The sequence below is a fragment of the Lysobacter sp. Root604 genome (assembly GCF_001427505.1).
In the GTDB taxonomy this organism is placed as follows: Bacteria; Pseudomonadota; Gammaproteobacteria; order Xanthomonadales; family Xanthomonadaceae; genus Lysobacter.
In genome coordinates, this window is the sequence record NZ_LMGS01000009.1 from 518258 (window position 1) to 575126 (window position 56869).

The 56869-nt window shown below is 66.8% G+C and carries 49 protein-coding genes (2 of these 49 cut by a window edge); 21 read left to right on the forward strand and 28 right to left on the reverse strand.

Annotated features, from left to right (window positions below; all coding sequences use genetic code 11):
• The 3 genes in view from ASD69_RS10665 to ASD69_RS10675 are tightly spaced (each overlapping or abutting the next) and all read left to right on the forward strand, a layout consistent with a single transcriptional unit that may run on beyond the window.
• Positions 1–40 carry the 3' portion of a hypothetical protein gene (locus tag ASD69_RS10665; RefSeq protein ID WP_056177639.1) on the forward strand. It extends 575 nt beyond the left edge of the window, so 40 of the gene's 615 nt are visible here — the last part of the coding sequence; the start codon falls outside the window, past its left edge; it ends in the stop codon at positions 38–40.
• Positions 37–669: a hypothetical protein gene (locus tag ASD69_RS10670; RefSeq protein ID WP_056177641.1), complete on the forward strand. Its 633-nt coding sequence runs from the start codon at positions 37–39 to the stop codon at positions 667–669. Before ASD69_RS10665 ends, ASD69_RS10670 begins: the two co-directional genes overlap by 4 nt.
• A complete protein-coding gene (locus ASD69_RS10675; RefSeq protein ID WP_056177643.1) occupies positions 666–1280 on the forward strand; it encodes a hypothetical protein in 615 nt (204 codons plus the stop codon). The genes ASD69_RS10670 and ASD69_RS10675 overlap by 4 nt, the downstream gene beginning before the upstream one ends.
• Before the next feature lie 31 nt (positions 1281–1311).
• Here ASD69_RS10675 and ASD69_RS10680 read toward each other — a convergent pair whose 3' ends face one another.
• Positions 1312–2571 (reverse strand): hypothetical protein, encoded by a 1260-nt coding sequence (locus ASD69_RS10680; RefSeq protein ID WP_056177645.1) that lies wholly within the window; start codon positions 2569–2571, stop codon positions 1312–1314.
• A gap of 108 nt (positions 2572–2679) precedes the next feature.
• On the opposite strand from ASD69_RS10680, the gene ASD69_RS10685 reads away from it, so the two are divergent.
• Entirely contained in the window at positions 2680–3504 is an 825-nt protein-coding gene (locus tag ASD69_RS10685) for a DUF4198 domain-containing protein (RefSeq protein WP_157499147.1), read from the forward strand.
• 168 nt (positions 3505–3672) lie between these two features.
• Here ASD69_RS10685 and ASD69_RS10690 read toward each other — a convergent pair whose 3' ends face one another.
• The 7 genes from ASD69_RS10690 to ASD69_RS10720 all read right to left on the reverse strand — a co-directional run bounded on the left by ASD69_RS10690 (position 3673) and on the right by ASD69_RS10720 (position 14182).
• A complete protein-coding gene (locus ASD69_RS10690; protein ID WP_056177647.1) occupies positions 3673–4839 on the reverse strand; it encodes a hypothetical protein in 1167 nt (388 codons plus the stop codon).
• Positions 4840–4935: 96 nt separating this feature from the next.
• On the reverse strand, positions 4936–7839 hold the full coding sequence (gene plsB / locus ASD69_RS10695) for a glycerol-3-phosphate 1-O-acyltransferase PlsB (protein ID WP_235567199.1): 2904 nt from the start codon (positions 7837–7839) through the stop codon (positions 4936–4938).
• A 97-nt stretch (positions 7840–7936) separates the two neighbouring features.
• On the reverse strand, positions 7937–8845 hold the full coding sequence (locus ASD69_RS10700) for a hypothetical protein (RefSeq protein WP_056177651.1): 909 nt from the start codon (positions 8843–8845) through the stop codon (positions 7937–7939).
• 441 nt (positions 8846–9286) lie between these two features.
• On the reverse strand, positions 9287–10228 hold the full coding sequence (locus tag ASD69_RS10705; RefSeq protein WP_056177652.1) for a 5'-nucleotidase, lipoprotein e(P4) family: 942 nt from the start codon (positions 10226–10228) through the stop codon (positions 9287–9289).
• Between the two features lie 903 nt (positions 10229–11131).
• Complete coding sequence (locus ASD69_RS10710; protein WP_056177654.1) at positions 11132–11596, reverse strand: Rid family detoxifying hydrolase; 465 nt, start codon at positions 11594–11596, stop codon at positions 11132–11134.
• A 73-nt stretch (positions 11597–11669) separates the two neighbouring features.
• Positions 11670–12179, reverse strand: coding sequence for a GNAT family N-acetyltransferase (locus ASD69_RS10715; RefSeq protein ID WP_056177656.1), 510 nt, complete (start codon positions 12177–12179; stop codon positions 11670–11672).
• A gap of 23 nt (positions 12180–12202) precedes the next feature.
• Positions 12203–14182, reverse strand: a complete 1980-nt coding sequence (locus ASD69_RS10720) for a UvrD-helicase domain-containing protein (RefSeq protein WP_056177658.1) — start codon at positions 14180–14182, stop codon at positions 12203–12205.
• A gap of 133 nt (positions 14183–14315) precedes the next feature.
• Here ASD69_RS10720 and ASD69_RS10725 point away from each other — a divergent pair, with 133 nt between their 5' ends.
• The 6 genes from ASD69_RS10725 (at position 14316) to ASD69_RS21895 (ending at position 25322) form a co-directional block, all read left to right on the forward strand.
• A complete protein-coding gene (locus ASD69_RS10725) occupies positions 14316–15119 on the forward strand; it encodes a sel1 repeat family protein (RefSeq protein ID WP_056177660.1) in 804 nt (267 codons plus the stop codon).
• 422 nt (positions 15120–15541) lie between these two features.
• Positions 15542–16291, forward strand: a complete 750-nt coding sequence (locus ASD69_RS10730) for a sel1 repeat family protein (RefSeq protein ID WP_056177662.1) — start codon at positions 15542–15544, stop codon at positions 16289–16291.
• A gap of 253 nt (positions 16292–16544) precedes the next feature.
• Positions 16545–17165: a thymidine kinase gene (locus ASD69_RS10735; protein WP_056177664.1), complete on the forward strand. Its 621-nt coding sequence runs from the start codon at positions 16545–16547 to the stop codon at positions 17163–17165.
• A gap of 4432 nt (positions 17166–21597) precedes the next feature.
• Positions 21598–22647: an RHS repeat-associated core domain-containing protein gene (locus ASD69_RS22705; RefSeq protein WP_082576521.1), complete on the forward strand. Its 1050-nt coding sequence runs from the start codon at positions 21598–21600 to the stop codon at positions 22645–22647.
• 864 nt (positions 22648–23511) lie between these two features.
• Complete coding sequence (locus ASD69_RS21890) at positions 23512–24006, forward strand: hypothetical protein (RefSeq protein ID WP_157499149.1); 495 nt, start codon at positions 23512–23514, stop codon at positions 24004–24006.
• Positions 24007–24989: 983 nt separating this feature from the next.
• Positions 24990–25322, forward strand: a complete 333-nt coding sequence (locus tag ASD69_RS21895) for a hypothetical protein (RefSeq protein ID WP_157499150.1) — start codon at positions 24990–24992, stop codon at positions 25320–25322.
• A 277-nt stretch (positions 25323–25599) separates the two neighbouring features.
• Here ASD69_RS21895 and ASD69_RS10750 read toward each other — a convergent pair whose 3' ends face one another.
• From ASD69_RS10750 to mutM, 3 genes are all read right to left on the reverse strand, one after another.
• Positions 25600–28422, reverse strand: coding sequence for a serine/threonine-protein kinase (locus tag ASD69_RS10750; RefSeq protein WP_056177670.1), 2823 nt, complete (start codon positions 28420–28422; stop codon positions 25600–25602).
• A gap of 12 nt (positions 28423–28434) precedes the next feature.
• Positions 28435–28998 (reverse strand): ECF-type sigma factor, encoded by a 564-nt coding sequence (locus ASD69_RS10755; protein ID WP_056177672.1) that lies wholly within the window; start codon positions 28996–28998, stop codon positions 28435–28437.
• Positions 28999–29093: 95 nt separating this feature from the next.
• Entirely contained in the window at positions 29094–29906 is an 813-nt protein-coding gene (gene mutM / locus ASD69_RS10760; protein ID WP_056177674.1) for a bifunctional DNA-formamidopyrimidine glycosylase/DNA-(apurinic or apyrimidinic site) lyase, read from the reverse strand.
• Between the two features lie 60 nt (positions 29907–29966).
• Here mutM and ASD69_RS10765 point away from each other — a divergent pair, with 60 nt between their 5' ends.
• The 5 genes from ASD69_RS10765 (at position 29967) to ASD69_RS10780 (ending at position 33880) form a co-directional block, all read left to right on the forward strand.
• Positions 29967–30860 (forward strand): CHAD domain-containing protein, encoded by an 894-nt coding sequence (locus ASD69_RS10765; RefSeq protein ID WP_162250643.1) that lies wholly within the window; start codon positions 29967–29969, stop codon positions 30858–30860.
• 306 nt (positions 30861–31166) lie between these two features.
• A complete protein-coding gene (locus ASD69_RS10770; RefSeq protein WP_056177678.1) occupies positions 31167–32372 on the forward strand; it encodes a fatty acid desaturase in 1206 nt (401 codons plus the stop codon).
• Between the two features lie 208 nt (positions 32373–32580).
• The gene (locus ASD69_RS22235) at positions 32581–33174 is read left to right on the forward strand and encodes a redoxin family protein (protein WP_056177680.1); all 594 of its coding nucleotides are present in this window, start codon (positions 32581–32583) and stop codon (positions 33172–33174) included.
• Positions 33171–33344 carry a hypothetical protein gene (locus tag ASD69_RS21905; RefSeq protein WP_157489505.1) on the forward strand — a complete coding sequence of 58 codons (174 nt, stop codon included), beginning with the start codon at positions 33171–33173 and terminating at the stop codon, positions 33342–33344. Before ASD69_RS22235 ends, ASD69_RS21905 begins: the two co-directional genes overlap by 4 nt.
• Before the next feature lie 185 nt (positions 33345–33529).
• The gene (locus ASD69_RS10780) at positions 33530–33880 is read left to right on the forward strand and encodes an EF-hand domain-containing protein (RefSeq protein ID WP_056177682.1); all 351 of its coding nucleotides are present in this window, start codon (positions 33530–33532) and stop codon (positions 33878–33880) included.
• Between the two features lie 18 nt (positions 33881–33898).
• Here ASD69_RS10780 and ASD69_RS10785 read toward each other — a convergent pair whose 3' ends face one another.
• Positions 33899–34411 (reverse strand): hypothetical protein, encoded by a 513-nt coding sequence (locus ASD69_RS10785; RefSeq protein WP_056177685.1) that lies wholly within the window; start codon positions 34409–34411, stop codon positions 33899–33901.
• 79 nt (positions 34412–34490) lie between these two features.
• Positions 34491–35114 (reverse strand): CGNR zinc finger domain-containing protein, encoded by a 624-nt coding sequence (locus tag ASD69_RS10790; RefSeq protein ID WP_056177687.1) that lies wholly within the window; start codon positions 35112–35114, stop codon positions 34491–34493.
• 79 nt (positions 35115–35193) lie between these two features.
• Here ASD69_RS10790 and ASD69_RS10795 point away from each other — a divergent pair, with 79 nt between their 5' ends.
• Entirely contained in the window at positions 35194–36300 is a 1107-nt protein-coding gene (locus ASD69_RS10795) for an arginase family protein (protein ID WP_200943982.1), read from the forward strand.
• A gap of 117 nt (positions 36301–36417) precedes the next feature.
• On the opposite strand, the gene ASD69_RS10800 is transcribed toward ASD69_RS10795, so the two are convergent.
• The 5 genes from ASD69_RS10800 to ASD69_RS10820 form a co-directional block, all read right to left on the reverse strand.
• The gene (locus ASD69_RS10800; RefSeq protein ID WP_056177689.1) at positions 36418–38373 is read right to left on the reverse strand and encodes an FG-GAP-like repeat-containing protein; all 1956 of its coding nucleotides are present in this window, start codon (positions 38371–38373) and stop codon (positions 36418–36420) included.
• Positions 38374–38560: 187 nt separating this feature from the next.
• Positions 38561–38959: a cupin domain-containing protein gene (locus tag ASD69_RS10805; RefSeq protein WP_056177691.1), complete on the reverse strand. Its 399-nt coding sequence runs from the start codon at positions 38957–38959 to the stop codon at positions 38561–38563.
• Positions 38960–38977: 18 nt separating this feature from the next.
• A complete protein-coding gene (locus tag ASD69_RS10810) occupies positions 38978–39436 on the reverse strand; it encodes a hypothetical protein (RefSeq protein ID WP_056177693.1) in 459 nt (152 codons plus the stop codon).
• A 188-nt stretch (positions 39437–39624) separates the two neighbouring features.
• Positions 39625–41289, reverse strand: a complete 1665-nt coding sequence (locus ASD69_RS10815; RefSeq protein ID WP_056177695.1) for an MFS transporter — start codon at positions 41287–41289, stop codon at positions 39625–39627.
• A gap of 18 nt (positions 41290–41307) precedes the next feature.
• On the reverse strand, positions 41308–42708 hold the full coding sequence (locus ASD69_RS10820) for a DcaP family trimeric outer membrane transporter (RefSeq protein ID WP_056177697.1): 1401 nt from the start codon (positions 42706–42708) through the stop codon (positions 41308–41310).
• 257 nt (positions 42709–42965) lie between these two features.
• Between ASD69_RS10820 and acs the strand changes: the two genes are divergently transcribed.
• Positions 42966–44918 (forward strand): acetate--CoA ligase, encoded by a 1953-nt coding sequence (acs, locus tag ASD69_RS10825; RefSeq protein ID WP_056177699.1) that lies wholly within the window; start codon positions 42966–42968, stop codon positions 44916–44918.
• A 179-nt stretch (positions 44919–45097) separates the two neighbouring features.
• Here acs and ASD69_RS10830 read toward each other — a convergent pair whose 3' ends face one another.
• Positions 45098–45460, reverse strand: coding sequence for an endonuclease domain-containing protein (locus tag ASD69_RS10830; RefSeq protein ID WP_056177702.1), 363 nt, complete (start codon positions 45458–45460; stop codon positions 45098–45100).
• Positions 45461–45549: 89 nt separating this feature from the next.
• On the opposite strand from ASD69_RS10830, the gene ASD69_RS10835 reads away from it, so the two are divergent.
• The gene (locus ASD69_RS10835) at positions 45550–46218 is read left to right on the forward strand and encodes a response regulator transcription factor (RefSeq protein WP_056177704.1); all 669 of its coding nucleotides are present in this window, start codon (positions 45550–45552) and stop codon (positions 46216–46218) included.
• A gap of 54 nt (positions 46219–46272) precedes the next feature.
• Here the strand turns inward: ASD69_RS10835 and ASD69_RS10840 are convergent, their stop codons facing one another.
• Positions 46273–47661: an alpha/beta hydrolase gene (locus ASD69_RS10840; RefSeq protein WP_162250644.1), complete on the reverse strand. Its 1389-nt coding sequence runs from the start codon at positions 47659–47661 to the stop codon at positions 46273–46275.
• A gap of 245 nt (positions 47662–47906) precedes the next feature.
• Between ASD69_RS10840 and ASD69_RS10845 the strand changes: the two genes are divergently transcribed.
• The gene (locus ASD69_RS10845) at positions 47907–48413 is read left to right on the forward strand and encodes a hypothetical protein (RefSeq protein WP_157499153.1); all 507 of its coding nucleotides are present in this window, start codon (positions 47907–47909) and stop codon (positions 48411–48413) included.
• Positions 48414–48441: 28 nt separating this feature from the next.
• Positions 48442–48930, forward strand: coding sequence for an SRPBCC domain-containing protein (locus ASD69_RS10850; RefSeq protein ID WP_056177709.1), 489 nt, complete (start codon positions 48442–48444; stop codon positions 48928–48930).
• A 30-nt stretch (positions 48931–48960) separates the two neighbouring features.
• On the opposite strand, the gene ASD69_RS10855 is transcribed toward ASD69_RS10850, so the two are convergent.
• The 3 genes from ASD69_RS10855 to rpmB form a co-directional block, all read right to left on the reverse strand.
• Positions 48961–52401, reverse strand: coding sequence for a PAS domain-containing hybrid sensor histidine kinase/response regulator (locus tag ASD69_RS10855; protein WP_056177710.1), 3441 nt, complete (start codon positions 52399–52401; stop codon positions 48961–48963).
• 402 nt (positions 52402–52803) lie between these two features.
• The gene (gene rpmG, locus ASD69_RS10860; RefSeq protein ID WP_036168663.1) at positions 52804–52968 is read right to left on the reverse strand and encodes a 50S ribosomal protein L33; all 165 of its coding nucleotides are present in this window, start codon (positions 52966–52968) and stop codon (positions 52804–52806) included.
• Between the two features lie 11 nt (positions 52969–52979).
• A complete protein-coding gene (gene rpmB / locus ASD69_RS10865) occupies positions 52980–53216 on the reverse strand; it encodes a 50S ribosomal protein L28 (protein ID WP_056177711.1) in 237 nt (78 codons plus the stop codon).
• A gap of 300 nt (positions 53217–53516) precedes the next feature.
• Here rpmB and ASD69_RS10870 point away from each other — a divergent pair, with 300 nt between their 5' ends.
• Positions 53517–53912, forward strand: a complete 396-nt coding sequence (locus ASD69_RS10870; protein ID WP_056177712.1) for a GFA family protein — start codon at positions 53517–53519, stop codon at positions 53910–53912.
• A 58-nt stretch (positions 53913–53970) separates the two neighbouring features.
• Here ASD69_RS10870 and ASD69_RS10875 read toward each other — a convergent pair whose 3' ends face one another.
• From ASD69_RS10875 to ASD69_RS10895, 5 genes are all read right to left on the reverse strand, one after another.
• Positions 53971–54306: a lipid-A-disaccharide synthase N-terminal domain-containing protein gene (locus ASD69_RS10875; RefSeq protein WP_056177713.1), complete on the reverse strand. Its 336-nt coding sequence runs from the start codon at positions 54304–54306 to the stop codon at positions 53971–53973.
• Positions 54307–54311: 5 nt separating this feature from the next.
• Positions 54312–55058 (reverse strand): glycosyltransferase family 2 protein, encoded by a 747-nt coding sequence (locus ASD69_RS10880; protein WP_056177715.1) that lies wholly within the window; start codon positions 55056–55058, stop codon positions 54312–54314.
• Between the two features lie 126 nt (positions 55059–55184).
• Entirely contained in the window at positions 55185–56150 is a 966-nt protein-coding gene (locus ASD69_RS10885; RefSeq protein ID WP_056177717.1) for an NAD-dependent epimerase/dehydratase family protein, read from the reverse strand.
• A 206-nt stretch (positions 56151–56356) separates the two neighbouring features.
• Positions 56357–56785, reverse strand: coding sequence for a hypothetical protein (locus tag ASD69_RS10890; protein WP_056177719.1), 429 nt, complete (start codon positions 56783–56785; stop codon positions 56357–56359).
• Between the two features lie 82 nt (positions 56786–56867).
• Positions 56868–56869 carry a 2-nt sliver of a suppressor of fused domain protein gene (locus ASD69_RS10895; RefSeq protein WP_056177722.1) on the reverse strand. It continues 721 nt past the right edge of the window, so a 2-nt sliver of its 723-nt coding sequence is all that appears in the window; the start codon falls outside the window, past its right edge; the stop codon is cut by the window's right edge — 2 of its three bases fall inside, at positions 56868–56869.

Sequence of the window (56869 nt, forward strand, 5' to 3'; positions counted from 1 at the left end):
GCCCGTGCAGGACCTGCGCGACCGGCTGGTGGCGCCGTGAGCGCGTCGCAGCCCGCCGCCGCGCCGCGCCGGCCCTTGCTGCGTTGGCGTTGGCGCGACGCGCTGTGGATCGCGCTGGCGCTGGTCGCGGTGGTCGCGCTGCGCAAGGGCCAGTCCGATTACGAACAGCGCGACGCGCCCCTGCTGCAATCGGCGCCGGCCGCGCGCGCGGTCGGGCGCAATTTCGCGGTCGAGGTCGGCCGGCTCAAGGTCGCCCATGCCTATCTGCTCAAGGGCGACTACGGCGATTCCGAGGACCGCACCCTGCGCAGCCCCGGCGTGTGGCTGTCGGTGCTGGCCAAGGTCGAAGCGCTGCAGCGTCCGGGTTACCTGACCGCGCAGCTGCGCACCCGCGACGGATTGGTCTACGTCGCTTCCAACAAGGAACGCCCCAAGCTCAAGGGCTTCAACCTCAGCGAGCGCGAACTGGCGCCGGGCCTGGCCGAGGAAGGCGCGTGGTTCTTCGAGCTGCCGCCGGAGCAGATCGAGGGCGCGCACCTGCAGCTGTATTGGGGCAACGGTTTGCCGGTGGGGGGCGACAGTCTGGTCGATGTCGACTTGGGCTTGGATAAAACGGCCGCCGGCAAGCTGATCGCCGACGCCAAACCCGTATTGGACCTGCGCCTGTGAACGCCACACCGACGACGACGAACGCCGCCCCCGCGACCGGCTGGTGGCGAGGCAACGCGGGCTGGCTGCTCGGCACCGCCGTGCTGGGCGCGCTGGCGTTGTGGCTGCCCTATCGCGATGCGCTGCGGCAGTATCGCGAACGCAATCCCAGCGTGGCGGTGACTGCGGCCAAGGGCGATTGGACCGCCTTCGCCGGCGCGCACTGGAAGTTGATCTCCGCCGAGTCGATGATCGCCGGCGATCCGCGCCTGCGCGGCCCGCTGCGCAAGGATGCCGAGGTGCTGCTGCTGCGTTACGAGGTGATCCCCGATCCCGACACCAAGATCAGCGATCTCGACCTGTGCCGCGGCGCGATCGTGGATGCCCAGGGGCGGCGCTGGGACACCGGCGGCGCCGCGCTGCCGCGCCTGTCCGGGCCGCGCCTGCCGGAGACCTGCGGCAGCGGTTACGACGACGCGTTCAAGCGCGTGATCGCGGTGCCGGCGCGGCCGTTCGCGTTCCAGCACGCATTCGTGCTGCCGCGCGGTCAGCGCCCTGACGCGCTGCGCGCGCGCATCGAGTTCAAGAACACCAAGAGAGCCGACGGGCGTTATCTCGATTTTTCGTTGTAAGAGCGCGGCGCGAAGTCCGTGAGCGATCGTCTCAGCCCGCGCGCGGCAAGCGCGCGATCGCGCGATCGAAGGTCGCCGCCAGCAGCACCACGCGCAACACGTCGGTCAGCAGCGAGGTGCGGAACGACAGCGGCGTGTTGAGGAACACCGCGTAGATCTGGCCCTCGACGCTTTGCCAGGCCGGGTCCTTGGGGCCGACCAGTTGCTGCATCCAGCGCCACGACCACGAATCCAGATACGCCAGCAGCTGCCAGCACACGCACAGCGTCAGCAGCGCCGGCAGGCCCGCGCGCAGCACCAGGCGCAGGCTGTTGACCACCGGCACGCCCTTGCTGGTCCAGCCCGCGCTGGCCTTGTCGGCGAGCATGCGCAAGGTGAAATGCATGGACTTGAAGCGCGCGACCGCGCGCTCCAGTGGCGCATCCGCCTGGTCCAGGCGCTGGGCCTTGCGCAGATCGATGCCGTACACGATCGCGGTGATCGCCAACCAGATCAGCGGCAGCGCCACCGCGCCGGCGGCGGTGGTCAGGAAATCCCACAGCGGCGCCAAGGCGCGCTTGGCCGGCGCCAACAGTTGGAACAGCGCGGTCGGGCTTTCCCACCATTCGCCCACCGCCACGTACACCGCGCGTTCGTGCCACCAGTCCTTGCCGGTCTGGATCGCCTGGCCGATCGCGGCCACGCCCACGAACACCCAGTAGGCCTCGCACACCGTCGCCAGTACGGTCCACGAGGCATGGCCGGTGGCCTTGGCGCGGCGCTGGCTGAACCAACGCACCGCCCAGGCGATCGCGAGCGCGATCCACAGGCCCTTCAGGCTGAGCACGTGCAGCAGATCCTCGCGTTCCCATACGCTGAAGAGGTAGGCGGTGGCGAAGTAGCGGCGCAGGCCTTCCAGCAATCCCCAACCCACGTAGTAGGCGAAGAACGGCAGCAGCGCGATCGCCAGCGCGGTGATCCATTGCTTGCGCACCGCCTTGGTGTCCGGCGTGACCGCTCCGTGGGCCAGCATCGGCAGCGACGGGCGCAGCGACTGGAACATGAAGATGGTGCCCACCAACTGGGTCACGATCAGCACCGACAGCGCGGCGAAGGACATCAGCACCGAGCGTTCGCCCAGCTTGACCGCCAGGTTCATTAGCAGGTCGTAGCAGACCCGCTGGGCGAAGAACCAGAACGCCAACGCCGGCCAGTGCCGCCACAGCAGGCGCGCGGAGAGCAGCGGAATTTCCAACCAGGTGCGCTGCGCGGGCGCGCGCTCGGCGACCGGGCTGGCGGTGGAAACGCTCATCGGATCCTTCCTGGCGGACGACGTCGCATCCTAGCAAGCGCGCACCGGGCTTGGGCCGACCAGCGTCTAGAATCGTCGGCGCGATTCCCTCCCCATTCCGGATCCCCCATGACCCGATTGAAGACCGCCCTCGGTGGCCTGGCCCTGTGCCTGGCGACCGCGTCCGCCGCCGCGCACGTGCCCTTCCTCAAGCCCAACCAGTTCAACGTGCTCAACCCACGCGTGCAGGTGGAATCGGCCTTCACGGAGTTTCCGTTCCAGGCCGACTTCGCGATGGACTCGCCGAACTTCTCGATCACCGCGCCGGACGGCACGCAGGCGGCGATCAAGGCCAGCGCGAAAACCCGCGGTGCGGTCTATCTGGAGCCGACCCTGGCGCACGACGGTACCTACCGGATCAGCACCGGCGTGCGTCCGGGGCCGACGTACAAGGCCGTGGAAACCGCGGACGGCAAGCTCTATTTCTCCGACGACATCGCGCGCAAACAGGGCGCGGCCACGTCGCTGAAATACTTCAGCAGCGCGGACACTTATCTTGCCAAGGGCGAGCCCGCGTACACGCCGCGTCCGTCGAACGCCGGCGTGGAGATCATCCCCTTGTCCTCGCCCAACCGTCTCATGCTGGGCGGCACGCTGCGCCTGCGCGTGCTGCGCGACGGCAAGCCGGTGCCGAACGCGCGCATGGTGGTGGTGGCGGACAACGAGCACTACGTCACCCACCGCGACGGCGATCTGTACGACGTGGAAAACGTGCGCGACAGCAACCTGCGCGCCGACGCCGCCGGCGAGATCGCGTTCCGTCCGAGCCAGGCGGGCCTGTACCTGCTGTTCGTGACCCTCCACGAGAAGATCGATCCGACCTTGTGGGAAAGCCACAACGCGTCGCTGACGCTGGAAGTCGGCCTGCCCGAGGCGAAGGCGGCTCATCCCTGAGGGCGCGCCGCGCCGGCGACGATCGCAACGTAAGGGCGTCGCCGGGCTCTCTCCCGCGGACGATGCCTCATCCTGGAAGCCGGCGTGTTCCAGCGCCGGACCCAGCCGGTACCGCAAGACTGCGATGGATGCATAGCGGCGAAGGCAGGCGCGCCGCGACCATCGGCATCAGTCGGGCATCAAGTAATGGCGGTTAGCCAAGTCCACGGCGAGCTTCTCGTTGCGGGAAACGTACAGCCCGCCAGGAAGTGCGTAGATATAGCGCTGGCCCGACGAGGTGGCCGCTTGCGTGGCTTCCGCTGGCGCTTTTTCCAGCGGGAGTTTCTGCGCGTACAGGGCGCCGAGCATCCGACTGATCTCCTCCGTGTTGCGCACCAACGCGTCCCGCGTGCGCGCACAGTCGTTCTCCGCCCACAGTTGGCTGCTGCGCAATCCCCTCGCGTCCGGCGACCATTCGGTTTCCGCGGAGACCTTCAGGTTCTGCTTGTGCATCGTTGCAGCCACAGTGGCCTTTCGTCGTTCGGTCTTCTCGGCGTAGAAGCCCGCGTTGTTGACTTTTCTGACCAGGGCCTCATTGCCCGTGAGGGCGTAACGGCTGTACTCGGCCCGGGTCATGGCGTCTATGTCCGCGGTTGTTTTCGCATCCAGCTGTATCGGATCCGAAACCGCCACGAAGCTGTAAAGCCATCGGGATTCGCGCTTCCAGGCAGAGCCGGAACCTTCGGGAGCGTAAGCGAGCACGTCCACAGTGGTCATCAGATGGGCGAAGTCGACGGAAAAGCCGGCGCCTACGACGAAAACCAATCTGGGTTCATCCTTGGGAGGCAAGCGCTTGCGGTCGAGCGAGCCGTCGACGAAAAATTCGGTTTTCGCATTGGTCGTGGCGCCCCATGAGGATCGTCGTATGGAGTCGACCACCGCCCTCTGCAGGTCGTCGACCGGTAGATCGCAGCGGGCTTGCTGGACCGCGTCGAAATTGCGTTGCGCGCGTCCGCGGCCTTGTTCCATTATGACCGCAGCCGAGAGCACTTGCGCCCCAGCGCCGGCGCCCACGAGGGCGCTCAGGCTGGCGGCCTCGGCGGGCGGGAATCCGGTGATGGTGAAGTTTCCGATACGGCCCATGCTTGACGCATGCGGACCGGACACCGAGGTGATGAACATCTGAGGACGCAGGCGCGGGTGCTGCGGTATCACATAGACGGGCAAGCTTGCGGCCAGCCGCGTTTGCTCCTCCGTAAAGCCGTGTTGAGCGTCGTCGTTGGCGAGCGCTGGCGAACAGGCCGCGAACGCATACAGCCCAATGACGGGCGCGACAAGAGCCACGAGTCGTTTCATAAGGTCCCCATTGATCTGCGCACGCTGAAGGGCGCGATCGCATGTTGAATCGTTGTCATCGAGGCTTCGCGCGCGAAACGAAGCCGGCACGCTTTCTTAGGCCGGTTCGACGTTATCCGTCGCCGCCGGCTTGGCCATCTCGGGGCTGATCTTCTCGATGGTGTGGCGCAGCTCGCGGCCGAGGATGACCTTGGCGTCCTTGGCCCAGGCGTCCAGGCGCGCGTCGAAGGCGAGCTTGCCGTTGCTGTCGGGCCAGACCAGCTTGAGCTCGCGCAGCTTCTGGATGAAGCCGCGGAACAGGGTCTTGTCGAAGAACTCCGGCGCGGCCGGCGCGTACAGCAGCGACAGGCGCTGCGCGGCGAGCTGGCACTGGCTTTCCAGTTCGCCCGCCGACATCGTGCCCGGGCCGTTCTTCACCAGCACCGAAATGGCGATGTAGTAGCGCTCGAAGGCCTGTTGCAGCGAGTGGCCGATCGCGCGCAGGCGGAACACTTCGTCGGTCTGGCCGGCGTTGCGCGCCAGGATGCCGCCGTCGTCGTCGCTCACGCGTTCCAGCAGGCCTTCGCGGATGAACACCTCGACCGTCAGCGTCAGGCGCTGGGCGAATTCGTCCTCGGTCCAGGGCAGGAACAGCTCGGCCTGCAGGAACGGGTACACGCTGCGGCCCAGGCGCAGCACGCCGGCCAGGCTCATGCGGCGGTTGTGCTGGAAGCAGCACGCGATCCACGACGCGCCGGTGAACAGGTGCAGCACATTGTTGCGGAAGTAGCTCAGCAGCACCGCTTTGTCTTCGCCGTCCACGCCCAGCACGTCGCCCAGCGGATGGGCGATGCGCTCGAGCACGTTGATCTCTTCGCCGTGGGCGACGATTTCCTGCGGCGTGTGCGGGGTGACGGTGACGCGGTCGGAATACGGCAGCTCGGCCAGCAGGGTCTTGGACAGCGCGATCTGGGCCAGCAGGTCGGCCTCGCCCATGGCGTGCTTGGGCGTGGACAGCAGGGCCAGCGCCAGCAGGTTGATCGGATTGACGTCGGCGGCGCGGTTGACGTTGACCTGGATGCGTTCGGCCAGCGCGGCGACAGTGTCCGACAGCCACTGCGGCTTGTCGTCCTCGCCGACCGGTCGGCCGTCCCATTCCGGCGCGTGCTCGGCGAGCACGTCGTTGAGCCGGATCGGCTCGCCGAAGTTCACCACCACCTGGCCGTAGTTGGAGCGCAGCACCTTGGGGATGCCCCATAGCAGCTGCCAGATCGATTCCTTTTCCTTGGGCTTGCCGGACAGCTCGTCGAGGTAGCTGTTGCCTTCCATCAGCTTCTCGTAGCCGATGTAGACCGGCTGGAACAGCACCGGCCGGGTGGGCTGGCGCAGGAAGCCGCGCACGGTCATCACGATCATGCCGCCCTTGGGCGGCAGCAGCCGGCCGGTGCGCGAGCGCCCGCCTTCGATGAAGTACTCGATCGAATAGCCGCCCGCGACCAGCTGCGCCACGTACTCGGAGAACACCGCCGAATACAGCGCGCTGCCGCGGATGCTGCGGCGCAGGAAGAACGCGCCGCCCTTGCGCAGGATGGTGCCGACCACGGGCAGGTTGAGATTGGCGCCGGCGGCGATATGCGGCGGCACGATGCCCTTGGTGTAGAGCAGGTAGCTCAGCAGCAGATAGTCCATGTGGCTGCGATGGCAGGGCACGTAGACCACTTCGAAGCCGGGCGCTTCCTGCTTGAGCTTGTCCAGGTGGTGGACCAGCACGCCGCGGTAGATGCGGTTCCAGACCGGAGTGAGCAGGAAGCTGGCCGAGCGCACCACCGGGTGCGAATAGTCGGCCGCGATCTCATAGGCGATCGCATGCGCTTTCTTCCAGGCGTCGACCGGCGAGCTGTTGTCGCGTCGGGCCTGGTCGGCGATCGCGTCCTTAACCGGTTCGGACGCGAGCACCTGATCGACCAGCAGGCGGCGGGTCGACAGATCCGGGCCGATGACCGCGGCGCGGATGCGGCGGAAGTGGGTGCGCAGCACGCGCGAGAGTTTGCGCACCGTGCGTTCGGCCGGCAGGCCTTCGCCGACGATGCCGCGCAGCGAGACCGGCGGCGAAAAACGCACCAGGGTATGGCGGCCGTTGAGCAGGATCGCGAGCAGGCGGCGGAAGCGGCCGACCAGGGTCCAGTTTTCCGAGAACAGCACCGAGAACCAGCCCGTGCTGCGATCGGGCGCGCGACCGACGAAGATCGACACCGGCACCAGCTGCACGTCCAGTTCCGGATCGGCGCGGTGCGCATCGAGCAGGCGCGCGAGCGAGCCGGAGTGGGTCTTGGCCGGCGGCGGTTGCGGCGTGGCCGCGCCCAGCGATTCGCCCAGGGATTGCAGCGGCGCCAGGGTGCCGCCGGCGTTGCGGCGCGACAGCGCGACATAGGCGCGCTTGCGGCCGAGCGGATCGCCCGGCAGCGGTTGCAGCGGCGAGGGCAGGCCGCTCTCGCGGCAGGCGCGCTCCAGGATCAGCGCATTGGACAGGCCGTAGTCCTCGAGCACGTAGCAGACCGGGCGGCCGTTCCACTCCTCGGCCACGTGCTCGGACGGCGACTTAGGCTCGATGGTCAGCTGCACCCACGGCGCCATCAGGCGGCCCAGCAGCTTGGCCCACCAGGGGCGGCGTGCAGGCGGTAGCGCACGCGTCTCGACCACGGGCGGCGGAGGCGGCGGCATCGGCAGTTCGGGCTGGTCCGGGTCGTGCTCGGTCGCAGCGCGGTCGGCGGCGGCGATTTCGGCGGCCGGCGGCCGCTCGGCCTCTGCCGGGGCGTGCTCTGGCGTTGCGGCGTCCGCGCTTACGTCGGCCAACGTGCCGGCTTCGGCGGTGAAGATGTCGGCTTCGCTGGCTTCAGGCGCGGTCGCTGGGTCGGCTCCGGGCTCGACCAGACTGTCGTCGGCGGTGGTCGCGCTGGGCGTGGCGCCGTCCGGACGGGCCGGTTCGGCGTTGGGGAAAGGCAGGGGCGTTTGTTTCGGCATCGGCGCCATTATGCCCATTCGGATTGGGGCTGCTCGCGGGGACGCGACGGCGTCGCGCGACGCGGGCATCGCCATGCGCGCGCTGGCCGCGCGCGACCTAGGGCGCGGTCTTGGCGACGGGCGCGTGCGGCTGGGCGCTGCGCGCGCTGGCGGTGCGGTTGGCCTCGGCCTCGGCGTGGCGCAGCACGTCGCTGAGGTACCAGCGGCCGTCGTGGCGTTCGACCCGCACATAGGCGTCGATCGGTTGGTCGGCCATGGTGTAGCGGATGCGCACGCGTGCTCGCTCGCCGGTCTGTTCGGCCAGGGTCGCCTCGACCCGGTCCAGGCTGGCGTCGATGTTCAGCCCGTAGCCGACCAGGGTCTGCTTGAAGCGGCCGAAGAACGGGCCCAGCCGTTCCAGGCTGCGGTCCATGCCGGTCAGGCGCAGCGCGTCGGCGCCGGTGAGGCCGGTCTGGCGCGCGGCCGCGGCCAGCTGCGCGATCGCGACGCGCGCGCGCTTGGGATCGCCCAGCGGCGCGCGCTGGCCCCAGGCGCTGATCGCGCCGATCAGCTGGGCGTAGTGGTCGCGTTCCTCGGTGCTGTAGTCGCCTTCGCTGCGCACGTACTGGGTCGCGAACAGGCCCAGGGTGGCGGCGGCCGAGCGCAGTTCCGCGTGAGCGCCGGCGAACTGGCGCTGGTAGACGGCCTGCAGTTTCTTCTCCGCGCCGGGCGCGGCCAGGGCCTGCAGGAAGCCGGGCAGGCGATCCTCCAGCGGCAGCTCGGTCAGCGGCCAGGTGGTGCGGCCCTCGCGCCAGGCGGTTTCGAGGCGGTCGTGCAGGGCCGGCGGCACCGCATGGCGCGCATAGCCGGCCAGATCGTTGCGGCGCAGGTCGCGCACCAGTTGCTGCACCGCTTCGGCGGGCAGCTTGGGCGGCGCGTCGTGGTCGCTCAGCGGCGCGCGATCGCAGCCGCCGCAGGCGACGACGATCAGCAGCAACGCGGCCAAGGCGCGTCGAATCGGTGGCATGAGGCGGCTCCCCAGTCGCAAGCGGCATCTTGGCCGGCGCCGGGGTCGGCCACAAGCCAAGTCGGTTCCGGATCCTGGTCCGCGCAGGCGACACAGGCATTGCCGACGGATTGGGCAAGGTCGGCGGCTGCATTCGACTAAAAGCGGCCAATGGTGGCCAATGGTGCGGCTATTTCGCCGATCGTCTGTCTTCGTGGCGGCCATGCCGGGGCATCCCGGGTTGGCCTCGTGGACGTCGCGCATAAAAAAAGGAGGCGCTGGGCCTCCTTATAAACCGGCCGAGGCCGGGATTTCGAGTTGTGGCATGGCTCCGGCCTAGGCCGGACGGGAGCAGACTACGTCGCCCACGAAGTTAATGCAATACCTGAAATTAAGTCCGCTAAAACATTGATTTTAAATGGCGGCGCCATGCTGCGATGCGCCAAAGCCGGCGCCGTGGCCTCAGGGCGCGACGTTCAGCGCCGCGCGCTTGCTGGCCCGACGCGCCTCGCTGGGCTGGTCCCAGGCGTTGTTGAACAGCGCCGGCTCCCAGGAACCGTAGGTCGGGTTGGGCAGCATCCACCAACGCTCGCCGAACCAGTCGTGGTACTGCTCCAGCAGCTGGTTGCGGCCGTCCGGAGTGTTGGCCACCACCTGCACGAAGTCGCCGAGCTGGTCGCCGAACTGCATCAGCACGCGGTACTTCTGCCCGGCCAGCTTGCGCCGGCAATTCTTCTCGCTGCCGTTCTGCTCGCAGCCTTCGACGAAGGTGCCCAGGCCCAGGAAGACGCTGTCGTCCTTCACCGGCATGCCGACCGCGCGCAGGTTGGCCAGGGTGGCGGCCTGCAGGTGCTCGGCGCGGTTGGACAGATACAGCACGGTCACGCCTTTGGCGTTGGCGGCCTTGGCGAAGTCGACCACGCCCGGCAGCGGCTTGGCCTTCTTCTCGGCGACCCAGGCGTCCCAGCTGACTTCGTCGTATTGCTTGCCGTCGCGGACCAGGCGCGCCTGGTAGGGCGAGTTGTCCAACACGGTCTCGTCCACGTCCATGACCACGGCCGGCGCCAGGCCGGTGGCGGCGTTGCCGCGTTCGTCCGGTACCAGGGCGTCCCAGTTCTTCTGCTTCAGCGCGACGTCCAGCTTGTCGGCGGCGGCGCGGTAGACGGTTTCGGTGGCGGCGCGGTACTCGGCCGAGGTCTGCACCCAGAGCACGGCGTTGAGGTTGTCGTCGGCACCGGGGCCGGCCGGCGTCGTGGGTGCGGCGCTGGCAGCGGCGTTAGCCGGCGCGGCCGCCGCTGCAGGCTCGGCCGGTTTGGCGGATTCGGCGGCGGGTTCGGTGCGTTTGCAGGCGCCCAGGGCGAGGGCGCAGGCGAGGACGGAGAGGGTGAGGGCGCGGGTGTGCATGCGCGATCCGAGGCTTGGAAAGGGCTGAAGTGTAGCCGAGGTGCGCGCTGGGCCATGCGTGGGGCGGTTGGCCGCTCTTGTTCTTTGGGCGTTGGTTTCCTCCCTCGGAAATGCTCACTTCTCTTGCTTCTGGCTCCCTCCTTTGAAAAAGGGTGAAGCCGTGCGGCTTACGAACCGCAGGTTCGTGCACGGCTGAACGCAGCAGGCTCTTGCTCTTAGCTCCCTCCTTTATCAAAGGAGGGTTGGGGAGGATTTGCTTCTGCTTTGCTGTCGCTTCTTCTTGACGAAGGTCAAAGGCTTCCGCCTGCTACGCATGCGGGTCACTTTCTCTTGCTCTTGGCTCTCTCCTTTGGAAAAGGGTGAAGCCGCGCAGCTTACGAACCGCAGGTTCGTGCGCGGCTGAACACTAGCAAGCTCTTGCTCTTAGCTCCCTCCTTTGGAAAAGGAGGGTTGGGGAGGATTTGCTTTTGCTTTGCTGTTGCTTCTTCTGGACAAAGGTCAAAAGCTCCCGCCTGCTATGCATGCAGGTCACTTTCTCTTGCTAGCCCAAGAGTCCGCCTGGATTCCCTTCGGTCAAACGTAACCAAAGAGAAGGGCTAGCGTGACCAAACCTCCCCTGCGGGTTCGGAGCTGGCGCCGGGATTTTTCGAATGGACCTCCCTGTCCATTCGAAAAACGGCGCGCGTCCTGCGCGCCGCCCTTCGGGTCTACGACTGGTCGTGTGAGTGCGGGGCTTTTGGATTTGAATGCCGCGACAACAGCAACAGCAACAGCAACAGCAACAGCAACAGCAACAGCAACAGCAACAGCCGCAGCCGCAGCCGCAGCCGCAGCCGCAGCAACAGTGGTTGCGGCGGGGCTGCTCGTGTGCTCGTGAGTTGCTGGCTAGCTAGCGGCGCAACGTCAGCGCTTGGGCGCCTGCGCGATGCATTCCACTTCGACGCGGGCGTTCATCGCCAAGCCGGATGCGGCCAACGCGCTGCGCGCCGGGTACGGGGCCTGGAAGTGGCGGCGGTAGACCTCGTTGAAGGCCGGCCATTCCTTGATGTCGGCCAGGAACACGGTGCACTTGATCACGTCGCGCATCGAGGCGCCGTGGCGTTCCAGGACTTCCTGGATGCGTTGCAGGGTGCGGTCGGATTCGGCGGCGATGCCGCCGGCGACGAGTTCGTTCTTGCCGGCGGCGGTGCCGATCTGACCGGACAGGAACAGCAGGTCGCCGCTGCGTACCGCTTCGGAGAACGGCAGGCTGGCGGCGGCGGGGTCGGGGGACTTCAGGAACTCGGGGCGTTCGCCGCTCCAGGCCGGATCGGCGGCGAGCAGGGCGATAACGAGAGCGCTACGCGACAAGACGGCGGGAACAGGCATGCTCGTGTCCAAACCGGGGCAGGGATTCGCACCATCCCGCAACCGTGATTGCGGCGCAATCCCATGCGCGCCGCTAGAGCGCGGCGATCTGCAGCGAAACCTGTTTGCGGCCCTCGGCCACCCACTGCGTGCCGACTTCGCTGAAACCGAATTTGGCGTGGAAACGACTGGAGCCCTCGTTCAGGGGCTGGCTGTAGAACTCGCAGGCTACCGCGGCGGTGCCGCTGGCCCGCGCGAACGCGAACAGGTCGCGATACAGCACCGCGCCCAGTCCGCGCCCCTGCTGCGTCGAAGACACCGCGATCCGATCGATGTACAGAAAATGCGGGTAGTGGGCCTGGAACCAGCGGTAGTTCGGGCTGTCGTAGCCGCAGCCCTCGCGAAACGCGAGCAGGAAGGCGAGCACGCGATCGCCGTCGTCGACCAGCACGCGGTGGTAGGCCGTTTCCTGCAGCAGCTCGAGCAGGCGCGCGCCGTCCATCGGGCTCAGCAGCGCTTCCGATTCCAGATTCAGCGCCAGCACCGCGGCGTGGTCGCCGGGTGCGATGTCGCGGATGCGCAGCGCGTTGCGATCGTCGGTCATGGTGATGCTCGATGCTGCGCGGCTCAGCCTTCCAGCAGCGCCTTGATCGCGGCGAAGCCGGCGCTGGCGCGCTCCTGCTTGCGCGCCGCGTCGGCGACCGGGTCGGCGCCGTCACGCTGCAACTCGCCCACCGGCAGCTCCTCGATGAAGCGGCTGGGCTGCAGGCGGATGCGATCGCCCCAGCGCTGGGTCTCGCGCGAGTGCGACAGGTACAGGGCCTCCTTGGCGCGGGTGATGCCCACGTACATCAGGCGGCGTTCCTCGTCCAGGCGGCCTTCCTCGATGCTGGCCTCGTGCGGCAGATTGCCTTCCTCGACGCCGACGATGAACACGTAGCGGAATTCCAGGCCCTTGGCGCCATGCAGGCTCATCAGGCGCACCTGGTTGCCGGCCTCGCCCTTGTCGGCGTGCGACAGCAGGGCCAGCTGCGCGGCCAGTTCGCCCGGGCCGGCGCCTTTGCCGCCGTCGAACCAGTCCGACAGTTCCTCCAGGTTCTGCTTGCGACGCTGGAAGCTGGCCTCGTCCTTGCATTGGGCGCGGATCGCCGCCAGCAGACCGCTGCGCTCGCCCAACACGCGCACCAGTTCGGCCGGACTGATGCGCTGGGCTTCGCCGCGCAGCGAACGCACGATGTTGACGAAACCGTCCAGCGCGTTGGCCGCGCGCGGCGGCAGCTGCTTGAGCGCGCCCACCGATTCGGCCGCGCGCGACATCGGCATGTGCGCCTGCTGCGCCAGCTCGGCGAGCTTGGCCAGCGTGGTCGCGCCGACTTCGCGCTTGGGCGAGGTGACCGCGCGCAGGAACGCGGCGTCGTCGTCGGGATTGGCGATCAGGCGCAGCCAGGACAGCGCATCCTTGACCTCGTGGCGCTCCAGGAACGCGGTGCCGCCGCTGAGGTGGTAGGGCACGCGCAGCAACTGCAGCGCTTTTTCCAGCGCGCGGCTTTGATGGTTGCCGCGGAACAGGATGCAGAAGTCGCTCCAGGGCGCGCTGTGCTTCTGGGCCAGGAAGTGGATCTCGCTGGCGACCTTCTCGGCCTCGTGGGCGCTGTCGCGGCATTCCCAGACCCGGATCCGCTCGCCGTCGGCCTGCTCGCTCCACAGCGTCTTGGGGTGCTCGTGCGGATTGTTCGCGATCAGGGTGTTGGCCGCGCGCAGCACGCGGTTGCTGCAGCGGTAGTTCTGCTCCAGCTTGACGATCTCCAGGGTCGGATAGTCCTTGCCCAACTCCAGCAGATTGTCGGGATTGGCGCCGCGCCAGGCATAGATCGACTGGTCGTCGTCGCCCACGCAGGTGAACAGGCCGCGCGTGCCTGCCAGGCACTTGAGCAGGCGGTACTGGGCGTCGTTGGTGTCCTGGCACTCGTCCACCAGCAGGTAGCCGATGCGCTCGCGCCAGGCCAGCTGCAGCTCTTCGTCGGCTTCCAGCATCTGCACCGGCAGGCGGATCAGATCGTCGAAGTCGACCGCATTGAAGGTGCTCAGGCGCTGCTGGTAGCGCTGGTACAGCAGCGCGGCCTCCATCTCGCGCGGGCTGGCGGCCAGGTTCAGCGCCTCCTCGGGCGAGAGGCCGGCGTTCTTGGCGCGCGAGATCAGGTTGCGCATGTTGTCCAGCACGTCGGGCTTGCTGCCGGGCGGCAGCAGGTCCTTGATCTGGGCGGCGGAGTCGTCGCTGTCGAACACGCTGAAGCCGCGCCGCAGCCCGGCCTTGGCGTGGTCGATCTGCAGGAAGCGCAGGCCCAGGGCGTGGAAGGTGCAGATGGTCAGGCCTTCCGCGGCGTCGCCCTTGATGCGCTTGGCGACGCGCTCCTTCATTTCCTTGGCGGCCTTGTTGGTGAAGGTGATCGCCGCGATGCGCTTGGCCGGCATCCGCCCGGAGGCGATCAGGTGGGCGATCTTCTCGACGATCACGCGCGTCTTGCCGCTGCCCGCGCCGGCGAGCACGAGCAGGGGGCCGTCGGTGTGCAGGACGGCGGCGCGTTGGGGGGGATTGAGGCCGTGCATCGTTGTCATCTTTCGGCCGGTGGGCCGGTCTATCTAGCCCATGAGTTTACCCGCTTGGGCCGCCGAGACCGGCTACCCTGGTTTCCCTAGGCCCGTCCCCTGGACCCCCAGACCGTAAAAAGGAATTGATGTGATGCGTAAGACGATCCTGCTGTTGGCCCTGCTGCCGCTGTCCCTGGGGGCCATCGCGGCCGAGAAGAAGGCCGCGCCGCCGCCGGACCCGGTCGAAGACCCGTTGCTCATCACCGCGGGCTTCCTGACCCACCATCCCGACCTGAAGTACCGCATGCTGGGCATGGACGCGTACAAGGAGAAGCGTTTCGACGACGCGTTGCGTTATTTCCGTCGCGCCAGCTTCTTCGCCGACAAGCCCTCGCAAGGCATGGTCGCCGAGATGTACTGGAACGGCGAAGGCGCGCCGCAGGACCGCGCGCTGGCCTATGCCTGGATGGACCTGGCGGCCGAGCGCGGCTATGCCGGCTTCCTGGGTCTGCGCGAGCGCTACTGGAACGCGCTGAGCGCGGCCGAACGCGAACGCGCGACCAGCGAAGGCCAGGGCGTGTACGCCCGCTTCGGCGACGAGGCGGCCAAGCCGCGCTACGAATTCCAGCTGCGCACCGGCCGCCGCAACGTCACCGGCAGCCGCACCGGCTTTACCGGCAACCTGCAGATCCTGGTGCCCGGCCCGGCTGGCGAACAGTCGATCCCGGGTTCGAAGTTCTACGACGAGCGCTACTGGGACGCCAAGAAGTACTGGGCCTGGCAGGACAACGTGTGGATGAAGCCGGCGATCGGCCGCGTCGATGTCGGCGACGTCGAAGTGGTACGCGAAGGCGAGCCGCCCAAGGTCGATTCGCGCATTCCGGAAACCCGTCCGCAGGTCGACGCTCCGGTGCCGGAAGTGCCCGAGGAACCGGCGCCTAAGCCCACGCCGTAAACCGTTCCGCCGCCGCGCCGACGGTGAGTCGGCGCGGCAGCGCGAAAAGCGCGTGGCAGGCAGGGATTTGCCTCGGCGCCGCTGTCGAACCTGCCGGCACAGACGCAGCCGCGGCGACTACCGCAATCAGCCCGTGGCCATCAATGACGCACCGGTCCACGGCGCCTTCGCGGTCGGCGCCGGCCGCCCATGCCGCAGCGGCCACGCTGGGCTCTACGGCAAACAACGCGACCTACATCGGCTTAACGCGCACTGGAAGGAACTGGACCGCTAACCCGACCAGGGCGCGGTCGAGGTCGGCGCACCGCGAAAGGTGCGCAATCCGTCGGAACGTCAGCCCGGCGGTGGCGATACACTGCGGCGAGATCGCCGTCCGTCTTGTCATCGCTGCGTCGCGAGCCCCTATCCACAAGGAGCCGTAGATGAAAGTCCGCCCCTTGTTGTTGTTCTGCCTTCTGCCCCTGGTCGCCGTGGCCGCGCCGGTCGCGCAGGAGCGCGAGCGCGCCACCAATCTCGATATCTACCAAGCCGCGATCCTGCAATCGGCGGGGCATCCGAACGAACTGCATCGCTGGCACGGCATCTGGGCTTACGACAACGGCCGCTACGACGAAGCGATCAAGCAGTTCCGGCACGCCGCGCGCTACGCCGACAAGTACTCGCAGCACTTTCTGAGCATGATGTATTGGTTCGGCGAAGGCGCGCCGTCCGACCGCGTGCTGGCCTACGTCTGGGCCGACCTGGCGGCCGAGCGCGGCGACAACCCCGAACTGCTGGCGATGCGCGAGAAGATCTGGGAATCGCTGACGCCGGAGCAGCAGGTGGCCGTCGCCGTGCAGGGCGAGAGCTACTACGCCCGCTATGGCGATACGACCGCGCTGCCGCGGATCAACTCGCACATCCGCCACTTCGCCCGCAATCAAACCGGCAGCCGCGTCGGCGCCCAGACCGCGCGCCTGGAGGTGAGCCTGGGCCGGCCCGACATCTGGGCCAGCGGAGGCGGCAGCGCTGTCTCGACCCAGGCCATGCGCGGGGTCAGCCCCGGCGAGTTCTACGGCCCGCACCGCACCCGCACCGACGCCTACTGGAAGGACCAGGGCCTGCTACTGCGCACCCTGACCGGCCAGGTCGAGGTCGGCGAGGCCAAGAAGGTCGAGACGCCGGCGGATTGAGGGTTCGTTGAGAGCCAATCCCACTTGACCCCGGATTTTCCAGAGGGGGGAAGGCACGGCCACGATCGACCCCTGCGTCACCTCTCCCTTGCCCTCGGTTCCCCCCTTTGAAAAAGGGGGGGGTTAGGGGGATTTGCTCTGCGCTCACCGAACTACCCAGCAGCAGGAAAGATCCCTACGCCCCTCCCACAAGCACGCCACCGCCCCACCGCGCAATCTCGGAACTTGCGCCGCGGATGCCTACACTAGGCGCATGGCCAAGCTCTATTTCTACTACTCGGCGATGAACGCCGGTAAGACCACCACCCTGCTGCAGTCCGCGCACAACTACCGTGAACGCGGCATGCGCGTGGCGATCCTGACCCCGCGCCTGGACCACCGCGCCGGCAGCGGCACCGTGGCCTCGCGTATCGGCCTGAAGGCCGACGGCATCGGCTTCGGCCACGACCAGGACCTGGAGGCGCTGATCCGCGCCGACATCGCCGCCCACGGCGCGCTGCATTGCGTGCTGGTCGACGAAGCCCAGTTCATGACCCGCTCGCAGGTCTGGCAGCTCAGCGAAGTGGTCGACCAACTGCGCATCCCGGTGCTGTGCTACGGCCTGCGCACCGATTTCCGCGGCGAACTGTTCGAAGGCAGCCAGTACCTGCTGGCCTGGGCCGACGAGCTGACCGAGATCAAGACCATCTGCCACAGCGGCAAGAAGGCCACCATGACCGTGCGCGTGGACGAACGCGGCCGCGCGGTGCTGGACGGTCCCCAGGTCGAAATCGGCGGCAACGACCGCTACGTCTCGGTCTCGCGCGCGGAGTACAAGCGGGTGATGCGCGGCGAGGGGACGATCGAGCCGTTGCAGGCGTGGTTGCCGTTGTAGGGCTGTGTGGCAGCCGTATGAAAGGTCGGCGGCACATCTGTAAGGCATATTTTCCACGCGAGTTGCGCAACTTCGTCACTCGAAACGCGCGCTCGTCCGATCGTGTCGTCGCAATGTTTGCGAGCGCTCTGTTCTAGCCTTCAGACTATCGTCAGGGGAGCCGGTCGCGCCGGCTTGAGTTCAAGCGCAAGAGTCCACGCCGGTCTGCTCGGCGAGAGTATCCACGATATGCAATCCCGTTCCGACCCGATAGGCGCAGTCGCCGCTGCCGCCGCCGTTTCGTTTCACTCTGTCGCGCCGTCTAGTGCCATCGGAAATCGCGCCATGTCGTTACTACTGCGCGGTGTTCTAGCGCTATTCTTGTTCGCCGCCGGTTCTATGGCTATGGCACAGGAAGCTGCGCCATGGCAGGAGTACGACCAGGCGATCAAGGCTTCGCAGGAGGTGTCCGCACTGAGCTCCGGCATGTTCGGGGAGAACATCAGCGGCTACGACGGCTCCACGTACTTCCGCACGGTCGACATCGACCTCCCCGGGAACAATTCGCTGCCGGTTCGGTTGGGGCGACGCCATGTCGTTGAAGATCGGTTTGGCCGTAATTACCTCGGGGGCTTCGGCAACTGGGAAGTCGAGGTTCCCTACATCGAGGGCACATTCGCCAGCCCTTGGGGTTGGACCGTTGCAAACCCGACGTCGCCTCAGCGGTTCTCGCGGTGCTCGATCCCCTCCGAGCCGTACATCAACCATACGAACTTCACGTCCGATGAGGTGTGGAGCGGCTATCACCTGTATCTCCCGGGCAGAGGGGAGCAGAATCTGCTCAAGTGGGTGCCAAGCACATACAAAGCGCCTGCCGATGGTGTCGTTTATCCATGGACCACCCGTGACCTGGGGCGCCTGAGTTGCCTGTCTGCGATACAGAACGGCTACGCGGGAGAGGGCTTCATGCTTCTGACGCCGGATGGCGTGAAGTATCGATTCGATTGGGCGGTGGAACGCTCAATGCGCAGTCTTCGCAAGGCTAACGGGTTCGAGTATGTCCTGCCGCGTAAGCGTGTCTATCTGCTCGCGACTCGTATCGAAGACAGGTTCGGAAACTGGGTTAACTACGCCTACTCCGGAGACAAGCTTACGGGCATCACCAGCAGTGACGGTCGCGCGATTTCCCTCGCCTATCAAGGGGACAAGATCGTAACGGCCACCGCTGCCGGGAAGTCCTGGGCTTATACCTATGTCGGCGTTGGCCTGTATCAGGTCACGCAGCCCGACGGCTCGCGCTGGAGCTATGGCAGCTCGGGCGAGTTGCGCGCCAATTACGACGATCCGGACATGCTGGAAGTCAACGACTTCAAGCCCACCTGCGATTCGTCGACGATGGGCAACGGTCACTATGAGTACGTGGTCACGCACCCCAGTGGTGCCCAAGGCAAGTTCGTTTTCGACTTGAACCGGCACTATCGGGTCCATGTGCCGTTCCGCTGCACATTGGACATTGTTCGCAACTCCACAGGCACCTCCAGCACTCATGTGCAGGAAATGACCCTGACGGATCCTGATATCTATAATCAGGCTATCAAAGACGGCCACTCCGACAGCTACGCAACGGCCATCTCCTCCTACAAGACCTTCGTGCGGGTTGCCAGCGCGCCGACCACCTTGGGCAGCGGTGAAACGGGGCATGACAGGCTGTTGGTGCCCAACTATTTCGAGAACTTCTCCCTGACTAACTCGACCGTGTCTGGCCCAGGTGTTTCTGCGCTGGTCACGCAGTACGAGTACGGAAGGGTCTGGCCGCTCGGCTTCTGCGGGCGAACACCGGAAACGCCTCAGTGCATCGGAAACCGATGCGTTCCCGCGTCGCCGGATTGCCCGGGACTGACATCGAAGTGGAATACAACGACGTTGCCGGACGGCAGAAAGTTGCGCCAACGCTTCGGCGTTGCCTATGAGAAGAACGAAGGTTACTTAATCGAGACCAGGGAACTGGACGCGGCCGGCGTGACGCTGCGTACGACCTTGAACGACTATGTTCCCGACGATGAGCTGGCAACGCAGGCCTTCTCGTCGAAAATCGGTTTGAGCCTGACCCAGGAAAGAATGGGGGCGCGGATTCAGCCTGTTACCCGCACCACCATCAGCCAGGATGGCGTGAGCTACAGCAACGCAGTCAACGCATTCGATGAGTTCGCTCGCCCGAAGACGGTGACGCGTTCGAGCAACATCGGCCAAGGCTATGCGCGCACCGACGCCACGACATTCCACGACAACCTGTCAAAGTGGGTGCTGGGCCAGATCGCCTCGGTATCCAGCGGCGTCACCATTCCTACCTCGGCCACGTATGACCCCGTCACCGCCTTGCCCACGGATTTCTATACGTTCGGTATCCGCAAGCAGACCCTGACCTACAACGCCGACGGCACCGTCGCCACGGTCAAGGACGCCAACAACAACATCACTACCCTGTCGAGCTGGAAGCGCGGCATTCCGCAGACCATCCAGCACCCGGCCACGCCCGAATCGCCCTCGGGCAGTACGCAGACCGCCCAGGTCAACGACAGCGGCTGGATCGACTGGGTGGCCGACGAGAACGGCTACAAGACCAGCTATGGCTACGACGCCATGGGCCGCGTGTCCTCGATCGCCTATCCCGTCGGCGACAGCGTCAACTGGAACACGCTCACGCGTGCGTTCGTGCAGGTGAATCAAGCCGAGATGGGCATCCCCGCCGGCCATTGGCGCCAGTCCACCGTCCAGGGCAACTACGAGAAGCAGACCTTCTACGACGCCCTATGGCGCCCGGTCGTGCAGTACGAGCGCGACGTCACCAATAACGACCAGACCTATCGCATCACCCTGAGCGCTTACGATCACGAAGGCCGGCAGACCTTCGCCTCGTATCCGCGCAATCCGTACGCGGACGGCAATTGGGCGATCGATACCGGCACCTGGACTCAGTACGACGCGCTCGGCCGCGTGACCAAGCTCGAGCAGGACTCCGAGCTGGGCAAGCTCACCACCACCACCGCCTATTCGACGGGCGGCGACATCGTGGTCACCGACCCGCGCGGCCAGCAGACACGCACTCGTTACGCGGCCTGGGACCAGCCGACCACCGACTATCCGATCGAGATCATCCAGCCGGCCGGGGTCACCACCGTCATCGATCGCGACCCGGCCAATTTCCTGCGGCCCAAGTCGGTGTTGCGCTCGGGCACCTACGCCGGCCAGCCCGTGCAGGCGCTGCGCAAGTACTACTACGACGGCGCCAATCGCCTGTGCCGCACCGACGAGCCCGAGACCGGCTCGACGGTCATGGGCTACGACAACAACGACAACCCGAACTGGTCGGCCGCGGGCCTGTCGGGCCTGAACGGGGTCGACTGCGACCACGCGGCGGCCTATAACGCCGGCCGTACCGTCACCCGCAGCTACGACGCGCGCAACCGCCTCACCCAGCTCAGCTTCCCCGACGGCCTGGGCAATCAGACCTGGACTTACACCCCGGACGGCCTGCCGGCCACCATCACCACCTACAACGGCTACAACAGCACCTGGCCGTGGGTGAACGCCTACCACTACAACAAGCGGCGCTTGCTCGACGGCCAAGGCGACAGTATCAGCCAGCCCGGCTGGTACACCTGGTCGCTGGGCTACGGCTACGACCGCAATGGCCACTTGTCGGTGCAGACCTATCCGACGGGTCTGGCGGTGACCTATGCGCCCAACGCCCTGGGCCAGCCGACGCAGGTGGCCACCACGCCCACCAGCACCACCCAGGGCACCTACGCCTCCGGCGTCAGCTACTACCCCAACGGCTCGATCAAGCAGTTCACCTACGGCAACGGCGTGGTTCACACCATGTCGCAGAACGCCCGTCAGCTGCCGGATACGGTCAGCGACATCGGCGTGGCCGGTTACACCTACACCTACGACAAGAATGGGAACACGACGCAGATCGTCGACAACGGCCAAGGTGCCAACTTCAATCGATACCTGAGCTATGACGGCCTGGACCGCCTGACGTCGGCCGGCTCGGCGATGTTCGGCGGCAGCACGCACTACATCAACTACGCCTACGACCCGATCGACAACCTGCGCAGCGTCAGCCATCCGGGCGTGCGCGAGCACACCTACTGGTACGACGCCAAGAACCGCCTGACCAATGTTCAGAACGCCGGCGGCGCCACCGTCACCGGCCTGGGCTACGACGNCGGGCGTGCGCGAGCACACCTACTGGTACGACGCCAAGAACCGCCTGACCAATGTTCAGAACGCCGGCGGCGCCACCGTCACCGGCCTGGGCTACGACGTCCAGGGCAACCTCAACAACAAGAATGGGCAGGGCTACGAGTTCAGTTACGGCAACCGCCTGCGTGCAGTGACGGGTAAAGAGAGCTACGCCTACGACGGCCTGGGTCGTCGCGTGCAGACCATGCAGGCCGACGGCACGGTGCGGCTGTTCCAGTACAGCCAGGCCGGGCAGTACCTGTTCGGCTACACGCAAGCCACCGCCGGCGCACAGACCACCCACGAGAACGTCTACCTGGGTGGCAGCCTGATCGCGACCATCGACCACAACTGGCCGAGCAACACGGTCATCGCGACCAAGTACCACCACACCGATGCGCTAGGTAGCCCGGTGGCGACGACCAACACCAGCGGCGCGTTGATCGAACGGACGAACTACGAGCCCTATGGCAGCCCGATCAACAAGACCGTCAACGGCATCGGCTACACCGGCCACGTGATGGATGGGGCGACCGGGCTGACGTATATGCAGCAGCGGTATTACGATCCGACGTTGGGGCGGTTTCTGAGCGTTGATCCGGTGACCGTGTATGCCGGCGGTCAGCGATACTTCAATCGTTACCACTATGCGGGCGGGAATCCTTATCGGTTTGTTGACCTGGACGGTAGGAGCATTTGGACCAAGCTACTCAAGTACGCGAAAAATGGCGGCAATCTGGCTCAGACGGTTGCTGGTCTAAAGGAGGACTTCAAAACAGCGTCCAACTCCAGCGTTCCCTTTCCCCAAAGGGCATTAGCGGGGATGTCAATGGCAAGTGAGATCGCCCCTGTTAGCGCAGGAGATGTCAAGGATGCTGGCAAAGCCGTCATAGGACTGATACGCAGAGGAGATCGAGCGGCGGAACGATTGCCAGATTCCACGTTGGTCTGTAGAGGCGGTGCGTGTACTGCCGACAGGTTTAGGAACGGGTCAGGGGTGACAATAGATGGTAATGGGAACCTCCAGGGCGTCTCAGTAAACAGCGCCCCGGGAAAATCCGTTGCTGAGCTATCAGAGGGGATACCCAACGGACAGGTGGGCGTCACAACTGTCGGAGATATACGCAAGGCAGGCGGTGATGTAGTTCCGTCGCCACGTGGAGCGCGAAATCCGGATCACTGCACAATGTGTGGGATAACTCCGGAGAAGGCCGAGGAGTTGTTCACGCCGACGGTTCGAAATCCCAATAGGTAGGAGAAAAATATGAGTGGGTATGAATGGTTGAGGGCAATTGAAGAAAGGGCAAGCTCTGCGACGCCCGGGCCCTGGATATCGTTCGTTGAGGGAAGGGACTTTGTCAGCGGTTCGAGCTTTATACGCACTGCTGGTAATGACATTGAGCTAAGCGGGGCAACTACGGCCGATCAAGATTTTATCGCCCATGCCAGGCAAGATATCCTTCTGCTTGTTCAGGAGATTAAAAGGCTGTCGCTTCTTGCGGATGCTTCGGGCGCGTAAGGCACTGCGGAAACGAGGTTAGAACAACAGGGTGGAGTACTTTTTTAAAAGCGGCGACACCTCCAGTTAACTAGGTCTTCTGCCGATAGCTGCGATGCAGTTCGTCGCGCATCCCGCACCTTGAACACCCCTGGTCCGGTTGCCCGGAGTGACGCGGCATGTGATTCAGCGTGACGACGGCCGCGAAGCTTGGCTTTCAAGGAAGTGGATTTCATGCGACGTCTGCAGGAACTACGCGAGGGATCGCGTAAGTGTGGGCAGATTGGCGGGCGATTGGAATGTGTGTCGTGCGACCAGAGCTCGTTTTAACTGACTCCGCCCGGGCATGATGAAATACGGGCCAGAGTGGAGTACCCGGGGTTTTTCGGACGAGCGCTCCGGGCAGCGCGGTGCCTCTTAGGCACTTGCGTCGCGATCCAGCAGGCCCGCCGCGACAGCGGAACGGGAACAGGGGTCAGAGTGCAGTTCTGGTGAAGATTTCATGGCGCACGCAATTGGCGGAGCTTCTCGTGACTTTTCAAATATGGGGGCGGCCGTCGGGCAAATGCTGAATCGCCTAGGCCCTCTCACAGAGAAAGAAGCCACGGAGGCACTGAAGCCATGATTAAGTCAATTCTCTTTGTGGCATGCCTTGCTACTTCTACTGTTGGTTGTGTTCGAGAGCCGGAAGTAAGCGTGGCGACCAATTTGAAGAAAAATCTTACGTATTCAAACGGCGATGCCACTTTCGATATCGACAAGGAGGTTGTGGAAGCCCGCAAATCCTCCGGATTTGAAGTTATTGCGTTCGTAACGGCGCACGATAAGACGGGCACGCTTAAGTGCACTCCGATTGAGGAGGCCGAAGCGAGGACGTCGGTATGGCTGGATCCACTAAAGAATCCGTGGGTCAAATTGCATGATCGGGCCAAAATTTCATATGCCCGTGCTGGGGGTGAATTGATTGTTGCAATCGATGATCTCAAGATTTCGCGCTGCGAAATTGGAGTGCGCTTGGATACTTGGCTTCATGTGCACTTTGATGCTTTGCCAAAACCCTGGCATTGGTCCGGTGACGGCATGTTTGGCTTAGATGTTTCTCTTCCGAATGAATGACGGCCGTGCGGCGGGTCGGCATTTCGTTGCTGACCTGCCCCAGCAGCCGTACAGTGATTACTGATAGATCCCGGCGTTGAAGGATCCAGAAGCAAGCGAAGAAACAAGGACGCCCATAGTTGGGGAACCGAGAAACAAGGACATCCATAGTTGTGGCGGCAACCGCTGCCACCGCTAAGCCTGCGACCCGATCGACAACCTGCGCAGCGTCAGCCATCCGGGCGTGCGCGAGCACACCTACTGGTACGACGCCAAGAACCGCCTGACCAATGTTCAGAACGNCGACCCGATCGACAACCTGCGCAGCGTCAGCCATCCGGGCGTGCGCGAGCACACCTACTGGTACGACGCCAAGAACCGCCTGACCAATGTTCAGAACGCCGGCGGCGCCACCGTCACCGGCCTGGGCTACGACTTCCAGGGCAACCTCAACAACAAGAACGGGCAGGGCTACGAGTTCAGTTACGGCAACCGCCTGCGTGCCGTGACCGGTAAGGAGAGCTACGCCTACGACGGCCTGGGCCGTCGCGTGCAGACCATGCAGGCCGACGGCACGGTGCGCCTGTTCCAGTACAGCCAGCCCGGGCAGTACCTGTTCGGCTACACGCAGACCACCGCCGGCGCACAGACCACCCACGAGAACGTCTACCTGGGCGGCAGCCTGATCGCGACCATCGACCACAACTGGCCGAGCAACACGGTCATCGCGACCAAGTACCACCACACCGACGCGCTAGGCAGCCCGGTGGCGACGACGAACGCCAGCGGCGCGGTGATCGAGCGTACGAACTACGAGCCCTATGGCAGCCCGATCAACAAGACGGTCAACGGCATCGGCTACACCGGCCACGTGATGGATGGGGCGACCGGGCTGACGTATATGCAGCAGCGGTATTACGATCTGAAGTTCAATCCGAAAATGTCAATCCGGATGAGCCGCGCGTCGCGTTTGAACCCAATGGACAGTGATAGGGAAAGCGATGATGAATGCCGAAATATTGAGTTCTGAAACGAATCTAACCATAGTCCGCTTGCCCACAAGGAGGTCGCCGGCAATTTGCCTGCATGGAGACACGCTGATTTCCTTGGCTAGCATCGCAAATGACAACGCGAAGCTATGGATACAGAATATCGATAATCCACAGTTTCCTGATGAACTGCTTGATGAAGTGGTCTACTTGAACAATGTGCTTGCCCAGATGGTCGAGCACTACAACGAGCAATGCGCACGAGGAGCCTTAGGTGAAACTCTGCCGCTGCAAGCCGATGGAATTGGTGTCATTCATTTCGAAGATGAAGATGAAGCGCCCAAGTAGCCCGTTCAGAGCTTTTTTGTTCGTAGATAAAGGATCACCATTTCGGCGTCAAAATTTTAGGTCGGAGAACAATTGGCTGGCCCACAAGCAACATGTCCGCCGAAGGCTGCCGGAATAGGGGTCAGAGTGCAGTTCTGACTGGCGGCCGCGCCTTAGTCTCGGGGCCAGCCGGGAAGAGGAGCAGGCCGTGCTCAGGCTCTAGCCAAACGCCAGCGCGAACTCGGATCAGACAGTTTTCAATCGCAAGCCGCACGCATTCCGTGGCATGACGCGCCGACTAGCCCCCGCAATTCGCCCGAATCCCATCAATCTCACGCCCGATCGTGCTTCCATCCGGCCGTTGCGTCGCCAAGGTGCGATGCAGCACGTCGAGGCGTTCGCGCGCCTGCGCGCGAGCCGGGCCGATGCAGCGCACGCGTGAAGCGTAGGCCTGGGCCAGCCAGCCGATCTTGCGTAGTTCGGCGTCCGAGTTCGGCAGCGCCGATAGCGCATCCAGTTGCGCGAGCGCGTTGGCGTCGCCGGCCAGGGCCTGGACGTAGGCCAGGCTGAGTTCGGCGCGGCGGGTGTGCGAATGCGCGCTGCCATAGCCGCTGCGGGTCTGGCGCACGGCTTCGCCTAGCAGGGCCATGCCGCGGTCGCGTTCGCCCAGGGATAGTCGTACTTCGCCTTCGAGGCGGTCGGTGTCGCCGAGCAGGGGATGGTCGACGCCGTAGCGTGCGTCGCGCAGGCGGCGCGATTCCAGCAGCAAGGCTAGGGCTTCGCGATCGCGGCCCTGTTCGTGCAGCACCATCGCCAGGTTGAACAAGGTGCCGGCCAGGCGGCCGGTGTCGCCGTGTTTGCGCGCGATCTCGATCGCGCGGCGCAGGGCGTGCACCGCTTCGGGCAATCGGCCGCGTTCCCAGGCGATTACGCCCAGGCTGTTGTAGGTGGCACTGAGGTCGGTGTGATCGGCGCCCAGGCGCGAGGTCAGCAGGTCGCGGATCTCGCGGAATTCGTCTTCGGCCAGGGCGAAGCGGCCCTGGTCGACATGGATCGCGGCCAGCTGGCGGCGCGCGGCCAAGGTGGTCGGGTGCTGGCTGCCGTTGACCTCCAGCGCGATCGCCAGCGCGTTGGCGGCTTCGCGTTCTGAGGCATCGGTCATGCCCAGGTCGCGTTGGCGCGCGGCGATGTTCCAACCGATCTCGACCAGCAGCGGATGTTTTTCGCCGCCGCTATGACGCAGTTGGGTGCGCGCGCGCTCGAAAGCTTCCAGTGCGGCGCGGGTCTCGCCGACATCGGCCTGCAGGCCGGCCAGGTCCATCAGGTTTTCGACTTCGCCGACGTCGTTGTGCAGTACTTCGCGGCGCAGCGCGAGCGAGCGTTCGAAAAGCTGGCGCGCGCCCTGACGCTCGCCGTTGATGCGCCGGCAACGGCCGAGCTGGGAATAGAACTCGCTGGCCTGCGTCGGCAGTTGCGCCTGTTCGCGGCGCGCGTTGTCCAGCCAGGGTTGCATCAGTTCGATGCAGGTGCGCGATTCGCCGAGCAGGCGCAGTACCTGGCCGCGCTGGGTCAGCGATTCCAGACGCAGGCTGGCGGGGATGTCGTCGGTGAGATCGATGATGTTGGCCTGACGATCCAGCAGGGTCTTGGCTTCGTTGTAGTCGCCCAATCCCGTGCGCAGGCGCGCGACCACGCCCAGCAGTTCGGCGCGCGCGCGCGGCTGGCGCGCGAGTTCGCGGTTGCCGCGCGCGACCGAGGCGTCGAGCAGGCCGCGCAGGTCCAGGGCCTCGCCTTCTGGCGTGCCGCGCGCGTTCTCGAACAGGCCGACCATGAAATCCTGCATCGCTTGCGCGCGGCTGGCTTCGCGCACCGCCTGGCGGGCCTGCCAGGCCACGATCGCCAGCGCCGCGCCCAGCACCACGGTCACCAGGGTCGCGGTGGCCAGCGCCCAGCGATGGCGCTGCACGTACTTGTGGAAGCGATAGCCCAGGCTTTGCGCGCGCGCCTGTACCGGGCGCCCGGCTTCGAAGCGCTGCAGATCCAGCGCCAGCGCTTCGACCGAGGGATAGCGTTGCTCGGGCCGCTTCGACAGGGTCTTGAGCACGATGTTGTCGAGATCGCCGGCGAGCTGGCGCGCGTGCCGGCGCAGCGCCGCGCTGTCCGGCGGCGGACCTTCTTCGCCGGTGCTCTCGGCGTTGCGCAACACGGTCTGCGAGGGGCGCAGCGGATCGGCGGCCAGGATCGCCTCTTCCCACTCGGCGTCGGTCTGGCGCTTGAGCCGGTAGGGCTTGGTCTCGGTCAGCAGTTCGTACAGCACCACGCCCAGCGAGTAGACGTCGGTCATGGTGGTGACCGGCTCGCCGCGCACCTGTTCCGGCGCGGCGTAGTGCAGGGTGAAGGCGCGCACGCCGGTGCGGGTCTGCTCCGGTATCGGCACGTCGGTATCGAGCAGTTTGGCGATGCCGAAATCGAGCAGACGCACGTCGCCGCCCGGCGTGACCATGATGTTGGACGGCTTGAGGTCGCGGTGGACGATCAGATTGGCGTGGGCGTGGCTGACCGCGTCGCAGATCTGCTGGAACATGTGCAGCCGCTTGTCCAAGGGCGTGGACTGGTTGCGGCAGTAGTCGGTGATCGGCTCGCCTTCGACGTATTCCAGCGCCAGGTACGGCAGGCCGTCGGTGCTGATGCCGGCGTCGAGCAGGCGCGCGATGTGCGGATGCGCGAGGCGCGCCAGGATCTGGCGTTCGCGGGTGAAGCGGATACGCAGGTTGGTGTCGGCCAAGCCGGGGCGCAGCAACTTCAGCGCGACGCGGCGTTGATAGAGGCCGTCGGCGCGCGAGGCCAGCCAGACCTGGCCCATGCCGCCTTCGCCGAGCAGGCTTTCCAAACGGTAGGGGCCGACGGTGCTGCCGGCGCGCGCACCGGCTGGCGGTGCGACCAAGGGCTCGGCCAGGAAGTCTTCGTGACCTTCTTCCAGCGCGATCAGGGTCTGCAGTTCGTCGGCGAGCGCCGGGTCTTCATCGCGCAGCTCGCTCAGGCGCGCCGCGCGCGCCTGCGGTTCAAGCTCGAACAGGGCGTCGAGCAGGGGGGACAGCCGTTGCCATCGCTCGGCGTCCACGGGCGGCGATGCTCAGCTGTCTTTGAGCGACGCCAGCAGGAACAGGCGGGCTTTCTGCCAGTCGCGGCGGATGCTGCGTTCGGAGCGCTGCAGCAGCGCGGCGATCTCCAGTTCCGACAGCCCGGCGAAGTAGCGCAGCTCCACCACGTGGGCCAGGCGCTGATCGACCGCGGCCAGCTTGGTCAGCGCGGTGTCCAGGCCCAGCGTTTCCTCGTCCAGGCGCAGGCCGCCTTCGACGTCGTCGGGCAGTTCGGTGACCCGGTGCAGGTCGCCGCCGCGCTTTTGCGCCAGGCGCTGGCGGGCGTAGTCCACGACCACGCTGCGCATGGCCGAGGCGGCGTAGGCGAAGAAATGGGCGCGGTCGTCGAACTGGGCCTCGCGGCGTCCGACCAGCTTGAGGTAGGCCTCGTGCACCAGGGCGGTCGCGTCCAGGGTCTGCCCGTGCTGGCCGGCGAGTTGGCGCCGCGCCATGGTGTGCAGTTCCTGGTACAGGGTCGCCAGGACGCGGTCGAGCGCCCCCCGGTCGCCCTCGCGTGCGGCATCCAGCAATAGGGTGATGTCAGCGCTTTCGGCCATCGTGTTCCCCGGGGCAAGGCGCGACTATAACGTGTTCATCTTAGGCCGGCGCATTCGCCGGTTGGCATCAAAATTGCCTAGAAGGCTGTACCCAGTCAACGCTGGCAGTGCCCGCACCAGACCGTCGTGCGCTGGCCCACCGAGGCCTGTTTCAGGGCCCGGCCGCAGCGCGGGCAGGGCTCGCCGCCGCGGCCGTAGGCGGCCAGCTCCTGTTCGAAGTAGCCCGGCGCGCCGTCGGGGCTGATGAAGTCGCGCAGGGTGGTGCCGCCGCGCTGGATCGCGTAGCCCAGGATGGTCTTGATGGCGCCGGCCAGTTCGCCGTAGCGCTCGCGCGAGACCTTGCCGGCCGCGCGCAGCGGGGATACTCCGGCCGCGAACAGGGCCTCGGCGACATAAATGTTGCCGACCCCGACCACCACGCTCTGGTCCATGAGGAAGGTCTTCACCGGTGCCTTGCGGCCGCGGCTGAGCTCGAACAGGTAGTCGCCGTGGAAGTCGTCCGACAGCGGTTCCGGGCCGAGCGCGCGCAACAATTCGTGGGTCTCGCCCGGGCGCTGCCAGAGCAGGCAGCCGAACCGGCGCGGGTCGTTGAAGCGCAGCACGCGGTCGGAATCCAGCAGCAGGTCGACGTGGTCGTGCGCGCGCACCGGCGTGTCCGACGGCAGCACGCGCAGGCTGCCGGACATGCCCAGGTGCAGCAGGGCGCTGCCGATCGCGGTGTCCAGCAGCAGGTACTTGGCGCGCCGGCGCACCGCGGCGATGCGCTGGCCGGGCAGGTCGGTTTCGATCTCGTGCGGGATCGGCCAGCGCAGGTCGGGCCGGCGCAGGATCGCGGCGACCACTTCGCGGCCTTCCAGGTGCGGCGCCAGGCCGCGGCGGGTGGTTTCGACTTCGGGCAGTTCGGGCATGGCGCAAGCGTACTATCGTCGCGGCGGACCGCCAGCGTCGCGGTCGTCACCGGAGCTCGCGTGCCCGATCCCGCCACAGACAGCGCCGCCGTCGCGAACGCGCTGCGGGACTACGCGCTGCGCGAGCTCGACGCCGCCGCGGCCCAGCTCGCGCGTCGCGGCGGGCAGCTGCACGAAGGCGTGCATCAGGCGCGCAAGAGCCTGCGCCGCGCGCGTGCGGTCCTGGCCCTGGGCGACGCCGCCTTGGGGCCAGGCAGGCCTCTGATCGATCGCGAACTGCGCCGTCTCAATCGCGGCCTGTCGTCGCTGCGCGACGCCCATGCTCTGGTCGAAACCCTGGACCGGCTGCTCGCGCGCAGCCCGGACCCGGACGCCCTGCGGCTGCTGCGCCGCGCCCGGCGGGCGGCCGCGAGCGCGCGTGCCGAACACGCGCGACAGGCCCTGGCCGCCGACCCCGAGCTCGGTGGCCGCCGGGCGCTGCTGGCGGTGCTGCGCGCGGGCGCCGCCGCCTTGGATTGGCCCCGGCTGCAGGCCGAGTCGCTGCAGCAGGCGATCGCCGCCAGCCGCGCGCGCATGGATCGCGCCGGCGTGCGCGCCCGCGAGCGGGGCGATGACGAGGCCTGGCATCGCTGGCGCCGGCACGCCCGCCGCCTGTCGCAGCAGCGGCGCGCGCTGAAAACCGCCGGGCTGACGGTGCGCGCCCCCGATCTGGACCGGCGCATCGCCGAGCGCCTGGGCGTGGCCCAGGACCTGGCTTTGTTGCTGGGCCACTGCGGCCGCGACTCGCCGTTCGCGTCGGACGACCGCAAGGCGCTGCGCCGCTACGGCCGCGATCAGCAGGCGCGCGCGCGACGGCGGATCGAGGCGGCGCTGGCGGCGTCGGCCTGCTCCGAGCGCGACGCCGTCCCGCCGCCGCAGTCGCCGGCCGGCGAATCGGAAGGGCGCGGCAGCTAATTAAAAATGGCGGCATGTTCACGCACTAATGGCGGGAGATAACGGGCGTTCGCCATCCGGCCACCCGCGGCCAAGGGCGGTGGCGCCGCCGCGACCCCCTACGCCGACTGAAACCGGTGCCTCGAGCAGCCGGCCTCCGTCTTGCGCCCAGACCCGGCGACCCCCATCACAGAACCAGCCCGTACCGGCGCGAACGGTACGGTAGGGGTGGCATCATCCCGCGCGGGAGCGTGCTTCGCGGCGCCTCCTCCTCCGGCCCGCACGCGGGCCGGTCGTCGATTTCAGATCCGCCCCGGAGTTCCACCCATGCTCGCTTCCTTGCTCGATTTCCTCGCCGGCGGCCTGATCCAGGCCAGCTTCTGGGAACTCGTCGTCTATTTCCTGGTGGTCACCCAGCTCACCATCATGTCGGTGACGCTGTACCTGCACCGCTCGATGGCGCACCGCTCGGTCGACTTCCATCCGGCGTTGGCGCACCTGTTCCGCTTCTGGACCTGGCTCACCACCTCGATGATCACCAAGGAGTGGGCCGCGATCCATCGCAAGCACCACGCCAAGTGCGAGACCGAGGAAGACCCGCACAGCCCGCAGTTCAAGGGCATCGACACGGTGATGTGGCGCGGCGTCGAGCTCTACCGCGCCGCGCGCGGCGAGCGCGAGGACATCGAGAAGTACGGCAAGGGCTGCCCCGACGACTGGATCGAACGCAAGCTCTACACCCCGCACGCAACCAAGGGCCCCACCCTATTGCTGCTGATCAGCTTCGCCCTGTTCGGCTTCGCCGGCGTGGCGATCTGGGCGCTGCAGATGCTGTGGATTCCGTTCTGGGCCGCAGGCGTGGTCAACGGCCTCGGCCATTGGTGGGGCTATCGCAACTTCGAAACCGCCGATACCGCGACCAACCTGACCCCCTGGGGTTTCTGGATCGGCGGCGAAGAGCTGCACAACAACCACCACGCTTTCCCAAGCTCGGCCAAGTTCGCCCTGCGCAAGTGGGAGTTCGACATCGGCTGGTTCGCGATCCGCGGTCTGGAAAAGCTGCGCCTGGCCAAGGTGCTGCGGGTGGCGCCGTCGCTGGATGTGCGCCCGAACATCGCCATGCCGGACGCCGAAACCCTCAAGGCCCTGCTCGCGATCCGCTTCCAGGCCATGACCGATTACTACCGCAGCGTCACCCTGCCGGCGCTGCGCGAAGAAGCCGGCAACGCCGGCGACCGCATGCGCGCGCTGCCGCGCAAGCTGCGCAAGGGCCTGGCCGACGGCGGCCGCTGGCTCGACGGCGACGCGCGCGAGCGTCTGCAGAACTGGGTCGCCGAGCGTCCGCGCATGGCCACCCTGGCCGATTTCCGCCAGCGCCTGGCGCAGGTGTTGGACGATCGTTCGCACGATGCCCAGGCCACGCTGCAGAAACTGCACGCTTGGTGTGCCGAGGCCGAGGCCAGCGGCATCCAGGCCCTGGAGGCGTTCTCCGCACGCCTCAAGGGTTACGCACTGGCGCCCGCGCGCGCCTGATCCTGCCGCGCCGCAGCACGCCCTGAAGCCCGCGCAGCGATGCGCGGGCTTTTGTTTGCGCGCCGCGCGCCGCCGCATCTTCACACCGAAGTCTCACTGTGACGCGTTCGGTTGCGGCGCTCGCGTCGGCGGTGTTAGCTTCGATGCAGGACGCGATCGGCGCGGCATGCGCGCGATACGCAGGCGTAAGCCACAGGGAGGTGCGTGTATGCGCAGGGAGAGCTATGCCTATGTCGCCTTGGCGCTGGCCTGCGCGTTGGTCGTGGTGCTGGGCGTGCAGAATCGCCAGCTGCGCCGCGACTACGCCGCACTGATCGACGAAGGCGTCCGGCCGCAGGTCGGCACCTGGCTGCCCAGCACCGACGCCACCACCCTCTCCGGTCCTTCCGTCGTGCTCGGTCGTGCCGTCGGCGAGCGCCAGGTGCTGTATTTCTTCGATCCCAGCTGCCCGGTTTGCGAGGCCTCGGTGCCCGCGATTCTCGACCTTGCGCGCGGCTTGCAGCGGCTAGATCCCAAGCAGGTACAGATGCTGGGCGTTGCGCGCCCGGACGCGCCCGGCCTGGGCGCTTATCTGCGCGCGCGCGGCTTCGGCTTTCCGGTCGCCTTGTCGACGCCGAAGATCCGCGCCTTGTTCAAAGTCAATCTGGTGCCGCTGCTGGTCGTGGTCGACCGCGACGGCCGCGTCGTCTATTCGCATGTCGGGAAACTCGATACCAAGGAGCAGGTGCCCACCATCCTGACCGCGTTGCGCGCCACGGAACGGCATGTCGCGGTTGGATCATCGCAATGGAGAGAACGATGAAGAACCTGAACAAGCGTCTGCAGGCGGTCGTGTTCGCGATCGCGATCGTCGGCACGCTGGGCTTCGGTGCCGCACAGGCGTTCGGCACCGATCCCGACACCGGCTGCCCGACCAAGCCGGGCTGCAAGTACGGCGGCTACCGTACCGGCGGCTGCTGCGTGTTGCCGTAAGCGATTCGATCAGCTCCCCCCGGGCGATTCCCTGTTATCGCCCACGTGCGGCCGGCCCCCGGGCCGGCCGCACGTCCTTACGGGGCGTCGCCGGCTGAATCGTGCCCCACGCTGCGCGTTACCGGACTTGTCTGCGCCGCGCCCGCAGGTCAGGCTGCGCAGCATCCCGATCCGGTTTCCCGCGCATGCGTCGTCCGCTGCTTCCAGCCCTCGCGCCCTGTCTACTCGCGCTGCTGCCCGCCCTCGCTGCGGCCCAGGTGCGTTCCACCGGCGACTACCTCTCGCGCATGGATACCGACGGCGACGGCAAGGTGTCGCTGCTCGAGTACCAGGACTGGCTGAGTTACGGCTTCGACGCGATGGACAAGGACCGCAACGGCGTGCTCGATCCCAACGAGTTCCCGCCTGGTCGTCGCGGCGGTACCGCGCTTACCCGCGAGCAGCACCGCGCCCAGCTCGCCGAAACCTTCCGCAAGCAGGACCGCAACCGCGACGGCACGCTGGACGCGCGCGAGCTGGCGTCGCCGCCGCAATAGATCCGCTGCCCGCGCGGCTCAATCGCAGCCGTCGCGTTCGCCGTCGAAGTAGGTCTCGACCACGCGCCCGTCGCCGTCGACGCGTTGGATCGATAGACGCTCGTCGCGGGCTTTGACCACGATCCACTCCTTCGCGCCATCCTGCGCATACGCGGCGACGTGGCCCGGGCCGCTCAGCAGCGCGGCGCCCACCTGCGGCACGCGCGCATAGTGGCTGAGCAGGCGCGCGTCCAGCGCCTGGTAGTTCGGCACCGGCCGACGCAGCCCCAGCGTGCTGCCGTCGCGCGCGAACATCAGATCCAGACGCGACACGGGCGGATCGCCGTAAGCGCTCATCGCGTGGCCGCTAAGCGCGCCTTCGATCTCGCGATCGGGCAGCAGGCGCAGGAAACCGTCGACCGGGCCGCCCGGTGTCGCGCGCGTGGCCCAACAGCCGCGCACGAAGTCGATGTCGTCGGCGGCCAGGGCCGCGGCCGGGCAGACGCCGATCAGGATCGCGATGGACAGCAGGGCGGTGCGGATCGGGGCCATGGCGTACTCCGGAATCTACGCACCCTAGCATCGGCATCGTCGCGCGGCGTTGACGCGTATGCGCCTCGTCTTGCGCCATTCAGCGCGCGGTCGCGCCGCGTTGTTGGTGCCGGCGCGCCTTGGCCACGTTGCCGCAGGTGGCCATGTCGCACCAGCGCCGGCGCCCGTTCTTGGACGTGTCGATGAAGACCCAGCCGCAGTCGTGGCCGTCGCATATGCGCAGGCGGTCGAGCTGGGCGTCCTTGAGCAGATCGATCGCATGCGCGACCACCGTGTGCGCGATCAGGTCCGGACCCGAGCGCTCGACCGACCACTCCGCCTGCAGACGGCCCTGACGCGCGACCAGGCGGGCCGCCGCCGACGCGGCCAGGCGCGCCTTGTCCAGCACCGCCAGATTCTCGGCGGGAGGCGCGGCATCTTGCGAGAGCGCGTACAGGATCGCGCACAGGGCTTCGCGCAAGGTCTTGCAGCGGCCCAGCGCGGCCGCCGCCTTGGCCGGATCGGCCTGGCTCAGGCCTTCCAGTTGGGCCAGGTCGGTGCGCGCGTAGTGGCCGGATTGACGCGCCCAGCGCAGCAGCGCGTCGTAGTCGTCCAGCCAGTCGCGCGGCTGCGTGTCGCGCGCGGTGACCGTATTGACCAGGTCGAGCGCGAGGTGGCCGGCGACCAGGTCGGCGGGCTTGAACGCGTGGTGTTCGATGCGCATGCGTAACCTGCTAAGCGATATTGACAGGTTATGCTTGCGCGCATATAACCGTCAAAACATATTTCAAAGGTTATGCGTCATGGGCCGGAATCTGCGCCTCGCGCGCCGCTGCCTCGAAACCGGTCTGCTCGCCGCCAGCATGGGTGTGGCCACCGGCGCCTGCGCGCCCATCGCCTCCGCCGACGATGCCTCGAACCCCACCGCCAAGGCCCCGCCCATGACCCGCATCGTCGTCATCGACGCGCCCAGCAATCTCGGCCTGCGCCCGCCCGCACCGGGCGTCGAACCGGGTGCGCGCAAACTCGCCGCGGCCCTGCGCGACACCGGCCTGGTCGCGCGCCTGGGCGCGCGCGAGGGTGGCCGCGTCGACGCGCCCGCGTACTCGCCCGATGCCGACCACGCGGTCGGCTTCCGCAACGGCACCGCGCTGGCTGCGTACTCGCGCACGCTGGCCGACCGCCTGGAACCCTTGCTGGGCCGCGACGAGTTCGTGCTGGTGCTGGGCGGCGACTGCAGCGTGCTGCTGGGCTCCAGCCTGGCGCTCAAGCGCCGCGGCCGCTACGGCCTGGCCTTCGTCGATGCGCACGACGACTATTCCTACGCGCGCGACCGCAAGCGCTACCGGGGCATCTACACCGCCGCCGGCCTGGACCTGGGCCTGGCGACCGGGCACGGGCCGGCGGCGCTGACCGATATCGACGGCCGATCGCCCTATCTGCGCGAGTCCGACGTGGTCCAGCTGGGCCTATCGCGCACGCCGGCGGACAGCGAGTTCGCGGCGACCGAGTCCTACGACGCGTCCGGCATCCACACGCTCGGCGTCGACGCCATTCGCCGCGACGCGCACGCGGCCGGCGCTGAGGCGCGCGCCCGCCTGGAGGCGGCCGACACCCAGGGCTACTGGATCCACGTCGACGCCGACGTGCTGGATGCGCGGGTGATGCCGGCGGTGGATTCGCCCAACGAGCGCGGCCTGAGTTTCGGACAACTGCGCGCCTTGCTGGCGCCATTGCTGGCCAGCCCGAAAGCGGTGGGACTGGAGCTGACCATCTACGACCCCGACCTCGATCCCGACGGCCGCTACGGCGCGCGCCTGGCGCGCACCATCGAGGCCGCGTTCGCGGACAGCGGGCGTTTCGCGATCAGGTCCGACAGCCCGCCGCGCAACCGCGGAGCGCAACGCTAGGCATGTCGAGTGCGGATAACGCTACAGCGCATATGACGGCCCGATGCGCGAAGATACGGAAGCGGCCGTAGATCGCAACGGCGCGCCCTCGATGAACATCACATGCAGGCAGTCGCGCTAGCGGAGGCAGCGTATCCCTTCGATGCCGCGCGTGCAGATTTCCTTGCGCTGATCGCCGTCGAGATCGCCGATCATCAGCGGAAGCGCATAGGCCGGCCTTCCATAGCCATTGGCGCCAGTCATCAGGCGATTGTCGACATGATGATAGGCGGAGAATCGTGTTCCATCAGAGAATGCGCACGCGACACCGGTCGTATACTGACCGCAGATATCGGCCTTGCCGTCTTGGTTCATATCCGCCAAAGACAGCGTGTGGAAGTAGACGCGTTCGTCGCCCGACACGGCTGGGATATTCCATCGTTCTTGATCGGCAAACGCGCTGCTCCACCACGTGGGCGGCAAAAATCCGGTGCCGGATGAAAGCGAGCAGATGATGCCGTAGCTTGCCCGGCCGCATAGGTCGGCGCGACCGTCGCCGTTGATATCCCCAAGGCGCAGCGTGGCGGCGTACTCGCGGTGATTCCAGGCATTGGCATTGTCGAAGCTCCCGGTGAGCCAACGTTCCCCCGCGGAAAACGAGGTGCCATTGAATCGCTGGCAAATGATGCCTGCGGCATCGCGTCCGCAGACGTCCGGTCGACTGTCGCCGTCGATATCCCCCATCTGGATGGAGGCGTACATGGATTCGTCGGCGCCCCAGCCGCCGGCATCGGAAAAGACACTGCCCGTGAACCAGGTGCTCGGTGTTGCGAAGGAGCTTCCAAGGGATCGAAAACAATAGAGTCCGTCGCCACCGCGCACACACATGTCCATGCGTCCGTCATTGTCCATATCCACCATCTGAGCGGTGGACGAGTACTTCGCATGCGACCAACCTTGGCTGTCCGGCAGGTCTCGCCACTTGGTTGACACGCGAGTTTGTCCGTTGATGCAATGGATACCATCCACGCGTTTCCCACAAATATCCGGAACGCCGTCGCCGGTGACATCGCCCATTCGGATCGAGCGATAGTGGCCGGCGACCTGTGCGGTACCGGAGGCGTCGGAGAACCCGTCAGAGAACGTTTCGATATTCAGCCGATTGTTCAGGCCGGTCATGCCTGGGATGGCATCTAGCGAGGTGAACACGTACTTCGTGTCCGGATCGGATCTGAGCAGCTCGATCAAACGCTTGGTGAGGCGAAAAGAGTAGTCGCTGCCGACCGCATTCGGCATGCGATCGTGCATCTGGATGATGCCGCTTTTTGCGACGCCGCCACGGATACTGCGAGAATAGCCGCTTAGGTCGGCGGGATTGGTTCCATAGATTCTTTCGGCACAGGCCTCCGGCGACAATGTCGGGTTGCTGATGCTGCTGTCCATGCAGGACCAATCTGCGCCAAGGTAGTCGTACAAGATAGGGCCTGCGACATGCTGAAGCGCAGGCTCGCCGTGCAGCAGATCGTACGGTGCTTGGCCCCAGTTGTTGGACGGCGCGCGAAAGAACGAGTAGCCGTCGCGTTGATACGGCGCGACTAGGGACTGTGTAAGCAGTACGTCCTGCTTGATCTTGGTCGGTCCCGCTGTGGCCAGGTCTCTGTTGAGGGCGTAGTGCAGTTCGGTATGGTTACCGACCTGTTGATCCGCGGCTACCAGTTCCTCAAGGGTGCTGGTCGGATATTGCTTTAGTTGTGAGCACGGCGCGCCTGCGCCGCGCCCGGTGAATCGACACCCATTGACGAAGAAGGTGGCCCGAATGTTGCGCGTTTGCAGATAGCGCGCCATCTCGACGCTATGCTCGTCCAAGCCGTCATCGTAGGTCAGGACGACGTATCCAATCGGGAGATTGTCGCCAATGACCTGAGGCAACGAGAGGCCGAGCTGCGTGGTCGGGTATTCGGCGATGAAGCCATCGCGAGTCGCTGCTTGAGTATTCGATAGGATGGTCGCGCCGACGATCGCGAAGCTTAATTGAAGGGCCGTGCGTGCAAGCGACGCCCTGGCCAAGCGAGCATCATGATTCGAGAGGTGCATCGTGAAGTCGTCCCTTGGTCGTCCGATGGATGTTGCCGGCGACGAGAGAATTAGCACGATTTCGTACACGATATTGAAGCGTGCTTAGGCCCCCGTTGATTCGACATGCCTTGTCGCACACAAAAGGCATCGAGCTTGAGCTAGTACTGCCTATGCGCTATGCAAAGCCAGCGCCGTTTTCGCCCTACTAGGCATCATCGAAGCTGCAGGGCAGCGGCGCTTCGTCGATGTCCTCGTAGGCCTCGGGCCGGAAGCGCGGCGAGCAGATCGCCAGGAACACCAGATCGCCGTGGCCCAGGTTGGCGATGCGTTGGCGGCAGTCGGGCGGAATCAGCACCACGTCGCCCGGTCCGACCTCCTGCGGCGGCAGGTCGCCGATCTCGGCGCGGCCCAGCCCTTCGACGATCACATAGCGCTCGGCCGTGCCGCGCAGACGGTGCCAGCGTGTGGTCACGCCCGGCACGACCCGAGTTCGTGCGATCGACAGCTGGTCGTCGTCGTCGCTGTTGGACAGCTCGACGATGTGGCATTGCTCGGAGATGTAGAACTCGGTGGACGGGTCGTAAGGGCGGATCGTCGGTCGCATGTCAGGCTCCGAAAGCGCTCACAGGCCAGTGGCCGATTGGCCGCGCAGGTGGCCCCGCCTGCACTGTGGACAGATCTCGCCCTGCACGAAATCCATGCGCAAGGATCCGATCGTGCGGCAATCGGGGCAGGCGGTGGATGCCAGGGTGCAGCGTTCGCCGAGGCGGGTGGCTTCGATGTCGTAATAGTCCAGCGTCGTGCCCGTGTCCTCGATCGGGCAAGCCGCCGGCGCACCGCGCTTGGGTTTGCGCGCGGCGGCTGCGGTCGGCAGGTATCGATACAACGGCATGCGCTCGCCGTCCTCCGCGCCGCGCACGCCGCTGGTCATCGCGTGATAGCGCTGCAGGCAGTGGCCGCAGATCACCCGGTAATGGCCGTTCAACTCCGGGACCCAGCCGCGCAGGTCGTAGGAATGACTGCTGGAGAATACGAAGTCGCAGGCATCGCAGTCGTAAAGCTGGCCCCAGAGCGATCCCATAACCCGTCACCGCGAAGTGTCACTGGACCCGAAGCATAGGCGCGCGACGGACACGCGCCAAGCGACGATGCTTTGGAACGGTGCGGCGCGAACGCGCGGACCGACGATGGCGGCGTCGCAAAGAACAACGCCGGCTTGCGCCGGCGTTGTTCTTACCGCATACGACGTGGGGTCGTTCGGGGGCGACCTCAGTCGCGGATATCGACGTTCTTGGTTTCGGGCAGGAACAGCGCGCCGATCACCACCGTCATCGAGGCGATGATGATCGGATACCACAGGCCGCTGTAGATGTTGCCGGTGGCCGCCACGATGGCGAAGGCGGTGAACGGCAGGAAGCCGCCGAACCAGCCGTTGCCGATGTGGTAAGGCAGCGACATCGAGGTGTAGCGGATGCGGGTCGGGAACAGCTCGACCAGCCAGGCCGCGATCGGTCCGTAGACCATGGTCACCAGCAGCACCAGGAAGGTCAGCAGCGCCACCACGACCGGGGTATTGACCTGGGCCGGGTCGGCCTTGTCCGGGTAGCCGGCGGTCTTGAGCGCTTCGGTCAACTGCTTGCCGAACGCGTCGGACTGGGCCTTGAACTCGTCCTTGCCCAGCGCCTCGCCTTCGAAGCTGCTCAGGTTGGCGCCGCCGATCGACACCGTGGCCACGCTGCCGGCCGCGGCCGGGGCGTTGATGTAGGGGATGCCCTTCTTGGCCAGCGCCGCCTTGATGATGTCGCAGGATTGCTTGAACGTCGCCTTGCCGACCGGGTCGAACTGGAACGCGCAGCGCTCCGGGTCGGCGCTCACCGTGACCGGCGACTTCGCCACCGCCGACTCCAACGCCGGATTGACGTTGTGGGTCAGGGCTTTGAACACCGGGAAGTAGGTGACGGCTGCGATCAAACAGCCCGCGAGCACGATCTTCTTGCGTCCGATCTTGTCCGACAGCCAGCCGAAGAAGATGAAGCCGCCGGTGGCCAGTGCCAACGCGATCGCGATCAGGATGTCGGCGCGGTTCGGATCCAGGCCCAGGGTCTTGGTCAGGAAGAACAGCGAGTAGAACTGGCCGCCGTACCAGACCACGGCCTGACCGGCGGTGGCGCCGAGCAGGGCGAGCAGGGCGATCTTGCCGTTCTTGGAGAAGAAGCTCTCGGTGATCGGCGCCTTGGAGGTCTTGCCCTCGGCTTTCATCTGCTGGAACAGCGGCGATTCGGCCAGCTGCATGCGGATCCACACCGACACGCCCAGCAGCACCACCGAGACCAGGAACGGAATGCGCCAGCCCCATTCTTCGAACGCTTCCTTGCCCAGGTAGTTGCGGCAGCTCCAGATCACCAGCAGCGACAAGAACAGGCCCAGGGTCGCGGTGGTCTGGATGAAGCTGGTGTACAGGCCGCGCTTGCCGTTGGGCGCATGCTCGGCCACGTAGGTCGCCGCGCCGCCGTACTCGCCGCCCAGCGCCAGGCCTTGGGCCAGGCGCAGCGTGATCAGGATGATCGGCGCGGCGATGCCCATGGTCGCGTAGCTGGGCAGGATGCCGACCAGGAAGGTCGCCAGGCCCATGATCACGATGGTGACCAGGAAGGTGTACTTACGCCCGATCATGTCGCCGAGGCGGCCGAACACCAACGCGCCGAACGGACGCACCGCGAAGCCTGCGGCGAAGGCCAGCAAGGCGAAGATGAACTGGCTGGTGTCGTTGAGGCCGCCGAAGAACTGCTTGCCGATGATGACGGCGAGCGAACCGTACAGATAGAAGTCGTACCACTCGAACACGGTGCCCAGGCTGGACGCGAAAATTACTTTTCGGTGGCCTTTGGTGAGTTCGCCGGAGCCGGGCGATGCGGTAGCGGTGACGCTGGACATGATGCGTTCCCCTAGAGTTTAGAAGCTGTACTTGACGTGCGTCTGCAGGCGGTTGAGTTCGCCGGAGTCGCCGTTCTCGAGTTCGCGCTTGCCCCAGATCAGCTCCGCGCCGACGTCGAGCTTGGGCAAGGGAGAATAGATCAGGTTGATATGCGCCGACTGCGCCGACTTGGTGATGCCCAGGCCGGTCAGCGCGGTCTCGTTGTCGTACTGCGCGCGCGAATAGAACACGTTGCTGCGCAGCTTCGGGCTGAACACGTGGCGCCAGCCGACGAAGCCGCTGATCAGGTCGATGTTCTCCAGATCGCCGTTGGCGTCGAGCACCGCGTCGTTGTTGAGCGCCAGACCGACATAGCGGCCGATGCCGCTGCCGGCGGTGACCATGTAGCGCAGGTCGTCGCTCTTGCCGAGGTTGAACTTGCCCGAGACGCTGGCGCCGTAGCCGGTGCTGCTGTCGTTGGCCGGGCCGTTCTGGTACTTGAGCTGGCGCGCGAGCAGGCCGACGCCGAAGTGGCCCCAGTCGCCCTTGGCGGTGTAGCGCGCGGTGATGTCCGGCATCGTGCCGTCGTCGCCGGCGACCTGGGCCATGTTGCCGCGGAACGGCGTGTACACGGTCTCCGGGTTCTCGATCGAGAACGACCACGGGCCCTTGGTGTAGCGCAGCTGGGCCTGGCGCACGAACACGGTGCCTTCGGTGGGGCCGAGGAAGTCGACGGTGTCCGGCAAGGCCGCGGTGTCCTGGAAGTTGGACCAGGCCTGGCCGGCCAGCCAGTTGTTCCAGGTCACGTAGGCCTGGCGCAGGGTGAGCGCGTAGGTGTTGGTGGCGATCTCGTTGCCGGTGAAGGCGGTGGTGCCGCCGCCGAACAGGTCGAACTCCAGGTAGGCCTTGAGCTTGTCGCCGCTGTCCAGGTCGGTGTCGGCCGCGAACCAGAAGCGCGAGAAGTTCGCGCCCATGTCGGTGTCGGTGCCGCCCTCGCGGGTGCGGCCGCCGCCGACCGGGATCGCCTTGGGCACGTAGAACAGGCGTCCGACCGAGCCGTCGGCGATGTCGCCGTCGTTGGTCTGGGTGACCGAGGCGTCGAGCTTGATGAAGCCGCCGTAGCTGAAGCGGGTGCCCGGATTGGCGCCGGGCGTGATCGCCGCGGTCTGCAGCGCGGGCTTGCCGGGCGCCGCGGCCGGTGCCGCCGGCGCGCTGGCCTGAGCGGTCTTGACCTCGGCGATCTGGCTTTGTTGCTGCTGCTGTTGCGAGACCAGCTGCTGGACCATGGCTTCGAGCTGGGCGACGCGCGCCTCCAGCTCCTTTTCCTTCGCCGTCTGGGCGTAGGCCATACCGGGCAACGACAGTGCGACCAGCAATGCCGCGGCCAGCGGGCGCCGCCGGATCGCGCTCCCCGCCGGCGATGCGATGCGAATGGACATGATTCCCTCCCGAGGAATGCCGCGCAGGACGCGCGACTGCGGCCAGCCTGCGCGCCGGGCCGGGGAGGGGCCATTCGCCATTGGTCGTAAAAAGCCGTGTTCAGATGGCACATACGACCATGGTCTAAACCACGGTCACGGCGGCTATCGTGGCGGATGCGGCACACTGGAGGTTCGCCCACGCCTGCGCGCGAACCTTAGTCGGCCCACACCCCGTCCACACTGACCCGTCCCACGTCCAACCGCCGGAGCGCCCCATGAACCAACCCGCCACCGTCTATCCCGTTGTCGCGGACTTCGCCGCCCAGGCGCGGATCACGCGGGAAGACTACGAGCGCCTGTACGCCGAATCGGTGCAGCAGCCCGAGGCGTTCTGGGCCCGGGTCGCGCAGCGTCTGGACTGGTACACGCCGCCGACCAAGATCAAGGACGTCAACTACGCCCTCGACGATTTCCGCATCCGCTGGTACGAGGACGGCGAGCTCAACGCCAGCGTCAATTGCCTGGACCGCCACCTGACCACGCGCGGCGACAAGACCGCGCTGCTGTTCGAGCACGACGATCCGAACCTGCCGGCCGAACACGTGACCTACCGCGAGCTGCACGCGCGGGTCTGCCGCCTCGCCAACGCCCTGCGCGCACTGGGCGTGCGCAAGGGCGATCGCATCACCATCTACCTGCCGATGATCCCGGAGGCCGTGGTCGCGATGCTGGCCTGCGCGCGCGTCGGCGCGATCCACTCGGTGGTGTTCGGCGGCTTCGCGCCCAATTCCATCGCCGACCGCGTCGCCGACTGCAGCAGCAAGCTGATCATCACCGCCGACGAGGGCCTGCGTGGCGGAAAGAAGATCCCGCTCAAGGCCAACGTCGACGCCGCGCTGAAGATGGCGGGCACCAATTCGGTCGAAACCGTGCTGGTGGTGCGCCATACCGGCGCCGCGGTCGACATGCAGATGCCGCGCGACCGCTGGTACGACGCGGTGGTGCACGGCCAGCCCGAGATCTGCGAGCCCGAGCGCATGAACGCGGAAGATCCGCTGTTCATCCTCTACACCTCCGGCAGCACCGGAAAACCCAAGGGCGTGCTGCATACCACCGGCGGTTATCTTGTCTACGCCAGCTATACCCATGAGGCGGTGTTCGACCTGCGCGAGGACGACATCTACTGGTGCACCGCCGACGTCGGCTGGGTCACCGGCCACAGCTACATCGTCTACGGTCCGCTCGCCAACGGCGCGACCGCGCTGGTGTTCGAGGGCGTGCCCAACTATCCGAACGTGTCGCGTTTCTGGGAAGTGATCGACAAGCACCAGGTCACGATCTTCTACACCGCGCCGACCGCGATCCGCGCCCTGATGCGCGACGGCGACGAGCCGGTCGCGCGCACCTCGCGCAAGTCGCTGCGCCTACTGGGTTCGGTGGGCGAGCCGATCAATCCCGAGGCCTGGCGCTGGTACCACGAAGTCGTCGGCGATTCGCGCTGCCCCATCGTCGACACCTGGTGGCAGACCGAAACCGGCGGCATCCTGATCACGCCCCTGGCCGGCGCGATTGATCTCAAGCCCGGCTCGGCGACCAAGCCCTTCTTCGGCGTGCAGCCGGCCCTGGTCGACGCCAACGGCGCCGTGCTCGAAGGCGCGGCCGAGGGCAACCTGGTGCTGCTGGATTCCTGGCCCGGCCAGATGCGCACCGTCTACGGCGACCACGCGCGCTTCATCGAGACCTACTTCAAGACCTATCCCGGCAGCTATTTCACCGGCGACGGCTGCCGCCGCGACGCCGACGGCTACTACTGGATCACCGGCCGCGTCGACGACGTGATCAATGTCAGCGGCCACCGCATCGGCACCGCCGAGGTCGAGAGCGCGCTGGTGCTGCACCCCAAGGTCGCCGAGGCGGCGGTGGTCGGCTTCCCACACGACCTCAAGGGCCAGGGCATCTACGCCTACGTGACCCTGATCGCCGGCGAAGCGCCCAGCGAGGACCTGCGCAAGGAACTGGTCGCGTGGGTGCGCAAGGAAATCGGCCCGATCGCCACCCCCGATCACCTGCAGTGGGCGCCCGGCCTGCCCAAGACCCGTTCGGGCAAAATCATGCGCCGCATCCTGCGCAAGATCGCCGAGAACGCGCCGGACCAGCTGGGTGACACCAGCACCTTGGCGGATCCGTCGGTGGTGGAGAGCTTGGTCAACGACAGGTTGGGGAAGTGAGGGGGAGGGGCAACAGCAAATCCCCCCTAACCCCCCTTTTTCAAAGGGGGGGATCTGGTGCGTCGCTGTTCGTTGCCTCGCGCAGTTCCGCGCACATCGCATTGCTGCCGAATCCGCCTTTGCCTTTCCCCCCTTTGAAAAAGGGGGGCTGGGGGGATTTGCTTTCCCGCCACCCGCGGTCAACGCATTCGCTCACTGACCGCCGCCCAAATCGCAGCCATCACCTCCTCGGTCTCCAACAGCACCTGCCGGTTATCGAATCGCAGCACCCGCAAGCCCATCGCCGCCAGCGCCTCCTCGCGTATCCGGTCGGCCGCCAACGCCTCCGGCTCGAAATGCTGCCCTCCATCGACCTCCACCACCAACATCGCGGCGGCGGCGTAGAAGTCCACCACATAGATCGCGAGCGGCTTTTGCCGATAGAACCGAACACCCTCGATCTGCCGTCGCCGCAAACGCAACCAAAGGCGCTGTTCCGCGGCGGTCATCGCGCCGCGCAAACGACGAGCGGGTCGTTTCAGGTCTTTTCGATACGGCAACATGCAGGTATTGAACCGTTCGCGGCACCTATCGCGACAGACGGTAGATGCCGCGTCGTAGCGCAGGAAAACCCCTACCCAGGAGCGCAGCCATGGCTACCCTGCTGATCGCCGACGACCATCCGCTGTTCCGCGAAGCCCTGCGCGGCGCGGTGGCGCGGGTGCTGCCCGATGCGTCGCTGCGCGAGGCCGACAGCGTGGATGCGCTGTATGCGCTGGTCGAAGCAGAGTCCGACGCCGACCTGCTGCTGCTGGATCTCAACATGCCCGGTGCGCAGGGATTCAGCGCTCTCGTGCATCTGCGCGCATTGCACCCGCAGTTGCCGATCGTGGTGGTGTCGGCGCGCGAGGAGCCGGCGGTGATGCGACGCGCGCTGGATCATGGCGCGGTTGGCTTCATCCCCAAGTCGGCCGACGCGGCCACCCTGGGCGAGGCGATCGCCAGCGTGCTAGCCGGCGATCGCTGGGCGCCCGCCGCGGCCCTGTCGGCGCCGGCCGCCGCCGATGACGAACACGACGCCGCGCAGCGCCTGCGCGATCTGACGCCGCAACAATTCCGCGTGCTGCAGATGCTGGGCGCGGGCTTGCTCAACAAACAGATCGGCTACGAGCTGGGCGTGTCCGAAGCGACCGTGAAGGCGCACGTGACCGCGATCCTGCGCAAGCTGGGCGCCAACAACCGTACTCAGGCGGTGCTGATCGCCGGACGTCTGGCCTTGGACCCGGGCGCGATCGTGCTGCCGGCCGAAGAGGGCGAGTAGCGAAGTGTCCATCGCGGCGCAGGCGCGGGACGCCTCCGCCGGACTCGATCGCGATCAAGCCGCGGCGTCGTCGATCGGCGCGAATCGCCGGTCCAGCCAATCGCTTATCGTCGCCAGCGCCAGCGGCGAAAAGGTCTCCTCGATGATCGGATACTCGTAGGCTTCGCCGCTGATGCAGGACTGGAACAGATGATTCAGTCCCGGTAGTTCCCGCAGGGTGCAGTCGCGATGTTGGGTGGCGGCGAGCGTCCGACCGATCGCCTCCAGATTGGTCCTTGCGGGGACCTGCACGTCGCGTTCCCCATTGAGCGCCAGCACCGGCGCCGAAATGCGCGCCAGCGTTCGCGCCGGGTCGAAGCGCAGCGCCGAGCGGAACCAGACTTGGTTGTAGCGCGCCAGCCAGTCGCCGGCGTTCGCCTGCGCGGTCGCGTCGGCGCCGTGCGCATGGGCGATGGCCACGATGCGCTCGGCGTCGATCGCCGCATCCGCCGGCATATCGGCGAGTTCGCGGAACAGCGCGCGAGCGAACGCGATATGACGCTCGACGACGTCGGTCGTCGCGCCGCTGCGTCGCAGGGCCTCGCCCTCACGTAGCGCCAGTACCTCGCCCATCGGCAGTCCGGGGCCGGCCATCGAAATCAGGAACGCCGTCTCCTCGCGCTCCGCCGCGAGCCATTGGCCGATCGCGCCGCCCATGCTGTGGCCGATCAGGCCGACCGGCGCGGATCGCAGCTTCTGTCTTGCCAGCAGGAAGTCGAATGCAGCGGCCATGTCCTGCGCCTCGTCGGCCAGCGTGATCGCCGACCGCTCGCCGCCGGATTCGCCGACGCCGCGGTCGTCCAGCCGCAGCACGGCGTAGCCGCACCGGCTCAGATGGTCGGCCAGCACCCAGAAAGGTTTGTGGCCGAACACGGTTTCGTCGCGGTCCAACGCGCCGGATCCGTTGATCAGCAGCGCCGTCGCCCGCAGGGTGCCCGCGCGCGGCATCGTCAAGGTTCCGGCCAGCTGTATGCCGGCGCGGCGGTTGGCGACGCGGATCGCTTCGATGGCGTAGTCGAAAGGCGGTTGCGGCGTTTGCGGCCGCAGCGGCGGCGTCGGCGCCACGTCGCCCGCCTCCAGGCGCATCGGTCGGCGCTGGTCCTGAAACAGAAACTCGCCGTCGATACGGCTGCCATCCACGCTCAGTTGACCACGGTACCGGCCTAAAGAGCGGCTATTGAAACTGAGCAGGCCCTGCAGGTACTGGGCTTCGGTAAAGACGAAGCCGCCGCGTCCTTGTTGCGGAAAATCCGCGGTGATGGCGATACCGTCGCCCGACGATTCGATCAGCAGGCGCACCGCAAGCGGCATGCCCGACACGGTGACGGTACCGCTCCAATAGCCCAGAGGTATGGGGTGCGTGGAAGTGCGCCGTCGGTAGGCGCTGGATTCGGGCCTGTTCAAGGGGCATCGCTCTGGAAATCCGGACGCGCGATTCGCGTGCGGAAACTTTATCGATCGCATGAATTTGCGCGCGTTTCTTATCGACAGCCGTTCACCGAGGGTCGTAAAATGAATCGTATGGGGAGCGAGAAACGCGGGCGCGTTTCCAGCAAACGAAAGCCCAGGCGGCGCAAGCGCGATGCGGCTCTTGTACGATTGAAATACCGAAGTTCGGCCGGGCAGTCGCCATGCGTAACGGAGCCTGTGTGAGATCCCGCAAGCTATCGATGCTGTGCGCGCTGCTCGCCCTCTGCGCGAGCCCGTTGCTGCACGCGGGCGACGACGATTGCAGTTTCGATCAGGGCTACCAGGTCAAGCGTTTGGCCGAGCGGGCGGCGCGCCATCCCGGCGGTCGAGTGAGCGCTGACGGACACGAAGTGTCTTGGCGCATGGCCGATGGCAGCGTGCTGAGCGTGGAATACGCGGGTTGCGTCGATCTGGCGGCGAACGTCACGCTCCGCTATCCCTCCGATCGACGTCCCGACAACCGGATCGCCTTGCGCCGATTGTTCGCGGCGGTATCGACGTATTGGTCGCCTGCCGACGCCGAGCGCATGGTGGCCGCGTTCGCGAGCCATGCGTTCAGCGTCCGAGCCGACAGCCGCGACCTGGTCGAGCTGGACCTCACGCGCGATGAGGGCTCGCAGTTCCCGCTGGGCTTGACCCTTTCGATCACGCCTACAGAGCTTGCGGTCACTTGGAGTGATGGTTGATGCACTCGTTCGCGAACCAGGCACGCACATGAGCGTCGCATCGGAACGCGACTACCCTCAGCTAGTCGAGAAATCCATCCTGATCCAGGCGCCGCAGGCCGCGGTCTGGGCCGCCCTGACCGAAGCGCATGCGCTCGAAGCCTGGATGTCGGACGAGGAGTTCGCGGTGCAGACCGACTGGACCCCAGGCGGTCCGGTGGTCTTCCGCGGCCTGCTACACGGCCGCCTGCGTTTCGAAAATCGAGGTGTGGTCCAGGCCTTCGAGCCGCCGCGCCTGCTGCAATACACTCACTGGAGTTCGCTGTCGCGGCGGGTGTTTCCCGATCTGCTTGAGCACCATGTCGTGCTGCGCTTCGCGCTGGCTCCCTCGGGCGGCGCCACGCGCGTGGACCTGACCTTGAGCAACCTGGGCAACTACGCCGTGTACGGGCACATCAACTACTACTGGGAAATCGCGTTGCCGGCATTGCGGCGTTACTGCGAAGCCACGGTCTGCACGCAGACGCAGCCACCCTGATGCGCGGATTCGATCCGCTGCGGCGCGCCCTCAAGCCGATACGGTCTGCCGCTGCGCGGCCAGGAACGCGCGTAGCGAAGCCGGCTTGATCGGCTTGGTGAGCACGTGGCAACCGCGTTCGCGCGCGGCCAGCTTGAGCGCATCGCTGCCGTCGCCGGTGAGCAGCGCCGCCGGCAGGGTGCGTCCGGCGCGCGCGCGCAAGGCATCGACCACGCCCAGGCCGTCGAGCCGGTCGTGCAGGTGGAAGTCGACCAACGCGACATCGGGTTTCTGATCCATCAGGGCCAAGGCCTCGTCGACCGTGGCCGCGATCAGCGCGGTGGCCTGCCAGCGGCTGAGCAAGGTGCGCATGCCGTCCAGGATCTCCAGGTCGTTGTCGACGCACAGCACGCGCAAGCCGGACAGCGAGTCGGCGATGGCCGGCGCGGCGGCGATGCGCGCGCGCGCGGTGCGCCCGCAGGGCACGGCGATCGAGAACACGCTGCCGCGCCCCACGCGCGAGCGCACGCGCAGCGGATGGTCGAGGGTGCGCGCGATGCGTTGGCAGATCGACAGGCCCAGTCCCAGGCCGCGCTCGCCGCCGACGCCGGGCTGATCGAAGCGCCGGAACTCGTCGAAGATCTGCTCGAGGTGATGCTCGGGTATGCCGGGGCCGGTATCCCAGACCTGCAGTTCGACTTGGCCCTGGCGCGCGCGCGCGGCCATCAGCACGCCGCCCTCGCGGGTGTAACGGAAGGCGTTGGCGATGAAGTTCTGCAGCGCGCGCCGCAGCAGGCGGCGATCGCTGCGCACCGGCATTTCCTCCAGCGGCACGCGCACGCGCAGCTGCAGCCCGCGGCCGGTCGCGCTGGGCGCGTATTGCGCAGCCAGTTCGCGCAGCAGTTCGCCGGCGTCGAAGTCGGTGGGTTCCGGGCGCAGGGCGCCGGCGTCCAGGCGCGAGATGTCGAGCAGGCCGTCCAGCAGATCCTCGGCCGCGCGCAGCGAGGCATCGACGCGTTCGGCCAGGCGGCTCTGCTCGTCGGCGTCGGTGGTTTCGCGCAGCGCGGTGGTGAACAGGCGCGCGGCGTTCAAGGGCTGCAGCACGTCGTGGCTGACCGCGGCCAGGAAGCGGGTCTTGGATTGCTGCGCGGCCTCGGCTTCCTGGGTGCGTTGTTCGACGCGCTGCTCCAGGTTCTCGTTGGCTTCTCGCAGGGCCTGCTCGGCGCGCTTGTAGTCGGTGACGTCGCTGTAGCTGGTGACGTAGCCGCCGCCCAGCAGCGGGCGGCCGACCATCTCGATCACCTGGCCGTTGGCGCGCACGCGCTCGAACACGTGCGAGGCGCCCGCGCGCAGGTGGGCGAGACGGCGCCGCACTTGCGCGTCGATGTCGCCGGCGCCCATCTCGCCGCGCTCGGCGTTCCAGCGGATCAGGTCGCTGACCGGACGGCCGACGTAGAGCATGCCGTCGGGGTAGTCGAACAATTCCTGATAGCGGCGGTTCCAGGCCACCAGGCGCATGTCGCGGTCGACCACGCTCACGCCCTGGCTGATGTTCTCCAGCGTGGTCGACAGCACCTGGCGGTTGAAGCGCAGTTCCTGATTGGCCTCGTCGAGCAAGGCCACGACCTCGCCCAACTCCATGCCCGAACCGCGCAAGGCGCTGGTCAGGGTGAGGCGCGCGGAGGCGGCGCCGATCGCCGAGGCCAGCAGGCGTTCGGTGAATTGCGCCAGCGCGCGGTCGGCGGGTTGGTCGGGCAGCCAGGTGCGGCCCTGCGCCTGCGCGTATTCCTCGAACGCGCGCCGCGCGTGGCGCTCGCCGACGATGCGTTCGGCCAGGGTCAGCAGTTCGCCGCTGCGCACGCTGCCGGCCCAGCCGCCCGGGCCCAGCGCGGGGCGCTGCACGTAAGGATCCAGATAGGTCGCGGCCAGCAGTTGGTCCTGCAGGCGCGGACGCTGGCGCACCGAAACGAACAGGAAGAAGCCGATGTTGAACAGCAGCGACCAGAAGGTGCCATGGGTGAGCGCGTCCCAGCCGGTGAGCCCGAACAACTGCTCCGGACGCAGCCAGGACACGCCCAGCGGGCCGTGTTCGATCCAGGCGGTGTCGAGCCAGCCCACGCGCGCGAGCGCAGGCAGCAGCAGCGTGTAGAGCCACAGCAGCGCGCCCGCGAGCAGGCCCGCGAACGCGCCGGCGCGACTGGCGCCGCGCCAGTACAGGCCGCCGATCAGCGCCGGCGCGAACTGCGCGACCGCCGCGAACGCGAGCAGGCCGTGCTGGGCCAGGCTGTCGGCGCCGATCGAGGCGCGATGGTAGGCATAGGCCATCATCGCCAGCACCAGGATGGTCGCGCGCCGCACCCACAGCACTTGGCGGTCGATGCCCTGGGTTTCGCGCAGGGCGCCGCTGCGCAGCAGCAGCGGCACGACCAGGTCGTTGCTGACCATGGTGGCCAAGGCGACGCTGGCCACGATCACCATGCCGGTCGCGGCCGAGAAACCGCCGATGTAGACCATCAGCGCCAGGGTTTCCTGCTTCAGCGCCAGCGGCAGGGCCAGCACGTAGGTGTCCGGCGATACCGAAGTGCCGCCCAGCACGGCCTGACCGGTCAAGGTGATCGGCACCACCAGCAGACTGATCAGGGCGAGATAGCCGCCGAACAGCCAGCGCGCGGGGCGCAGGTCGTTCGGGTCCTGGCACTCCACCACGGCGACGTGGAACTGGCGCGGCAGGCACAGGATCGCGGCGAAGGCCAGCAAGGTCTGGGCGACGAAGCCCGGCGGCAGGCCGGGTGCGGTGACCACGCGCGCGGCCTGGCCCACGCGCGCGGCCAGGTTGCCGTCGCCGGGCAGGTGGGCGAGCGCGAACACGCCGATGGCGACGAAGGCGACCAGCTTGACCAGCGATTCCAGCGCCACCGCCAACACCATGCCGTGGTGGTGTTCGGTGGCGTCGATCTGGCGGGTGCCGAACAGGATCGCGAACACCGCCAGCATCAGCGCGACATAGAAGGCCGGGTCGGCGAGCAGGCTGGCGTCGGAGGGCACGCCGGCCAGCACCTCCACGCTCATCGCCACGGCCTTGAACTGCAGGGCGACGTAGGGCACCGCGGCGGTCAGCGCGACCGCCGCCACCAGCGCGGCCAGGCCGGGCGCGCGGCCGTAGCGCGAGGACAGGAAGTCGGCGATCGAGACGATGCGGTGCTCGCCGGAGATCAGCACCAGGCGTTCGAGGATGCGCCAGCCGAAGGCCAGCATCAGCAGCGGGCCCAGATAGATCGGCAGGAAGCCCAGGCCGGTGCGCGCGGCGGTGCCGACCGCGCCGTAGAAGGTCCAGGACGAGCAGTACACCGCCAGCGCCAGCGAGTACACGGCCGGACGCAGCCAGCGCAGCTTCGGGGTACGCGCGGTGCGCTGGTCGCCGTAGTAGGCGACCGCGAACAGCAGGCCGACGTAGCCGGCCGACACCAGCAGCAATATCCAGCCTGGGATCACCGCAGGGCCCCTCTGCGTTCGGACAGTCGAGTGTACGGCGGTGGGGGCGGGGCAGGCTGGGGGGCTACGAAAGTCGTAGGTGGGCGCGGCCCTCACCCCAACCCCTCTCCCGCGAGCGGGAGAGGGGCTAAAAAGAGGCGGCTCGTCGAAGGCTCGTTGCGGGGCGGTGGTACCGCTTTATGTCGTCATTCCCGCGAAAGCGGGCGCCGCTTTACGTCGCGTAGCCGAACCTCCAGCGACTTCGGCGAGAGGGTTCTCTGGCCTAAATGCTGCGAGGAACTCAAATCGCGGACAAAAAGAAACCCGCCTTGCGGGCGGGTTTCTCGGAGGCCTGGATCCCCGCCTGCGCGGGGATGACCTTCCGGCAAAGCCGTTCGCGCGCTGCGCGAACGGGCCGGAAGGTCACTTGATCTTGCCTTCCTTATAAATCACGTGCTTGCGAACGACGGGGTCGTACTTCTTGACCTCCATCTTGTTCGGGGTGTTCTTCTTGTTCTTGTCGGTCGTGTAGAAGTGACCGGTGTTGGCCGAAGAGATCAGACGGATCTTGTCGCGCTTGGAAGCCATGATTCAGGTCCTCAGATCTTTTCGCCGCGGGCGCGGAGATCGGCCAGAACGGCGTCGATGCCGTTCTTGTCGATGGTGCGCATGGCGTTGGCGGAAACACGCAGCTTGACCCAACGGTTCTCACTGGCGACCCAGAAGCGGCGCTCGTGCAGGTTGGGGAGGAAGCGGCGGCGGGTTTTGTTCATGGCGTGCGAGACGTTGTTGCCGGTCGTCGTTCGCTTGCCCGTAACTTGGCATACGCGGGACATGTGCACCTCGAAAGGATTGGATGCTTCCCTTGGCCAGGGAGGCGGCGGCCCCGCCGTCGGCGCGGAAATCCGCGGACAGCGCGCGATACGGGTGGAAACCTCAGCCGATCGAGGCGGCCGGAATCGCGCTTCCGGAACCGCTCGGACCTGCCCCTAAGGGTGGGTCGGACACAGCGAGCCGCGCATTATGCGGGTAAATTCGAGCGGGGACAAGCACTTGGGCGCAGGGCAGGGGCGTCCGGGCCGGCCGTCGCGGTATCTTTGCGCCGTAGCCCCCTCCCAGACCGACCCGAGGCGCCCATGATCCGTCTAGCCACCTGTTCCTGCGGTCAGCTGCGCGTGGCCTGCGAGGGCGAGCCGGTGCGGATCTCGGTCTGCCACTGCCTGGAGTGCCAGCGCCGTACCGGCAGCGTGTTCGCGGTGCAGGCGCGCTACCCGCGCGAGCGGGTGCGGCGGCTGGAGGGCGAGTCCGGGCGTTTCGAGCGCACCGGCGACAGCGGCACCACGGCCCGCTTCCACTTCTGCCCCGCCTGCGGCTCGACCGTGTACTGGGAGCCGCAGTCGATGCCGGACTCGATCTCGGTCGCGGTGGGCGCCTTCGCCGATCCGGGGTTTCCGCCGCCGCGCCACTCGGTCTACGAGGTCCGCCGGCACGCCTGGGTCCGGATGCCGGACGAGATCGAACACTACGACTGAGGGGCGCGCGATGGCGCGGTAAGCCGTAAGCCCCCCGCGCCGGCGGGGCTCGCCGAACTCAGTGCCCGGCGCGGTCGCGGTGCCAGCCGCGGTGCTTGATGTCCAGGTACAGGCTGTAGGCGGCGGTGAAGGCCGGGAACAGGTTCTGGATCACGCCCACCGAGTCCTGCTTCTGCGAGAACACGAAGTAGCTCAGGGTCATCGCGCTGCCGACCAGGCTCATGTACCAGAACGCGCGCGGAATCACCGGCTTGCCGTGGCGCTTGCTGGCCACGAACTGCACCAGCCAGCGGCCGCCGAACATCAAGGCGCCGGTCAGACCGATCAGCTTCCACGGCGACATGTGCAGGCCGGTCCAGGCCAGCCATTCGATCGGCGAATTCATGAAGTCCATGCGGCTCAGACCTCTTCAGTGGCGGTGACCTTGCCGCGCTTGATCAACCAGGCGACGCCGCGCAAGTCGCTGATGCCGACCAACGCGCGGTTGAGATTGTTGTACTTGGACACACCGGTGGAGCGCGCGCGATGGTTGACCGGCACGCTCACCGTCTTCCAGCCCGCGCGCTGCATCAGCGCCGGCAGGTAGCGGTGCATGTGGTTGAAGTGCGGCAGATCGAGGAAGGCCTCGCGCTCGAACAGCTTGATGCCGCAGCCGGTGTCGGGGGTGTCGTCGCGCAGCATGCGGCTGCGGATCGCGTTGGCCCACTTCGAGGCCCAGCGCTTGCTGCCCGAGTCCTGGCGGTTCACCCGCCAGCCCGCGAACAGCTTGATGTCGGGCGCCGATTCGGCGCGCTTGGCCAGCAGCTTGGGGATGTCGGCCGGGTCGTTCTGGCCGTCGCCGTCCAGGGTGGCGATCCAGCGCCCGCGCGCGGCCTTGACGCCGTTGCGGATGGCGGTGCTCTGGCCGCTCTGGGTGACGTGATGGACCACGCGCAGCTCGGGCACCTGCGCCTTCAGCGCGCGCAGCGCGTCCAGGGTGCCGTCGCGCGAACGGTCGTCGACGTAGACGATCTCGAAATCGCCGCCGTCCTCGGGCGCGCGGCCGCGCAGCGCGGCGGTGATCTCGTGGATCAGCGGGGCGACGTTGTCCTGCTCGTTGAACACGGGGACGACGACGGACAGGTGCGGCGTGTGGCTTGCGGTCATCTAACGGACTCGTCGCGGCTCACCGGAGCCGGGATTGGCGGTGCGAACCCCTCGCGCGGAGGGGTGGAAAGAGCGTACGGCGCCTGCGCGGGAGCGCAAGCGTCCTGGCGGGGCCGCCGCGAGGGTTCAGGCCCTGGCGCCGAAATAATCCCGGCACCAGGCGACCACCTGCGGCAGCCCGGTCTCGATCGAGGTGGTCGGCTCGAACCCGAACGCCGCCTTGGCGCGCGCAGTATCGGCCATCGTCTCGACCATGTCGCCCGGCTGCATCGGCTTGTAGACCTTTTCGGCCGCCTGGCCGGCCGCGGCCTCGATCACGCCGATGAAATGCTCCAGCTCGACCGGGGTGTGGTTGCCCAGGTTGAACACCCGGTGCGGCGGATCGTCCTGGGCCGGATGCGCGAGCGCGCCGAGCACGCCGGCGACGATGTCGTCGATCCAGGTGAAGTCGCGGCGCATGCGGCCGTGGTTGAAGACCTCGATCGGGCGCCCCGCCAGCACCGCGCGCGAGAACAGCAGCGGCGCCATGTCGGGGCGGCCCCAGGGGCCGTAGACGGTGAAGAAGCGCAGGCCGGTGGCGTGCAGGCCGTAGAGGTGGGCGTAGGTGTGCGCCATCAGCTCGTTGGCGGCCTTGGTGGCCGCGTACAGCGAACGCGGCCGGTCCACGCGCTGGTCTTCCGAGAACGGCGCCACCGCCGAATCGCCGTAGACCGAGGATGAGCTGGCGTAGACCAGATGCTGCACGCCGCGGTGGCGGCACAGCTCCAACAGGTTCACGAAGCCGGCCAGGTTGCTGTCGACGTAGGCGTGCGGATGGGTGAGCGAGTAGCGCACGCCGGCCTGCGCGGCCAGGTGGATCACCTGGGTCGGCGCGACCTCGTCGAACAAGGCGGCCAGGCCATCGCGGTCGCCCAGGTCGAGGACGCGGATGTCGACGTCCGCGCACAGCGCGGCGACGCGGTCGCGCTTGAGCTGCGGGTCGTAGTAGTCGTTGTAGTTGTCCAGCCCGACCACGGCCTGGCCGCGGGCGCGCAGGGCGCGGCAGACGTAGCTGCCGATGAAACCGGCGGCGCCGGTGACGAGGATGGTCATGGGGCGATGGTGACGGGTTCGGAGGCGGAAAGCATGCGCGGGCGGAGGTTACCGTTTCGACAGCGTCCGCGAACCCGTGTCGGAATCGCGTGCGCGCATCGGCGGCCGCACGCGTCCTGGACGCAGCGCGGGCGACAGCTTGGCCGCCCGCGCCTGAAGCGCAGCAGACTCCGCGCCTGCGCCGGAGTCCGCCGCGCCGCGCGCGATCACTTCACCGCGAGCTGCTTGGCCAGGCCGAAAGCCTCGTTGAGCTCGGCCTGGCTGGCCGCGTCGATCCAGACGTAGACCCGGACCTTGCTCTTGGGCTTGTCGCCCGGCAGCGCGACGATCGCCTCGCGCGAGAACGGACGCGTGGCGCTGGCCTTCTTGTACCAGACCACCTGCTGGGTGCCGACCGTGCCCTTCTCGGCGCGGTTGTTCTTTTCGGGCTTGAAGCTGCGCGTACCCAGGTACACGCCCAGGCCCTTGCCGGCGGCGACCGCCGAAGGCAGCTCCAGGTAGCACAGGGTGTAGTCGTCGCCCTGGCGCTGGGTCCAGGCCAGGTCGGCGTTGTTGAGGGTGGGGCAGTTCGCGCCGGCTTGGGCGAACGCCAGGGACGGGGCCAGCAGCAGGGCCGCGAGGGCTATCCGTTTCATATGCATCTCCTTCGGTGGGGTACGGTTGATTAAAGCGGTGGAACGTGGCGGCCGTGAAGCCCGAGCTTATCGCGCCTGCGCGTC

What these genes read in the sequence shown, in the direction of transcription:
- ASD69_RS10680 (WP_056177645.1), bottom strand. Translation starts at nt 2,571, where the DNA reads ATGAGCGTTTCCACCGCCAGCCCGGTCGCCGAGCGCGCGCCCGCGCAG.
- ASD69_RS10685 (WP_157499147.1), top strand. Translation starts at nt 2,680, where the DNA reads ATGACCCGATTGAAGACCGCCCTCGGTGGCCTGGCCCTGTGCCTGGCG.
- ASD69_RS10690 (WP_056177647.1), bottom strand. Translation starts at nt 4,839, where the DNA reads ATGAAACGACTCGTGGCTCTTGTCGCGCCCGTCATTGGGCTGTATGCG.
- plsB (WP_235567199.1), bottom strand. Translation starts at nt 7,839, where the DNA reads ATGCCGAAACAAACGCCCCTGCCTTTCCCCAACGCCGAACCGGCCCGT.
- ASD69_RS10700 (WP_056177651.1), bottom strand. Translation starts at nt 8,845, where the DNA reads ATGCCACCGATTCGACGCGCCTTGGCCGCGTTGCTGCTGATCGTCGTC.
- ASD69_RS10705 (WP_056177652.1), bottom strand. Translation starts at nt 10,228, where the DNA reads ATGCACACCCGCGCCCTCACCCTCTCCGTCCTCGCCTGCGCCCTCGCC.
- ASD69_RS10710 (WP_056177654.1), bottom strand. Translation starts at nt 11,596, where the DNA reads ATGCCTGTTCCCGCCGTCTTGTCGCGTAGCGCTCTCGTTATCGCCCTG.
- ASD69_RS10715 (WP_056177656.1), bottom strand. Translation starts at nt 12,179, where the DNA reads ATGACCGACGATCGCAACGCGCTGCGCATCCGCGACATCGCACCCGGC.
- ASD69_RS10720 (WP_056177658.1), bottom strand. Translation starts at nt 14,182, where the DNA reads ATGCACGGCCTCAATCCCCCCCAACGCGCCGCCGTCCTGCACACCGAC.
- ASD69_RS10725 (WP_056177660.1), top strand. Translation starts at nt 14,316, where the DNA reads ATGCGTAAGACGATCCTGCTGTTGGCCCTGCTGCCGCTGTCCCTGGGG.
- ASD69_RS10730 (WP_056177662.1), top strand. Translation starts at nt 15,542, where the DNA reads ATGAAAGTCCGCCCCTTGTTGTTGTTCTGCCTTCTGCCCCTGGTCGCC.
- ASD69_RS10735 (WP_056177664.1), top strand. Translation starts at nt 16,545, where the DNA reads ATGGCCAAGCTCTATTTCTACTACTCGGCGATGAACGCCGGTAAGACC.
- ASD69_RS22705 (WP_082576521.1), top strand. Translation starts at nt 21,598, where the DNA reads ATGCAGGCCGACGGCACGGTGCGGCTGTTCCAGTACAGCCAGGCCGGG.
- ASD69_RS21890 (WP_157499149.1), top strand. Translation starts at nt 23,512, where the DNA reads ATGATTAAGTCAATTCTCTTTGTGGCATGCCTTGCTACTTCTACTGTT.
- ASD69_RS21895 (WP_157499150.1), top strand. Translation starts at nt 24,990, where the DNA reads ATGAATGCCGAAATATTGAGTTCTGAAACGAATCTAACCATAGTCCGC.
- ASD69_RS10755 (WP_056177672.1), bottom strand. Translation starts at nt 28,998, where the DNA reads ATGGCCGAAAGCGCTGACATCACCCTATTGCTGGATGCCGCACGCGAG.
- mutM (WP_056177674.1), bottom strand. Translation starts at nt 29,906, where the DNA reads ATGCCCGAACTGCCCGAAGTCGAAACCACCCGCCGCGGCCTGGCGCCG.
- ASD69_RS10770 (WP_056177678.1), top strand. Translation starts at nt 31,167, where the DNA reads ATGCTCGCTTCCTTGCTCGATTTCCTCGCCGGCGGCCTGATCCAGGCC.
- ASD69_RS22235 (WP_056177680.1), top strand. Translation starts at nt 32,581, where the DNA reads ATGCGCAGGGAGAGCTATGCCTATGTCGCCTTGGCGCTGGCCTGCGCG.
- ASD69_RS21905 (WP_157489505.1), top strand. Translation starts at nt 33,171, where the DNA reads ATGAAGAACCTGAACAAGCGTCTGCAGGCGGTCGTGTTCGCGATCGCG.
- ASD69_RS10780 (WP_056177682.1), top strand. Translation starts at nt 33,530, where the DNA reads ATGCGTCGTCCGCTGCTTCCAGCCCTCGCGCCCTGTCTACTCGCGCTG.
- ASD69_RS10785 (WP_056177685.1), bottom strand. Translation starts at nt 34,411, where the DNA reads ATGGCCCCGATCCGCACCGCCCTGCTGTCCATCGCGATCCTGATCGGC.
- ASD69_RS10790 (WP_056177687.1), bottom strand. Translation starts at nt 35,114, where the DNA reads ATGCGCATCGAACACCACGCGTTCAAGCCCGCCGACCTGGTCGCCGGC.
- ASD69_RS10795 (WP_200943982.1), top strand. Translation starts at nt 35,194, where the DNA reads ATGGGCCGGAATCTGCGCCTCGCGCGCCGCTGCCTCGAAACCGGTCTG.
- ASD69_RS10800 (WP_056177689.1), bottom strand. Translation starts at nt 38,373, where the DNA reads ATGCACCTCTCGAATCATGATGCTCGCTTGGCCAGGGCGTCGCTTGCA.
- ASD69_RS10805 (WP_056177691.1), bottom strand. Translation starts at nt 38,959, where the DNA reads ATGCGACCGACGATCCGCCCTTACGACCCGTCCACCGAGTTCTACATC.
- ASD69_RS10810 (WP_056177693.1), bottom strand. Translation starts at nt 39,436, where the DNA reads ATGGGATCGCTCTGGGGCCAGCTTTACGACTGCGATGCCTGCGACTTC.
- ASD69_RS10815 (WP_056177695.1), bottom strand. Translation starts at nt 41,289, where the DNA reads ATGTCCAGCGTCACCGCTACCGCATCGCCCGGCTCCGGCGAACTCACC.
- ASD69_RS10820 (WP_056177697.1), bottom strand. Translation starts at nt 42,708, where the DNA reads ATGTCCATTCGCATCGCATCGCCGGCGGGGAGCGCGATCCGGCGGCGC.
- acs (WP_056177699.1), top strand. Translation starts at nt 42,966, where the DNA reads ATGAACCAACCCGCCACCGTCTATCCCGTTGTCGCGGACTTCGCCGCC.
- ASD69_RS10830 (WP_056177702.1), bottom strand. Translation starts at nt 45,460, where the DNA reads ATGTTGCCGTATCGAAAAGACCTGAAACGACCCGCTCGTCGTTTGCGC.
- ASD69_RS10835 (WP_056177704.1), top strand. Translation starts at nt 45,550, where the DNA reads ATGGCTACCCTGCTGATCGCCGACGACCATCCGCTGTTCCGCGAAGCC.
- ASD69_RS10850 (WP_056177709.1), top strand. Translation starts at nt 48,442, where the DNA reads ATGAGCGTCGCATCGGAACGCGACTACCCTCAGCTAGTCGAGAAATCC.
- rpmG (WP_036168663.1), bottom strand. Translation starts at nt 52,968, where the DNA reads ATGGCTTCCAAGCGCGACAAGATCCGTCTGATCTCTTCGGCCAACACC.
- rpmB (WP_056177711.1), bottom strand. Translation starts at nt 53,216, where the DNA reads ATGTCCCGCGTATGCCAAGTTACGGGCAAGCGAACGACGACCGGCAAC.
- ASD69_RS10870 (WP_056177712.1), top strand. Translation starts at nt 53,517, where the DNA reads ATGATCCGTCTAGCCACCTGTTCCTGCGGTCAGCTGCGCGTGGCCTGC.
- ASD69_RS10875 (WP_056177713.1), bottom strand. Translation starts at nt 54,306, where the DNA reads ATGGACTTCATGAATTCGCCGATCGAATGGCTGGCCTGGACCGGCCTG.
- ASD69_RS10880 (WP_056177715.1), bottom strand. Translation starts at nt 55,058, where the DNA reads ATGACCGCAAGCCACACGCCGCACCTGTCCGTCGTCGTCCCCGTGTTC.
- ASD69_RS10885 (WP_056177717.1), bottom strand. Translation starts at nt 56,150, where the DNA reads ATGACCATCCTCGTCACCGGCGCCGCCGGTTTCATCGGCAGCTACGTC.
- ASD69_RS10890 (WP_056177719.1), bottom strand. Translation starts at nt 56,785, where the DNA reads ATGAAACGGATAGCCCTCGCGGCCCTGCTGCTGGCCCCGTCCCTGGCG.